The sequence below is a fragment of the Vibrio sp. A1-b2 genome (assembly GCF_021726015.1).
Classification (GTDB): Bacteria; Pseudomonadota; Gammaproteobacteria; order Enterobacterales; family Vibrionaceae; genus Vibrio; species Vibrio diazotrophicus.
The window spans coordinates 284866-342536 of record NZ_JAKKCI010000003.1 but is presented as its reverse complement, the minus strand read 5'-3'; the positions used below and the strand labels follow the sequence as shown (position 1 = coordinate 342536).

Sequence of the window (57671 nt, the reverse complement as noted above, 5' to 3'; positions counted from 1 at the left end):
AAGCTTCAATTTGTTGTATTTCTTTGCTGTTCTCATTCAAACCCGTGTAATGCGCTAGAGTCTTTTTCACGCCCACGTCTTGAAGAGATGCTTGCAGTTCTACTGCTTGCGGGTCACTGTCATTAGTGTATTTCAGTGCAGCCGCTACGCCTTTTAGTAGAGTGCCATTTGCTACGTTGTACTCAATGGTACCGAGCAAAGGTTTAATGAGTCGATCATTTGGCCCCAATTTTCTGATTGGTTGGCGACCAACACGATCCACTTCGTCAACAAGGTAAGGATTCGCAAAACGTCCTAGAATCTTTTCGATATAGGCTGCGTGTTTTTCTCTTTCAAACCCGTAACGATTAATCAGTACTTCACCGCTCTCTTCCATCGCTTGTTTCACTTCGCTACGAATAGCAGGATCTTCGATGGCTTCACGGATGGTTTTGTGGCCGGCAATGTTACCTAAATAAGCCGTCACACAGTGACCTGTATTCAGGGTAAACAGCTTACGCTCTACAAATGCCATTAGGTTGTCTGTGCATTCCATACCAGGAATGTTAGGGATGTCGCCTTTAAACTGAGTCTCGTCGACAATCCACTCGCTGAATGTTTCTACCGTTACTGCCAGAGGATCGGTTTCTCCGTCTTCTGCTGGCGGAACGATACGGTCTACAGCTGAGTCAACAAAACCAACAAACTGTTCTACTTGCGGCTTCACATCATCTGCTAGAAGCTCAAATACGGCTTCTTTTAGCTGAGTGGTGCCACGTACCATGTTTTCACAGGCAATAATATTTAGAGGCGAAGTCTTACCGCTCTTGACTCTTTTTTCAAGCCCCTGAGCTAATGTTTTTGCAATGATTCTTAAAACTGTAGGTCCAACCGCAGTAGTAATAATATCTGCTTCTTCAATACAGTCGACTACCGCTGGGTCATTAGAATTAATAGCAGTGACACCGGTTACAATCTCTGTAACGCAATCAGCGCCTACTACTTTTACAGGATATTCCTTTCGTTCAATCAGTGCATTTACAACCACCTGATTGACGTCTGTGAATGTAACGTGAATGTTTGCGTCTGCGAGTAACTTACCAATAAAACCGCGGCCAATGTTGCCGGCACCAAAATGCAACGCTTTCATAACATACCTTCCAAAAATTCAAATTTAAAAGAAGGCCAGTCGGGGGGAGACCGGCCTTAAGTTCATCGTGTAGGAGCATGGCTCAAAACGCTAATTAGCCATTTAATATACGAAGAACATCACCAGGGTTAGTTGTGGTCTTCAAACACTCGATGGCTTCTTCGTCATCAAGTGAGTTGGTGATAGCAGTGATAACTTGAATATGTTCATCACCTTGCGCAGCAATACCGATAACCAATTTCGCTACATCATCTTCGTCTTCACCCCACTGAATACCTTCAGGGAATTGGCAAAAGACGATGCCGGTTTTCTTAACGTATTGCTTAGCTTCGATAGTTCCGTGAGGAACGGCGATGGACTCACCCAGATATGTAGACACCAGTTGCTCTCGAGCTAGCATGCCTTCGACATACTCAGGTGCTACATTGCCCAGTCTTACAAGTTGTTCACCAGCAAACTTGATCACTTCTTCTTTGCTCTTCGGAGTTAAGCCCAAGAAGATGTTTTCATTGGATAGCTTTAGTGTTTTGTCTTCACTAGAGTTAGTGTTTGCTGGTGTTTCAGGCTTTTTTAGAGCGCCCTCTTTAGCCGTGGTAAGTTCTGCAACTAAGTTGTCGTACAAAGCGTTATCAAGGAAGTTTGATAGCGAAATGTGCTTAGCATTAGCAGCATGTTTACGTGCGCGGTCAGTAAGATCACGGTGAGTGACAACGATATCTACATCGTTTGGAAGGTTGTTAATTGCTAGGTTTGTTACTTCGATATCTAGTTTTGCAGCATCAACTTTCTTGCGTAGCAAGCTCGCACCCATCGCACTTGAACCCATACCGGCGTCACAAGCTACGATGATTTTACGAACTGCACCCATGTCGATGTTTGCAGCAACTGGGTTTTGACCTTTAGAAGACGCTTTCATGCCTTGCATTTGGCTAGTTGCTTGCTCTAGAGAATCGTCATCTTCAGTTGTTTGCTTCTGAGTTTTCATCAGTAGTGATGCAACAAAGAATGAAACAGCTGCTGAACAGATTACTGATAGGATAACGCCAGTGAATGCAGATTTTGGTGTCATCAGTAGAACTGCGAAGATAGAACCAGGAGATGCTGGAGATACAAGACCAGAATCGAACAATACGTTAGTGAATACACCAGTCATACCACCTGCAATTACAGCGATGATTAGACGTGGGTTCATAAGTACGTATGGGAAGTAGATCTCGTGAATACCACCTAGGAAGTGGATGATTGAAGCACCAGCCGCTGATTGTTTAGCACTACCTTTACCAAATACCATGTAAGCGATAAGTAGACCAAGACCTGGGCCTGGGTTAGCTTCGATTAGGAAGAAGATTGACTTACCTAGTTCTTCTGATTGCTGAATACCAAGTGGTGAGAAGATACCGTGGTTAATCGCATTGTTCAGGAATAGGATTTTAGCAGGCTCAACAAAAAGTGAAGTAAGAGGTAGTAAACCTGATTCAACTAGAGTGTTTACGCCAGCAGCAAGGCCAGTAGAAAGTACTTTCACTGCAGGACCGATAACCAAGTACGCAATGATTGCGCAGATCATACCGATGATACCAGCAGAGAAGTTGTTCACTAGCATTTCGAAGCCGCTTTTCACTTTACCGTGAACAGCTTGGTCGAATTTCTTGATAGCAACAGCGCCCAGAGGACCTGCAATCATTGCACCCATGAACATTGGAATGTCAGTACCAACGATGACACCCATAGTGGTTACTGCACCAACAACTGCACCACGATCGCCTGCAACCATTTTACCACCGGTATAACCGATAAGTAGCGGTAGCAAGTAAGTGATCATAGGACCTACCATGCTGGATAGTGTTTCATTTGGAATCCAGCCAGTAGGAATGAATAGTGCTGTAATAAAGCCCCAAGCGATAAATGCGCCGATGTTCGGCATTACCATATTAGAAAGGAATCGGCCAAAATTTTGTACCTTGACCTTTGCTTCTGGTGATAACATAAGTTTACCCCGTTCGATGTTCTGATTAGTTTTGTTGTAGTAACGGTTCGCCAAAACCGCTGATTGAATAACACTCAATAAATTTACCACACAATTTCTAGTTGGCTCTGAGAACGGGTTTTTTGTGATCAACCAATCATAATTGATGCCATTCAAATAATTTCTTTGTGATCTTCTTCATTTTTCTACTATGTAATTTTGTTACAAATTGTTCATTTAAAAAATGTCAATAAATATTAAATGATCAATATCTCGTTGTGGGTAAAAAATCATTTTTAAATAAGTCGACTCGTGTCACATATTTGCCAAATTAAAGACTTTGTAAGATTTTTAGAGTGATCATAATCACGCTTGTGTATTTATTTCACACTTTGAAATAAATTGGAAAAATAATTAATGAGATATTTGTAATTTAGATACAGGGATTATGGTGTACAAAAAGCAGCCAGATTTGGTTTTTGGGTATTCTCAAGTTGGCAATGAAACGGACAAGTTTCATGCGGTATTTATGTGCTTTGTTGTATATTTGTGCCCTCATGTTTTTGTTTAAATAGAAAGCAATCAGTTGTAGGTTTGCAGGGGTAACTTAACGCCATGCTCTGATTCGTTTGTGGGTAGAATCTTAATCTTGGGTTTCTCTTATTAGCATAAATGTGCACTAATATGAGTAAACACTAAAGTAAATCAGTCACTTAGTTTCATATCTATTTGCATTTCATGAATGATTAATAACAAGAAAAAGTCGCTAAGAAGTGTGAATTGGAAGCAACTACGGCAACCAAGTGGTTTAGCCAGTTGCATTTCCTTGCTAGAATTCCGCCACTTTCAATATGGACACTAGAATTTGTGAATGAAAGAGAACGTAATAGTTTCCGTTTCGTCTATTAACGGAACACGGCATTTCCATCTCGGGAAGCTCTATCGGTACTGCTTGAAAGGTGTTGGTTATTTGCTTATTGCCAGTGTGCTTGCCACAGGAGCATTTATTTATAAGCTGGTAAACGATGCATATTTTGCGCGCTTAAAGCAGATTGAGTTGGAAAATAAATCATTAACACTGTCTGAGGAAGTTTCTTCCCTTAAAAGTTTGAAAGCCAGTTTAGAGGGAGACTTGCTGGAGCGCGAAGAAAAAATACAGCTTGTTTCAGATAAGCTAGGTGACCTTGAGAAAGTGCTCGGAATGGGAGAGACATCTTCCGAATTGGAGTCTCGTTTAGATACGGCTGCAATTACATCATCGGTCAGGATGGTGATGTTGACTCAAATTCCAAGCGGTTCTCCTGTACAAAAAGGACGAATTTCGTCTAGTTATGGTAAAAGGGTTCATCCAGTTACGGGTAAAACAGCATTCCACAGAGGCCAAGATTTCGCGGTAAATACTGGGACTCCAATTTATGCACCAGCAGATGGTGTTGTGGAAATCACCCGTAGGAGTAATCAAGGCTCGGGTAATTTTCTGCGCTTATTGCATATGCACGGATTCAGCAGTTCATTCTCACATCTACAAAAGTTCGCAGTTAAAAGTGGCGACTTTGTACAAAAGGGTGACTTGATAGCATATTCGGGCAACAGCGGTCTTTCTTCTGGACCACATTTACATTATGAAATTCGATTCGTCGGCCGTTCATTAGATCCCAAGCCTTTTGTTCATTGGGGGATAAATAACTTTGAGACGATATTTAGTGAGGTTAAAGGTATTCGATGGGAATCTTTGGTAAATCAAGTCGAGCTAAGAGTCAGCACTCAGCTACCACTCTCATTGCAAAGGGCTGTTCAATCAACGGAAAATTCCGGGTAGAAAGCAATATGCAAGTGGATGGCACGGTTGAAGGTGAAATTCACGTAGATAAAACTTTAATCATTAGCGAATCAGGTCGTGCTGTTGGTGAAATTTTCGCTAAACACCTTGTGATTAACGGCGAGTTTGAAGGAACTTGCCACGCAGCTAAAATAGAAATCCTTAGACGCGGTAAGGTCACAGGTACCATCTACAGTGACGATTTAAGTATCGAACAGGGTGGCCGCTTCAATGGTGTTACTCATCCTGCAGAAAACAACACTGATAACAAATCAGTGGTTGAACTTGCAGACAAGGTGAAAGAAGTGAAAGCTCAAGAGACTAAAGTTCAAGAGATGAAAGATCACGAACCTAAAGTCGCTGCGAAGAAGTAATGATTTAAAGTCATAAAAAAATCCGCCCAATGAGGCGGATTTTTTTTACAACGGCGAGTAACTATAGTTACTGCTTATTTTTGAGATTTCTTGTGCTCTGCTTTACATACAGCAGCTGTGAACACAACGTCCGTTGAACTGTTTAGCGCAGTTTCAGCAGAATCTTGAATCACACCGATAATGAAGCCAACAGCAACAACTTGCATCGCAACGTCATTTGAAATGCCGAACAGGCCACATGCTAGAGGGATCAGAAGCAGTGAACCACCAGCAACGCCTGATGCACCACAAGCGGATACCGCAGCAACGACACTTAGCAGTACAGCAGTCAATAGATCAACTTCAATGCCTAGCGTGTTTACAGCAGCAAGTGTAAGAACAGTAATCGTGATCGCTGCTCCCGCCATGTTGATGGTTGCACCTAGAGGAATCGATACTGAGTAAGTATCTTCATCCAGATCTAACTTCTCACAAAGAGCCATGTTAACAGGGATGTTTGCTGCGCTTGAACGAGTGAAGAACGCAGTTACACCACTTTCACGCAAACATTGTAGAACTAGTGGGTATGGGTTTTCGCCTGTCTTAACGTATACGATCAATGGGTTAACGATCAGAGCAATAATTGCCATTGCACCTAGTAGAACCGCAAGAAGCTGAGCATAGCCCGCCAATGCGCCGAAACCTGTTGTCGCAAATGTAGACGCCACAAGGCCGAAGATACCGAATGGTGCTAGGCGAATGATGAAGCGAACGATTTGAGAAACACCGTGGCTCAGATCTTCAAACACTGCTTTTGTTGTTGCTGATGCATGATGCAACGCTAAACCTAAACCAACACCCCAAGCCAAAATACCGATGTAGTTCGCTGTCATCAGCGCATTCACAGGGTTATCAACCAGTTTAAATAGAAGGGTGTTCAGTACTTCTGCAATACCTTGTGGAGGGTTTGCACCTTCAGCGCCCGCAACAAGTGTCAAAGTTGTTGGGAAAAGGAAGCTAAGTACAACGGCTGTTAAAGCAGCGGTAAATGTGCCTAGTAGGTATAAAACTACGATAGGACGCATGTATGTGTGTTGGTTTTTCTTTTGATTTGCAATCGACGCGGCTACCAAGATGAAAACAAGTACTGGCGCTACGGCTTTTAGAGCACCGACAAAAAGGTTACCAAGTAAGCCAACACTTTGCGCAGAATCTGGAGAAACAGTCGCCACGATAGCACCTAAAACGATACCAACGAGGATCTGAAGCACCAGATTGCCACGAGCGAAGCGGGCAAAAATATTGTTGCTTTGCATAATTATCCCTGCAATGAATAAATAGTTTGAATTGTAATGTTTACAGCAGTACTTGCTGTAGGGGGGTAATATTAACGTTGCAGGACAATGTGTCTAGGATTTATTTATAGATAGAATAATATTTAACAGAGATGTTGAATTTCGACACATTTTTGATGAAATGTTGCGTATTTGTAGCGCATATATTTTATAAAAATAAAGGGTGAAATATCACCCTTTGCTAATATTCTGGATTAATATCCTTTTTCCCTAGATTGTTTTTCCTTAATCACGCTTTTGACGTGTTTGTGAAAATCTTTCTCTTTGGAACGCCTTTCCGCAATCGATTCACTATTGCGTGCTTGCTCAGCAAGAAGTTTGCGATAGTTACGCAGTCTTCTTTCATCAAGCTCTTCACTTTCTATCGCTTTTAGAACGGCACAACCCGGCTCGCTAATGTGTTTGCAATCGCTAAAGCGGCACTTGTCCGCCAAATTGGCAACGTCTGCAAATACTTCTTCGATGCCTTGTTCACAATCAGAGATTTGAAGCTCTCTCATTCCTGGCGTATCAAGTAACAATGCACCTGAAGGCATAGAAAGCAGTGAACGTGATGTGGTTGTGTGGCGGCCTTTACTATCGTGTTCACGAATACCACTGGTTTCTTGTATGTCACTACCCATCAGCGTATTGACTAAGGTAGATTTACCCACACCAGAAGAACCCATAACGGCTATCGTTTTTCCAACTTTGCACCATGCTTTCAAACTCTGACAGCTTTCGCTGGACAGCGCGTTGATAGATTCCACGTACAGCATTGGATTCAGTGCCTGAACCTGCTGTTTTTTGTCATCCGCATCGTCACATAGATCGGCTTTAGTCAGCACAATAACAGGCTCTACTTGAGCTTCTTTCGCAAGAGCCAGATAGCGTTCTATTCGACTGAGATTAAAGTCTTGATTGAGCGATGAGACGATAAACACGGTATCAACATTAGAAGCGATAAGTTGTTCGTAAGACTTAATACCTGCGGCTTTTCTACTAAAAAGCGACTGGCGGTCTAGCAACTTAACAAACTGGTTCGTTTCGCGGTCGAGCAGTACCCAGTCTCCAACGGTCATTGGAGGCAGTTTTGCGTGAATATCTAAGTGAATTTCGCCGTTCTCTGTCCAACAAATGTAGCCAGTCCGGTGATGTTCACTAATACGCGCGGGAATTGCCGCTTCTAATTCATCCCAGCTTAATTGTTGCTGGTAAACAGGTCGCCATCCTAATTGTGGCAAAGAAAGTGATAAAGTTTCGTTTAAACTCATTTGGTTACCCCAGACACGCGTAGGTACGCTGTCTTATAACGCAATTAAATATGACTAGGGCCGAATAAAGGTGTGACCCCGGTTTAGTTGAACACCGGGCAATTCGAGGGAAAGAAAGAGTTGAAGATTAAGCTTTCTTCTCTGAAGTTGCGCGGTGGGTTTTAAGTACAATCATCAAAATCTCCTAAATATTTCTGGTTTAAATCTATGCAAATAATAGCAGAAGAGGCGGGAATGCCCACCTCTTTTTTATGGTCTTATCAATACAAAAGTTGGACCGCAGCTGCAGTCGCTTTGGTATTAATTATGTTCCATTTTCATGCCACTCATGACCTTTTTAACGGGTGCTTTAAAAGTGAGTTGCTCACCATTTTTGAAGGTGAGTTGAATATCGATTTCTTCATTTTCAGCCAATGGTTTTGGCAGTTTAAATAACATGATGTGGAAGCTACCCGGCTTCAATTCCAGTTTGCCTTTGGCCGGGACTTTTAACTCTGAAACCTGACGCATTTTCATCACATCACCTTCATTGATGACGTCATGCAATTCTACTTTTCCGGCTGCTTGTGTGGTTGCTGAAACAATGTATCGGTCAGTGTCGCTTCGGTTAACAATGTCACCAAATACTGCGCTGGTTACTGCGGTAGGAGGTGTCGCTCTCGCGTAGGGGTTATGAACCATGATGTCCATTTTAGCGTAGGCTAAAGGGCTTGCTAATAAGCTGATAAGTAACAGGGCTTTACCTTTCATTGTTTCATCCTTTTGTTGGTTGAGTGACTTCTTTTATCGCTTCCACTATTGGCGCAGGGTTCTGCGTATGTGGAACTTTTGTTATTAGAGTGCCATCGGGTTTTAAGAAATAAAAATAGGAGCTGTGATCGAGTGTGTACTTGAGCTCCGAGTTAGGTAATTCGGTTTTACGAAAAATCACGCCGTATCGATTCGCCAACGATGCTGTAATATCCAGAGAGCCAGATAGGCCCTCTATCATTGCATGGAAGTAGTGAGCATAGGTCGCAGAAGACTCTGCATCATCACGCTCTGGATCTAACGAAACAAACATGGGTCTTAGCTGTTTTTTTGTTTCATCATCAATCTGATTTAATGCCCCTGCCAGCATGGCAAGCGAAGTTGGGCAAACGTCCGGACAACGAGTAAAGCCAAAATAGACAATACGGATACGCTTGTCCGACGTATCAAAGATATTCACCGCTTGGTTTTTTTTACCGTACAGTGTTACATCAGACGCGGATTGCATCTCTTCTTGTTCTAGCGTTTTCTGAGAATCAAAATAGCTTTTGGTACCAAAACCAAGTACGAATGCCATGATTAAAACTAAAGACCAATTTTTACTCATCGTTCCATCCTTAATGCTGGTAGAACCGTTGTTTTACCGTCAGTGAGTTGTCCTACCCATGTCATTGAGTCACTGGTACATACGGGCAATATGATGTCAGATTCAAATTTGCCAGACTCTGCTTTTTTAAGCACGTATTTTACGGTTCCCATGTCCATTTCGACACCTTGTAGCCGCAACTCAAGCTGCTCAGAATCGTTGTTAGGCCATGAAACCGAGAGACGATTTGCCACCAGAGGATGTACTTTGTCCTGAGCAAGAGTCATTGAGATACTCTGTTGTGAGCAAGGGGTCGTTGACAATACACAGTACTGAGACAGATCAGCGCTCTTTGTCTCAGATGAGAAGAGCTTAATGATGTCGCTTGCAAAGAAACCAGCAAGAAGTGCGGCAATAATGAAGAGTAGTTTTAACGCTGAACGCATTTTCTTACACATGGTTAGGAAAGGTGTGCGCATCCTAGCATAAACGGAGATTAAGTTTAGGAAAAGTAGGGCAAAATGTGGAAGGGTTCAAGCAAACATTGAGGAGATGAATAGGCGACTGAAGCCGCCTATTAAGGGAATCTGAAACGATTAAACGTCGTGTTTCTCTGCGTATTTTTCTAGTCCCAAAACTAATGCGATTGCACAGCACATAAAGACAACAGCAATCACTAGCTGCGAAGACTGAGAGGTGATCGCTTCAAACTCAAATGGCGACAAGTTGTGCTGAACCAGTGGCACTTGTTCACCATGAGAGTTAGTGCGCCATGAAATCGTCTCTTTCCACGGCCAGATTTTCGGCAAAGTGCCCAGCATTAAACCCGTGAGGAACATTAAGGTGACTTCACGGAATCGTTTAAGCAGCCAAGAAAGCACGTGAGAGAAACTCAGTAAGCCAATCACACAGCCAGATAAAAACAATAGTAAGACGTCGATTTGTGCGTTTTTCACCGCACCCAATACCGTTGCATACATGCCAATTAGCAGCAAAATGAAACTGCCTGAAATACCCGGCAAGATCATCGCGCAAATAGCAATTGCACCTGCAAAGATGATGTTGATGTTGCTAAGTTCGAGGCTCAGTGGTTTCAAAATCGTAATGCTATAAGCAAAGGCGACACCTAGAGCCAAACATACCCAACGCGATGCGGTTTTGTGCTCCACTTGTTTGAGCATGTGGAACACCGAAACAAGGATTAAGCCAAAGAAGAAAGACCAAGTTGGGATAGGGTGGGTGACCAATGCCCAAGAGATAAGTTTTGCAAAAGTAGCAATGCTGGTGAATATTCCCGCAAACAGCGAAATGAGGAAAAAGCCATTAATATACTGGAATGCAGCGGCAAATCCTTCGCGCTTCCAAATGCCGAGCAAGCTTGGGTTTATGCGTCGAATACTTTCCAGCAAAGTGTCGTAAATGCCGGTGATGAATGCGATGGTACCACCTGAAACGCCGGGAACAACATCCGCTGCGCCCATCGCCATTCCTTTAATGAAAGTACTAAAGTAGTTCATTTCAAACCTTTAAATGAGAATAGTGACGAGGAGTATAACGAAAAAGGAACGTCCATACTCCTAGGTTTTGGTGAGATATCGAGATTTTAAGGCTTTATGCAATGCGCTCGATGTTCAACGTTAACTTGGTTCCGTTGAACTTTAACTGACTAAGTAGATTCTTAGCGTTCTTTTGCCCATCTTCGTCAAACTCCATTCCGTAACGTGCATAGTGGGTGGAACGTTGTAGGTTACAAACTTTACCCGTTAATGGCGCAAAAACTTTAGTGCCACGTTGATCTGCAAATATCTCTATCGAGACCATTTCACCGACTTGATACGTTTTACCTACTGGTGGGGCGATAAATCGGCAGCCACATTTGGATAAATCACGAACTTCGCCACTGGCTTTGTGTTCACCGCAGATCACTCTGCCTGGCAGATTGACGTCAAAGCGAGGTTCTTTTCTCAGTTGAGTTACTTGCATTGAGCTTGGTATTGACAGCATGGCCAGCGGGATTGGCTCTTGAACAACATGCAATAACTGACTGCGAAAGTGGATCATTGCGCCTTCGCCACGCGAAGATATTGCACGGATATTGATCCAAAAACCTTCTTGAAAATAAAAGCTCATATCACTGGCTGAGATATTTGGAATTTCAGCGAGAAGATACGTGTCAGAGTGAGTACCGATAAATGGTGTTCTACAGATAAACTTTGTGCCGACGGGAGTGGTAATATTCAGCTTCAATTCGCTACCGTGCTCGACCATTGCAAGAGCGTCGGTACTATTGAGGGTGATAACGGATTTAGTCGCTTTCGCGACATTTGTTTTAGTACTTTTAGTCGCTGTTTGCGGCGAGCTCATCCATAATCTCCAACAAGATAATTTATAATTTTTTTTAAGAGTTGAGATTTTATGGTGATGCATTCAGACTTTCAATTCGTCATGGTTATAAATTAAGACTTAATTATCATTTTGGATATAAAAATGGAACATACCGTTATTTACGACAGAGAGAACGAGTGCTTTCGCGTCCACCTTGAAGGTGACCATTACGCGGTTGTGCGCTATCAGTTCTTCGATAAGGCTATGCATATAACGTCAACCAAAGTCCCGCAAGAATTACAGGGAAAAGGCTACGGAAAAATTATGATGGAAAGCGTTTTACCACTGATTGAAACGCAAGGGTTTAAGATTGTGCCCGTTTGCAGTTACGTAAAACACTATTTAGACCGTCATCCGCAATGGCAACATTTACGAGCGTAATTCTAGCGTGACGCTCACAAATGCATGGTCACTGGCGAATTTATCCTGCTCGAAACTTGGGTTGACCAAATGCTGATCCTCAACATGAAAATCAATGACTTGGGCGATATTGCGGTCTGTCTCTAAGCCGAATTCGCTCGACATCAGTATGTAATCCAAAACTTGCCCTGAAGCTCCGGTGTAATGAGTTGGCTGACGCTGAACCTTTCCCGTATGGCAATACAGCTCCCAGCTATCGATAAGATGGTAGGGAAGGAGCGGCAGGTAAGAATCCGGCTGGCGAAAACGGTGAGTCGAACGTAAACAGGCGAACTCTTGGCTATCAAGCAGTTGGTTAAAATCACCCATTAGTACCACCGGATGCCCAGTGACTCGTTTTCTCTCCATGATCGCTTGATGCAATAGTGTTGCTTCGAATCCACGCTGCACAGTTGAAAGCCAGTTGCCATAGTTTTCTTGTTGCCATGTTTCAAACACGCTCGAACCTTCTTCCTTGTTTTCTAGTGTCGGGCGCTGTGATTTAAAGTGAACGATATAGGCATCCACTTTCCCCATTACAGGGTGATTCAACGTTGCTCGAAGCGGTTTACGATAGAAGGTAAAAGCATCATCAGAATTTGGTTTCTTGGCCTCAACGGCCTCTATTTCTGTCAGTTCATAACGTGAAGCAATACCGACTACTGGGTGAGTGTAAATGTAGTCTTGAGAGACCTTTGGTTGGTCTACAACAGCGAAATATGAATAACCTAGCGGCTTTAACTGCGCCTCCAGTGCTTCTGCGCTGAAGATCTCCTGAAACCCGACCACATCCGCATCTAAGGTTAATAATTTCCGTTCTAACCACTGTTGTTTTTTATGCCATTGGTTGAGCTCGTAAATATTATTGAACTCGTAAAATGCGTTAGGGGGAGAGAGATAGTTGAACAAGTTTGCGGTAGCAAAACGGATTTGCATCGATTGCTCCTATTTTTATTAGGATCTGGAGACCCTAGTATTAATAGTTAGGTTACAGCTAAAGCGGTATTGGTTAGACTGATAATATGATAACAAGGATGATAATACTTTTAATGAACACTAAAACTTGGCGTACCCCACAAAACTTCTTAATGGTTATTTCAGCAATTGTTCCGATTGCGTTTGCTAGCTGGATGGCACTGCTCAATAACTTTGTGATTGAAAAAGCGAACTTTGATGGAGCCGATATCGGTTTGTTGCAAAGTGTTCGTGAAGTACCGGGGTTTCTCGCTTTTACTGCTGTTTTTGTTCTGCTTTTTATCCGAGAGCAACGCTTTTTGTTGATCTCCCTTATGATGCTGACGTTAGGTACAGCAATCACGGGGTTGTTTCCTTCTTTGACCGGCTTGTTGCTAACCACTTTGTTGATGTCTACGGGTTTCCATTATTTCGAAACATTAAAGCAGTCATTATCACTGCAGTGGCTCAGTAAAGATGAAGCACCAGAAATGCTCGGTAAGATGATCTCTATAGGCGCACTGGCGTCGCTGCTGACTTACAGCGCATTGTGGATCATGCTTGAGCAACTGCATTTAAGTTATGAATGGGTGTATGGCATTACTGGCGGACTTGCTTTGGCTCTAGTTATTGTCGCTGCCGTTGCATTTCCAGAGTTCAAATCGGCTACACCGCAAAACAAGAAATTGGTTTTACGTAAGCGTTACTGGCTTTACTACGCTTTGACCTTCATGAGTGGTGCTCGCCGCCAGATCTTCACTGTGTTTGCTGGCTTCTTAATGGTTGAGAAATTCGGTTATACAGCAGCAGACATCACGTTACTTTTCTTAATCAACTACGGTTTTAACTTCTTATTTGCCAAAAAAATTGGTCGTTTTATCGGTGTGGTTGGCGAACGCAAAGCGTTAATTGTTGAGTATGTTGGCTTGATTGGTGTCTTTGTTGGCTATGCTGTGGTGACAGATGCACACTGGGCTGCGGGACTCTATGTTATAGACCATCTTTTCTTCGCCTTGGCTCTGGCTGTGAAAACCTACTTTCAAAAAATCGCCGATCCAGCCGATATGGCGTCGACAGCGGGTGTGGCATTTACCATCAACCATATTGCAGCCGTCATTATTCCAGTCAGTTTCGGTATGCTATGGCTCATATCGCCAGCGGCGGTGTTCTATATCGGTGCAGGAATGGCGTGTGTATCACTGCTGCTATCTCTGAATATTCCTAAACAGCCAGAAGAAGGAAATGAAGTACGTCTATTCCGTTGGGCTTGATGTAGTTAAAAACGGTACGATGCAAAAATGTTCATTTGTCTCAGTTATGATAAGCATCTTATTGATAAGTTTCTGAATTGATTAGGGTCAAAGTCGCGACGGCTATCCCATGTTAAAAAAGCTGCAAAATATATCGTAATTTTTGAAATTACATTTCAACATGAACGTTAGTGAGCGCTATTTGCATGGAAGTTACTGAAAATAAAGATTACCCAGATCACGTCAGTTTTATTTCTACAACTGATCGTTCTAGTCACATCACTTATGCGAACCAAGTGTTTTGTGATATTGCAGAGTACTCGCAGGAAGAGTTGCTGGGTAATCCTCACAACCTAGTTCGTCATGCAGATATGCCTAAAGCGGCGTTCGGACAACTATGGAGCTACATCCAGGAAGGCAAAAGCTGGATGGGCATAGTTAAAAACAAATGCAAAAGCTCTAAGCATTACTGGGTTTCTGCATTCGTCACACCGATAAAAAACGAAAAGGGCGAGATCATTGAGTATCAATCGGTTCGCTCTAAACCCACGGCTGAACAGGTGAAGCGCGCTGATGCGCTTTACAAAGCAATTAACGCGGGTAAAAAAATCTCCCTTACGCGTTCTCCTTTAACCAAACTTCTGATGTTGGTAAGTGTTCTTGGGTTGGCAACCAATCTATATTGGATGTTGCAGCAGCAGACTTGGCTATTGGGTGCGCTTTCCAGTGCATTTCTGTTAGCGCTAATGGTCGGAATCGCCTATGTACAGCGCCGATTAAGTCATTTGCAGGCATTGGCTAAGGAAGCATATTCCAATCCGCTGTTAGAAAAGGTGTATACCGGCCGTCGCGACGAATTTTCCCAAGTAGAACTCGCTCTTATGATGCGCAAGGCCGAGTTAAGAGCTGTTACAGCGCGAAGCGGTGATACTTCTGGTCGTATTTTGAAAGATGCCCAACATGAATTTGAAACGGCCAAATCGATAGAGCAAAGCTTAACCGCGCAACATGCAGAAACGGAACAAGTCGCATCAGCAGTAGAGGAACTTACATACTCTATTCACGATATCGCCAGTGCGGCTTCGCTGACTTCTCAACTCACTCAGGAAGCTCGTTCTGAATCCATTACTGGCTTAAAGAGCATTAAAGCAACCGTGAGCAAAGTTAATGAGTTGGATAAAGAGCTGCTCAACAGCCAGACTATTTTGAAAACATTGTCTGCCCATACCAAGCAGGTTGAATCGATCCTAGATGTGATCAGTGCGATTTCAGAGCAAACCAATTTACTTGCGTTAAACGCGGCGATTGAAGCTGCACGAGCTGGAGAGTCTGGTCGGGGATTTGCTGTGGTGGCAGACGAAGTTCGTCATTTAGCGATTAAAACCAATGACTCGACAACCGAAATTCATAGCATGATTACAGAACTGCAAGATCTTGCGGCTCAAGGTGTAAACGCCATTCAGCGTGGTTCAGATTTGTCTCAGCAGTGTATTGTAAGCGCAGACGAAACTGGCGGGATGATCAACGATATCACGTCAAAACTGGAGCAGGTATCTGACAGAAGTCAGCAGATAGCGGTTGCAGTAGAGCAGCAGGCGATTGCGACCAAAGAGATCACCGCGAATGCGGTCAATATTAAGACGTTAACGGAAAAAACCGCTCAGTCTTCGGCTGACTCGGTGAACCGTACCAGAGTGTTGGTAGCAAATCTTAAAGAGTTGCAGAGACTCATCAGTCAGTTTGAACGTAACTGATAGATCACCTGTTAGTTTGGTAAGCAGCAAATTGATGACACTCCGTTGTCATCAATTTAGCGTGACTAACTTATATAGGGGTAAGAAGTCGAGGCTAGTTGTTATGATCTTTGATGTCGTATTGGTAATCAACATTGACTAAACCGCGATAAGACGTTTTGTCCGGTTCAACCATAATTGATTCAACTTTCAGTTCGCTGTTGTTGATTTTAACGCTGTCTGGAACAACCAGAGGTTCAACAACACCTAGCTTGAAAGTGAGCTCTTCCGAAGATAACTCTCTCAAATCGTGAATAATTTTGAATCCTGCTTGCTGCGCTTTTTGTTCAGAATTGAACACTTCTGTTTGCAGTGTGGTTTCTGATTGTTTGGTTTGGGTAGCAGCCAATACACTACCGCTTACGACCATCATAGTGATTAATGCGAGCGCTTTTTTCATGTGAATACTCCTTTAACTGTCGTTGTTATGCCCTTCCGACAAAAAGCGACACGGTGTTGATGCTATTCATCTGCCCGTGACAACTTGTTGTTTGGGTATCATGTGCATGTTGAGCACGAAATTATCCTAACAACAGACATGTAAGGAGTCCGTCAACCAATGTAAAACGATAGAAATCTTATCTTCAACTTTCTGACAATCCTGATTTAGTTGCGGTTTTTTCTAACACTGTAAAACTATTGACCAAATTTTGTTCGCATTATTACGTACACAGTAAGGTTTAGTGCGTTATATCTGAGTCGAATACCACCAGAGCACAGAACAGCAAACCAGATACATGATGGTGATGTAGCGCCAGTTGGCCTTAAGCAATGCTTTTGCACTGATATCGTAGCGAGACTGAATACTGAGTTGGACACCAGAAAAAGGCGAGGCGGTAATGCCTAATGACCAGCCCATCAGCAGAGTCAGCCCAAGCATATTAGGGTCTGCCATTGAAGGCGCAAGCACACTGCCTGCCAGTACCACACTGGTCACTGGGTGCATTCCTGTCATCGCCAAAGCAATCAGTACGGCGACAGTCACACTAGCTTCAATCGGGCCAAAATGTTGCGGTGCTAATTGAATGTTCATTGCATCTAAAGAGGCAGCAACACCGGAGGCGAGCATTGCAGCGGCAGCAAACAAAACCACTTCGCCGCTGGAATTGGCAATCCCAGACTCAATATGGTTACGTGCCGCGACAATTGCGTGATAGCCCTTATTAATCAGAAGCCACAAAGCGATAAAGCACAAAGACGTTAAAGTCACCAGAGAGAGCACGCTAATGTGCGGATAGAACTTATGAGCGGCGATCACAACGGATGCAAGTAAAGCGGGCATCCACAAAGAGTAGATAGAAATTGGGTAGCCCGAAACAGAGTTTGCATCTGTGCGGCGAACAAGTTGCCAGCCGCTTATGGCTAATGCCACTGCGCATACCGGAATACCGTAGCTTACCAAGGTACCAAGTTCTGAGCCGGGAGCACTGGTCAACGCTAAACCCATAGAAGCAAAAAACGGTGACCAGAACGCACAGGCAGCGAAGCCTCGAAGTAACACTAAACCTTGAGTTGTGCTGAGTTTGCTTTGTGTTGCCAGCTTATCGCCGATAATCATAACGGAAGAGATGTTGAGCACAGTGCCAAATAGATGAGCGCCAAGCAGAGTCCGAATCACAGCGCTTTTGCCTTGAGGAAGCGTTTCTCCTGTTTTGACGCTATTGACTGCGAAAATACGAAGAAACCCAACACCGACGATCATCGCCACCACGTTTTGGTTGGCATCTAAGGCTTTTAACAGATAACGTCCATCAAGCCCTTTGAACACTCCGTAGAGCAAGCCAATTGAGCCTACTGCGATGAGCAGGATAATTTGTTTTCTCTGTGTTGGTTTGACGTAGGGCACGAACAGCATGACGACTAGCCAGATAGGAATTCCCGCCCAGTAGCCGCTGAATAGACCTGTGATCTGAGCGACGAGCGAAAGTAATACGCTAAGCATTAACAACCAGCCGCCAGTAGCAGCAACAGAGGGTTTCATAGTTTTAAGTACGCCAAACAAAAAGTGAATGAAATGTAGGGAAGTGGCGATATTTGTTGGAATTATTTTTGTTTATACACAAAACGCTTGAACAAAAAGCTTCAAGCCGTAACGGTATGATTGTTTACATATTACTCATCAATGTTGCGGGCGCAATAGAGATTGTGAATAAAATTTAGGCGCACTAAAAATGGGCGGTTTAACCACGCAGGCAAGTTTGGAAATAGCTCATTTCGTTGGTCGCTAACTTGTATACATTTGCAGGTTTGCCGCCTTTACCTTTGCTCGACGCTGCAATTTTGTTGGCACTGACAATGATGCCAGTATCGATTAAGCGTCGCTTGATGGTCATACGGTTTACTTCAACGCCAAACTTGCTGTAGGCATCAATAATGTCTGCTACTAGGAATTCTTTTTCCAATAGGAACAGAACCACAGAGGTATATTCCACCGCCGCTCTAAGCTTTTTCCATGCGTGCTGAATTTGTGCGACGTGGTCAAAAGCTAGTTCCATTTTTTCATCAAGCAAAGGTGGCAAGTCAAACCAATCTGCGCGGCTTTTGTCTGTTCCTGCATTTTCGATTTGCTGAACGTTGGATGGATTGAGAAGCGCATAGTGAGAAATGCTGATACTCCAGCCTTCCGGATCTCGTTTAGGGTTACCATCCACCAGAGGATCACTGATGTAATTGGGATAGGTGTGTATCTTTTGGCGACAGATTCTTCGGTGTGCAGAATTGAAATCTTCATCTGCGGGCTCACCACCTTGATTAGTCATATCTTCGTCGTAAACAAACCCGCCCGGCAGCGCCCATTTACCGCAGTCAGGGCGGTTTGGGTTAGAGCGTTTTACGAGTAGGGTCTGAATCCCCGATGGTGCGAGACGAAGGCAAACCATATCAATGGTAACAATCATAATAAGAATCCTGACATTTAGTGGCACCATTCTAGGCAAGTGAATATTGAGGGTCAATGTAAATAACATATCGTGACAAACTAGATTAGAAAATTGAGAAAAGACAGGGGCAGTTGCAATAAGTCTCTGTAATTAAAATGAATCAATGCAGGCGAGTTCCAGAGCTATAAAACGCTACTTTTTGTGTGGTTTGTAACAAAGTTTGACAAACTAAAAGGGTTGAATTATTGTTCATGGCAAAGTTAGGAACAAAATGTTACTAACGCGAACCACTCCTTGCAGTAAACAGAAGGAAGGCATCATGAGCAATCGCCTATTCTCTCCTCAAATCATCCGCAGCCTATTGGATTTAGATGCCTATAAAATCAATATGATGCAGGCGATTCATTCCAACTATCCTGATGCACAAGTGCGTTATGAACTGATTGTTCGTAGCGATGAAGATGTCAGTGACTTACTGGAAGAAGTTGGTGAAGAAATTGCTCATCTGTCCTCGTTAAGATTCTCGGATGCCGATATCGCGTATTTAGGCGCTCATTTCCCGCATTTGAAACCCTCGTTCATTCAGTCTTTGCGCTATTTCCACTTCCAGCCTGAACGTCAGGTTGAGTTAAATGTGGTTAAACAGGACGGTAAACATCAGCTGCGAATCAGTATTCAAGGTTCTTGGCGTGACACCATCTTGTACGAAACCATAGTGATGGCGATTGTGTCTGAAGTTCGCAATCGTCGCCGTTGGGCGGATGTGCCTGCTGAACTGCCAATGCAAGTGTTTGCCGAGAAAATAGCGTTGCTGAAATCAGAAATCGCTAAACGCGGCATTACCAATTTCTCACTAACCGAAATGGGGACGCGCCGCCGCTTCTCCGGTCAGGTGCAAAGAGATGTGATGGCGCATCTGAAAAAAGAAATACCGGAATTGTTGTTGGGTACCAGCAACTGCCACTTTGCCCGTGAGTTTCATTTAAAACCTATTGGCACTATCGCCCACGAGTGGTTCATGGGGCATCAAGCGTTAGTGAATGTACGTGATTCTCAGCGTGTGGCACTTGAGCAATGGCTAAATGCATTTGAAGGCCAGATCGCTATTGCACCAACAGATACACTCACGATTGATGCTTTCATCAGTGACTTCAATATGCACCTAGCTAAAGCCTACAGTGGCGTTAGGCACGATTCCGGTTGCCCGTTTAAGTGGGGTGACCGAATGATTGCTCACTATGAAAGCCTTGGTATTGACCCGAAAACGAAAATCTTCATTTTCTCTAATGGATTGAACTTCAATGAAGCGTTGGATCTGTGCGAATACTTTGCAGGTCGAGTTCAGATTTCCTTCGGTATCGGTACGTTTTTGACTAACGATCTTGCAGGTTGGCAAAATGAGCAGGGCAAGAGCTACAAGCCGCTTTCTATCGTGATTAAGTTGACAGAGTGCAATGGCAGACCTGTAGCGAAGATCAGTGATGAGCCGGAAAAAGCCATGTGTGAAGACCCACTGTTTCTCGCCAACCTTAAACGCAGATTCGATATTGAAGTCGATATCGATGCCTTGATTAAATCGCTCAAGAAACAAAAGCAGACTAAGCACAAGTACATCGTCGCTGCTTAATCCGTCAGTCATACTATTAAATGAGCCTTCTCTGGTTTTTTCACTAGAGAGGGCTTTATTTTTATGTCACGATACCGGTTTCATTCCGCCTCTAAAAAGGATTGCTTTGATATGAGTTTCACTCCAGTAAAAACAGCCGTTATTGGTTACGGCTTTTCCGCAAAAACCTTCCATCTTCCATTTATCAAAGCGTTACCAGAATTAGAGTTATCCGCTATCAGCTCCAGTCAACAAGCGAGTGTTGAAGCTGACTGGCCGCAAGCGCAGTGGTTTGCTGATGCTAATGAGTTACTAGATAACAGTGATGCAGAACTGGTGATCATCACCGCGCCAAACGATGTGCATTACTCACTGACAAAACGCGCTCTGGAAAATGGCAAACACGTTATCGTTGAAAAGCCGTTTGTTACTCGAGTGGAAGAGGGTGAAGAGCTGATTGCTCTGGCTGAAGAGAAAGGACTCGTGCTGAGCGTGTTCCACAACCGCCGCTGGGATGGTGATCTTCTTACAGTGAAAAAACTCATTGATGAGGGCCGCCTTGGCGAAGTGAAACTGTTTGAATCTCACTTCGATCGCTACCGTCCGGAAGTTCGTCAACGCTGGAGAGAAATGTCCGCTGACGGCGGCGGTATTCTGTTTGATTTAGCGCCTCATTTGCTGGATCAGGCGCTTATGTTGTTCGGGATGCCACAAGCTATCAATGCACAATGCAGAAATATGCGCCCGGGTTCGACCACCAACGACTACTTTAATCTTATTCTGCATTATCCAGAACATCTGGTTCACCTGCACGGTAACATGTATAGCCCAGAGCCGAACTTACGATACAAGGTATTAGGCACCTTGGGTAAATATGAAAAATACGGATTAGACCCGCAAGAACAGTGCCTAAAAGATGGCGTGGAACCCAACGCATCAGGCTGGGCGAAAGAAGAGGAATCTTCGTACGGCAAACTGTATCTGGAAAATGAATCTCACACGATTACTACCGAACACGGCTGCTACGAAATGTACTTTAAGGCTGTTGCATCGGCTATTCGTCTTGGAACAGAAAACCCTGTACCAGCGACGGAAGCACTGAAAAATATCACCCTGATTCAGATGGCGATGGAAAGCAGCGAAACGGGTCAAACGATAACGGTGAACCTATGAGTTACACCCTAGAAAGCTTGATTGAACAAGAACAGCAGCTTGAGTTGGAATATTTCAACCAAGATGTTGCTTGGCAGTTGGGCTCCTGCATTAAAACGCTTGCTGAGAAAAAGGGCGCGTCGATATCGATAGAAGTGTTTGGTTTCGGCCAAACCTTATTTCAATATTGCATGATGGGTTCGAGTGCGGATCAGCTGGATTGGATTCGTCGCAAGCGTAATTCAGTGCTGTGTTATGGCAAAAGTACTTACTACTTATCACTCTACAATGAGGGTAAGAAGCGAGTATTTGAAACTCAGCCACATATTGACCCGAATGAATACTGTGCTCACGGCGGCTCATTCCCAATCCGAATCAAAGGTTCTGGTTTAGTGGGAGCGGTAACGGCATCTGGGTTGGCTTCGTTGGAAGATCACGAGCTGGTAACCGAGGCAATGAAGCAAGCGCTGGAATCTCAAAAAGCACAATAAATACTGAGAACGACAAGGAGGTCGTGAATTATGTCTCAAACAACGTGGAGTGATTTTAGACGCACGCTGCACCAGTATCCTGAACTCTCAAACAATGAGCATCAAACCGCTCATCGTGTACAAGATGTGTTTAAGCGTTTCCAGCCGGATGAAACGGTGTCTTCTGTTGGCGGTCATGGCGTTGCTTTCGTCTTTAACGGTTTCAAAAAAGGGCCCACAACCTTATTTCGTTGTGAGTTGGATGCATTACCCATCGAAGAGTGTAATGACTTCGCTCATCGCTCGGTTCATCAGGGCGTGTCGCACAAGTGTGGTCATGATGGTCACATGGCAATTGTGACTGCATTAGGTGAAATGCTCTCGGAAAACAAACCAAAATCTGGTCGCGTTATTCTCGCTTTTCAACCAGCAGAAGAGACGGGAGAAGGGGCCATCAATATGGTGAATGACCCTTCGTTTTCCAGTTATCTGCCGGACTTCGCTTTTGCTCTGCATAATTATCCGGGTCTGGAGTTAGGGCATGTCGCGGTAAAATCCGGTTCATTTAACTGCGCATCTCGCGGCATGATCATTCGCCTCAAAGGGAAAACCTCTCACGCAGCTCATCCTGAGAATGGAGTCAGCCCTGCTTTGGCGATGTGCAGCATTATTGAATCCTTGGCTGCCTTACCTGAAACCCTTACGCAAAGAAGTTGGGTGACCGTTATTCATGCATCTCTTGGCGAAATTGCTTTTGGTACTTCACCGGGCGATGCAGTGGTTATGGCGACGCTACGCAGCGAAACGAACGAAGCTATGGAGAGTTTGGTTCATGCAGCAACAGAAATTGCGCAGGAACTGGCACAGCAACATGGCCTGACGTGGTCGCTGGAATGGCAGGATGTTTTTCAGGCCAGTGTGAACTCGCAACTTGGTGCTGAGCTGGTGGTGAAAGCGTGTCAAAGCACTCAGACTCCTTGCCATATTCTTAAGGAACCAATGCGCTGGTCGGAAGATTTCGGACAGTTTACAGCGGTTGCAAAAGAGGGCGCGATGTTTGTGCTCGGCTCCGGCAGCAAAAGCCCACAACTTCATAACCCCGATTACGATTTCCCAGATGAGTTAATACCAGTTGGTAAAGCGGTATTCGCAGATCTTATCGAACAGATTAATGGTTTAAACAGAGCTTAAACCCAAACAATAGCGGCATCTTAAGATGCCGCTATTGAATTAAACTTATGTAAATTAAGGTGTTTGTTATTTGATGCCCACTTAATGATCTCAACGACAGACCAACCACATCCCCAAATGAATCTTTCGTTTCCACTTAACCAACAGGTTTAAGTTCTGGGGCTTTGGCATCTTTCGCCTCTGGCATTCACGAACATGGCTTTATTTCCCCTGAATGGGAGCAGACCTAAGTCGCACTCACCCTTTCCTCAGTGCCAAAATTCCAAATGTTAAAAACGAAATCTAAAGCGATCCTTTAGAAGCTTTGTAGATGAGGCTTTGGAGACATTTTTAAAAAGTGGTTAAATCGCGATTGTTCGTTTTATTGCACTTTTAAGCATAAATTAAATTCTAAGTTTTTTTAGGAGTATGGTTCTTTATATCAATGGGTAAATCTTTAACAATTCCAGACTTGTCATTACCAACTTTATAATGAATATCAAAGAGGTGTCATATTAATATTATTGGCTAAATGGTTAAATCTAATGGTTTACCATTACAGGAGATAAATTGTGAATAATGTCAGAAAGGGAATTATAGAGTGGTTAAACACGCAACCCTATTGGACTCAATTAGCTGCTCAAATTATTTTGAAAAAAGAGCCAATAACCGACCTTAACATTTCAGAAATTAAAGAATTATTAAAAAAAGAAGAAGGTCAGGACTCACGTCAAGACCTGACCTTTGGCGAATTTGAAGAACGTCCAGACGATAACAATCAGATTTGGATAAAGTCGATTGGCAATATTGTTGGTATAGATAATTTAAGTCCTCGTAATCCAATTACCTTTGCTCAAAAGCTTACAGTTGTTTATGGAAATAATGGTTCAGGAAAGTCAGGCTATACCCGAATTTTAAAAAAGGCCTGTGGAAAAAGTAACGCAATAAACCTAAAGCCGAATATTTTTAAAGCACCTCCAGTTGAGAATAAATGTACTATTACGATTGACGGAGCAGTGCAAAAGCAATTTGATTGGGTAGCAAACACTTCAGCAATTCCAGAAATCAGCTCAACAGAAATATTCGACTCTTTTACTGGAGGTTTATACCTTGATGCAGAAAGTGAAGTCGCATATGTGCCAATTGAAGTACTACTGTTTGAGAAACTTGTTTCAATAACTACATCAGTAAAGTCACTACTCGAAACAGAACAAGCTCAACTAGTAAAAACATTACCGAATGCACCTTTAGAACTCGCCCAATCAAAATATATAAGAGCGATTAATGATAGGCTTAAAGCAGATGTCCCAGAAGAAACACTAAGACAATTTTTTTATTTTACTCCTGAAGATGCAAATAAACTCACAGAGCTAAATGAACGTTTAGAAGGTGATCCATCCAAATTAAAAGAGAAGAAATCGCGAGAACTAAATCAGTTAAAAGAGCTAAAAAACTCGATTTTGAATGCTAGTTCGCAAGTTAGTCTCCAAACTTGTAAAAAGATAGCTCAAGCTAAAAATAATCTGGATACCGCTACTAAGATTGCGGAACAAGGTGCTAAAGCACTTTCGGACGAAAACTTATTGGATGGAATTGGAAGTTACACTTGGAAAGTTCTTTGGAATGCAGCTAAAGAATACTCTACCAAAGAGGCTTATCCTGAACTATCCGCACCAAATATAGAAACAAATTCTCAATGTGTATTGTGTCATCAACCTCTTTCAGAAAAGGCGAAACAACGATTTAAGACTTTTGAAGAACACGTTCAAGGAAGCCTTGAAAAAAATGTAAAACTAGCGCAGCAAAATTTTGATAGCTTGATGGGAAACCAGCCTCAGCTCCCTTCTTCTGAAACTTTAAAAACTCAAATTGCAGCAGCCAACCTACCTGAGGATGAGTGGTTGCCTGTTCTACAAAAAGTTTGGAGAGAAATTCAAACTGTTACTGAGTCTATTTCTAAGCACCCTAATATCCCACTTCCGGGATACACACTTGAATCTCCATTATTAATCCAACTAGATGAAAGAATAGTTCTATTAGGTAAAGAAATTGAAAATCATCAAAAAGACATTATTGCTTTCAATAAAGAAAAATTGACCAATGAACTCAATGACTACCGAGCGAAACAATGGGCATCAGGTTATATTGATGCAATTGTTCAAGAAGTTAAGAGGCTAGAGAACTATCGACAATATACAGATTGGCTAAAACGGTTAAACACAACAAAGTTTACACGTAAAGCAGGCGAAGTATCTCAGCAATTAATTACAGATGCTTACGTTAAACGTTTCAATGATGAACTTGATAATCTCGGAGCTAAAAATATAAGTGTGCAATTATCAAAAACTCGAGTATCAAAAGGTAAAGTAATGCATAAGCTGCATTTATCGGGGGTTGATAAAAGCTTCGCAAATAGTAAGTCCAATGACATATTAAGTGAAGGCGAACAACGAATTGTTAGCCTTGCTGCCTTTTTGGCTGATACACATAGCAAACCTCAAAACAGTCCATTTATTTTTGATGACCCTATATCGTCTTTAGATCAATCATATGAACAGTGTGTTGCCAAAAGGTTAGTTGAACTATCGGAACACAGACAAGTCATTGTCTTTACTCACAGGATTAGTTTGCTAGGAGCTTTGAATGATCTTGGTAGCCCAACTTGTATACATGTAAGACGCGAGCAATGGGGCTGTGGAGAGCATGGTGCAGTGCCTTTATTTGCGAAAAAGCCAATTAGTGCTTTAACTGATCTTAAAAATCAGAGGCTTGCTCAAGCCAAGAAGCTCTTAAATAGCCACGGTTCAGATATCTATACCCCGTTGGCAAAATCAATATGTAGCGACTTCAGAATCTTAATTGAAAGAGTTGTTGAAGTTGAGTTTTTAGCGGACATAGTTCAACGCTATCGAAGAGACGTCCAAACAAAGAATAAAATTGGGAAATTGGCAAAAATAACGGTCGATGATTGTAATCTTATTGAGCGCCTGATGGGGGAATACTCAGCTCATGAGCATAGCCAACCTACAGACTCACCAGTTGAACTTCCAACACCCGAGCAACTTGAGGCAGATATTACCTCTCTCATTAATTGGCATACTGATTTTAAAGCGCGAGTTCATTAGTTGGTGCAGGTAAGCGAACAAATTTGCTTACCTGCTTGTTCCTCGGCCGTACGAACCATCGAAGGGTTACCAAACACCACACAAATTACCAATGTTCCAATAGCTATTAATGGTCTTCTTTGACGGTGCAGTGATTCAGTTTGCTAGAGGGATAATCAGTTCAATGGTGCTTGGTTCAGTTGTGCTTCCTGCATTTCTGATAAGCCGCCACCGTTGTGAACATTGATGAAGCCCTGTTTCACTAGAGATTCCATCGCCATACCCGAGCGGTTTCCACTGCGGCAGTAAACGACAATAGAACGATCTTTGGCGATATCTGCAAAACCAGTTTCAACCGTGTTGAGTGGAATATTAATCGCGTTATCGAGGTGACCTTGAGCGAACTCTTCAGGGGTTCTCACATCAACCACCAGTGCGCCACTTTCAATCAGTTCCCATGCGGTATCAGCTCGCTGTGATGCCAAAGCTGAACCTGCTGGTAACGCCATTGCGCCACCTAAAAGTACACTTAATAGCTTTTTCCACATAACCTTACATCTCCTTGGTGGATATCCTACTGAACTCATTATGAACGCAATTTTCCGAGTTCGACAATAAAAACCTCAAGCGCTTTTGGGTGTTCATTCCAACATTCGAATAGAGGCTGGGTTCACATCTTCTAAGACGAGTTTAGGCCAAAGAGTAAGCCAGTTTTTCTTGTGTACTCTTTGAGTAAAAGCATCGGGTTGAGGGAAGTGTGGATTGAGAGCAACGTTTAGCGACCAGTTCTCTTCTAGGCCAAAAGGGGCACAAAAAGTGAGTTGGTCATCTACGCCCAAATGAACACCAACACAGGTTGGCACTTCTACCCAATGGGCAATGGCATGTTCGGTACTTTGATATGGGGAATGACCATGATTTAAGTGCATCCGAGCTTGATTTCGGACTTCCCAATTGATGTGCGGAAGCGCACTGTTCAAATGATTCTGGTAGCGAAGCTCAGTATCGTGACTTAGATCTTCAGTATCGAAATAGACCAAATCAATGTCGTTTAATGGTGTGATTTCTGGTTTGGAATGCAGATGATCCCAAATAGCATTTCTTAAAAAGCCCGCAGCGAGATACCAGTTAGGTAAAGCAAGCGTTCGTGCCACTGTGAGACATTCCATTCTGAACTCATCACCTTTTATCAGTAGGTTCGTTTGCTCGATAACGCTCATCTTTGGGCTTCCTAAATGTCTAATGCTCAGCTTGCCGCTTTCAATTCGCTTAATACATCGTGCATTGAGTTGCGAATATATGGGCCGAGTGCCAGTACATCGTCACAAGGTTTGACTAAGTCAGGGATTTGATAAGTGATCATGTTTGCAGCCATCGCAGATTTCACACCGTTGTTCGAATCTTCAAAGGCAAGGCAATGCTCTGGGGCGATATTTAAACGCTCAGCAGCGAGAAGATAGATCTCTGGATCTGGTTTACCATTCTTCACTTCACAGCCTGTCGCGTAGGTATCGAAGTACTGGTCAAGCTCAGCCAAACGCAGTTTAACGGTGGCAACGTCGCGTTGAGTGGAGGTAGCGACAGCGGTAGGAATATTGTTTTCTTTCAGCCATTGCAGAATTTCAACAACCCCTTCTTTGACAGGAATAGCTTGGTGCTTGACAACCGCATCGTAGCGCTTACGCCATTCTTGATGCAGTACTGGGTAATCTAAATCAGGCCCGTAACCTTCACGTAAGGTTTGTTCTATTCCCGCCGCGTTTTTGCCAATGACAGACAGGTAAATCTCTCGGTGGAAAGGTACGCCTACTGCGTAGCAGGCTTGTTCGAAGATTTCTAAACAGACTTGCTCGGTATTCAGCAATAGTCCGTCCATATCAAAAATAGCAGCTTTGAATTTCATTATTACAACTTTGAGCTGGTGTGCGAAAGCTCGTTATTCTCCCATATTCTGACTTTGAAGTGAGAATTTTTTTATCGCCTTGAAAGTGTCTGCTTATCTTTTCTTACGTAACGCATTAGGCCGAGAGAGATTTTTTGCGTTGGGTTATCCTTACGCCCCCGTTTTTGGGATCAGCTTCAAACAACATACCGGCTTAAGCCGTCTTGGAAGGTAAAATCGTTGAAATCTGCATCAATTCAGCAATGGGTGCCAGGGTTGCACCAGCTCAAAAATTATGACCGCTCGTGGCTAAAGGATGATGTTCGCGCGGCTGTCTCTGTTGTTGCTGTTGCGTTACCTGTGGCGATTGCCTATGCCCAGTTAACGGGTGTATCAGCTATTGTGGGCTTGTATTCCTGCATCCTGCCAATGATCGTTTACGCTCTGTTCGGTACGTCTCGCCAATTGATCGTTGGTCCTGATGCTGCAACTTGTGCGGTAGTTGCTGCGGTCGTTACGCCATTAGCTGGTGGTGATCCTATTCGTCATATGGAACTGGTCACGGTGATGACGTTAATGACAGGGGGATGGTGTATTTTAGCCAGCCGCTTCAAGTTAGGTATTTTGGCGGATTTCTTATCTCGCCCAATATTGATTGGTCTATTAAATGGTGTGGCGTTGACCATTATCTTTGGTCAGTTGGTGAAGTTTATCGGGATTAAAAATTCTGAGGAATTCTTACTACAGAATGTGATTGATACGCCTTGGATTATCTTCGATGTGCATTGGCAGACCGTTGCAATAAGTGTTGTAACGGCGGTGATTTATTTTGGCTTTAAGAAGTTTCAGCCTAGCTCTCCTGCTGCAATGATCTCAATTTGTGTTGCGAGTTTATTGGTGTGGTTTTTCCAACTTGATGAACAGGGTGTTAAGGTTATTGGTTCTATCCAAGGCGGGTTGCCAACGCTCCACGTTCCAAATATCGAAGTGACAACGTTACGTGAGCTGGTGATGCCTGCGCTGAACTTAGCTATGGTGAGCTTTGTGAGTATGATGCTCACCGCCCGTAGCTTTGCGGCCAAGAATGGTTACGAAATCGATGCGGATAAAGAGTTTCAGGCATTGGGTTTGGCGAACTTGGCTTCTGCGTTCTCGCAAGGCTTTGCGATCAGTGGTGCTGATTCTCGTACCGCAGTGAATGATGCCAACGGCGGTAAAAGCCAGATGGTTTCCATTATTGCAGCGCTATTAGTGGCAGTTATCGCTATCTTCGTTTACGAGCCTTTACGTTATATTCCAATTGCGGCTCTGGGTGTGGTGTTGATCATTGCTGCCACATCATTGGTCGATTTATCGGGGATATGGCAAATGAGGGTTCGCAATAAAGACGCCTTTTACTTAGCAACGATTACTTTTGTAGGCGTATTGGTGATTGGTGTGATACCGGGAATTACCATGGCGGTGTTGCTAGGTTTAGTTCAGTTCCTGCGAGTGATCATGCGTCCAACCGATGAACTGCTGGGTTTGGATAAAGAAGGAACCGTGCGTGCTTTAGATAGCTCAGACAAAGCTTCGCCAATTCCGGGTTTAACGATCTATCGTTTTAACTCTCCACTCACTTACTTCAACTCGCCTTACTTTAAGCGCCGAGTGCTCGACCATTCAGAAGCGGCTGCCCCTGAAGAGAAGTGTTTTATTATCGACGCGGTGTCTTGTTTTACCCACTTCGATTTAAGCGTTATGGCGACACTGGCAGATGTACATAAAATTCTAAAAGGCCGCGGTATCCGATTGGTTGTCGCTGGGCGCAAACCAAGTATGCGTAAGTGGTGTGAGTTAAGTGGTATTCCCGTCGGTGACGGTGGCCTAGTATTACGCGCAGATATGTTCGTGGCGATCAAACTCAGTGGCTGTTATTTCAATGCTGTTGGGGAAGGGCACATCCCTGAAATTCAGAAAGAACCCGATAGCTCAGTCGAAGATATTCGTGTTGCTCCGAGTGTTGCTTAAAGAAGTTCCAAGTAAAGCTAACCTACCATTTTAGTTTCTCAGTTTTAATGGTCTTCATTCGAGTAAGTTTTTGCCTGAACAGGTTAAAAGTTACTCGAATGAAGACCGTTTTTTTTGGCGATAATTTTAATGTATTGAAAGTATTAAACAAAATTCTTGGTACGGACTTTGGTTGTCGTATAGCAAAGCCAATAATAAACAACGTAGTCAATGAGTGATTATTGGTTAGTTTCGCTACTCAATTAAGGTAATCATTGGATGATCAATCGAATTAAATTCGCAGTGTTTTTTTGTTCATTAGTCTTTTTATCGGGATGTGTGAAAGATGATTTCGTCACATATAAACCGAAACTGGGCGATGAAAAAACGTATCAAATAGAGTTAACAAAGCGCCTTGTCTATGAAGGCCGCGATCTAGAGGAAAATCCTGTTTTATTTGAACAACTTAACCAAACTCGGTTTAAGGTTGACGGGATTCGTCCTGAAGCTATAAGTCTTGAGCAGCGTTACGATTATTTTTCTCTCGAAGGGATAGATGGTTCTTTTAATAGTGTGATTGATGACACTTCGAATCGATATAAAGATATTCGCCAGCTGCTGTTAGAAGGCTTTAATTTGTCATTGGATAGGTCATCTACGGAACGCCCTATTTATTCAGCAAACAATCAAGATCTATGGAATAAGCTGAAAGATGCTGATAAGGAAGATCGAGTACAAGAGTTAGATGTGATGAAGTTTGTACCCATGATAGCGAAAAGCATCCCTGCGAAAGTAGGGGCTCAGGTACCGCTAAACGATTTTTGGGGACAGCCCGCGACATTAAAAGTAGAACTGATTGATGAACACGTGATAACGGCAACCATTGACGCTTTTTCTGACGACAAACAAACGGGTGTGGTGGCTAAGGTCACCATTGATCGCCAAAATGGTTGGGTTCGGAGCTTATCAATGACATCAAAGCAACCTGCATATCTGCCTGACTTGTACAATCCAACTTATGTTTTAACACATGCGCAAATAGCGGTTTCAGAATTATCTCTACAGGACATTCCTTATGCAGATGATGTTTTTCAGGACTCATCTCAGAATGTGGTGTCGGAACCTAAATTTTACGACTATGAAATTTTTGATATAGAGCCAACGGGCAAGTTGGTGGGAAATACCAAAGGTGCCTTTTATTTTGATAAAGATAGGTTGAGGTTGGTTTACCCATCAGTCGTTGAAGGTGGTGAGAATTATTACAGTTATAGTCTGGATAAACTTTATGCGCTGGATAAAAACGGCCAGCGAGACAAGCAAAAATTTTGGTTAGAGGGCTATTACAGAGAGTGGAAGTCTTGGGAATCTGATGGAATTGTTTCTCTGGATTTTCCCGCCTTGCCTTTAGGTTGGGATGCAGAGAAAAAATTAGATGATTTTCATGCGTTTGAAGGGGAAGTATCTATTCAACACCACCAAAGAGTTAAAGAGGAGGTGGAGTGGGTTTCTGGTCAGAACCGAGTATTGAATGTACAGGGGATTGATGTTCGGATTCTTCCTGTGTCAGATACCTCTGAACACTACTTGATAGTCGCCAAACACAGCGGAGACAGCTGGCTTGCTCCATATGTTGTTGAAACTGGAGGGACGACGAAAAATGCTTATGTGACTTCATTAGATCGAGTACGTTCATTAATCTCAAATGAACAGTTTGACTCTTTAGATTTCAGTGAAGATTGGAATCATGATTATTCTATCTTCGAAGTGATATTTTCTCAGAAACCCAACAACGTACAGTTTTATATTGACTATACCGACCCAGCCAAGAGCATCACGCAGCTAGTCCAATTCGTGGATTATTTTTCTTATCTTGAAGATACAAACAATCCATCATTTGTGGAAACCATCAACGATGCCAATGAACTACCTAAGAGCGAAGAGCCATTCTCTATTGAATCTGCCTTCCCAGTCGTGTCGGATATATATGGGTTAAAGTTTACCCTTCCTCAAGACTGGCAACAAAGCTGTGAGTTAAGGGTCGCAAAAGGGTTTTCAGTTAATAATCATTCAGTCTTGTGGCTTCGCAACGGCAGTCAAAGATCCGAATTTTTCTTGTCAACAGAAGATGGTATACGCCGAAATTTCTATAACAAAGAAGTAACTACAGAACTGATTTGCAACTCTCGACCAGAAGAAACGTATTTTACTCCTCAAACCGTATCTAACAAACCTTGGTTGATTAACGTTGATTCTTTAAATGAGTTGGACCCCAACGTCGATGTTCTCTCTATGACGATTGAAACGTTTGTACAACGTTTCAAGTTCTACAATCGTGACCAAAATTCTTTAGTTGTGTTAAATGCTCAGAAGGAGCTTACAGGTTTTGAAAGCTTCAGTAACAGTGGTGCGCCAGATAGATATAGGGTAAATCCATTTCGTCAGGAGTTACTGAGCAGTATTTTAAGCGATGAGGGATACCTTGTGGTATCAGGTGTTGTTACTTCAGGAAAATTGACTTCTCTGCAACCATTTCAGTACCAGCGGCAGTGGCAGCACTCTTTCCCTGCTTTCCCTTCGGAGCAATAAGCTATGCGTTTAATAACTCTAATTATTATTGTTCTTAGTTTTAGTCCTTTTGCCTACAGCAAGGTTGTCTGGCTTGATGAACAATGGAAGGAAACAAGTAAAGAAACGGCTTCATTTTATATTGAAGTTCCCTTAGAGAGAGATGGTAAGGCTTGGATCGCGGAGATTTACTACAAGGAAAATGATCAACTGCGTTTTAAAACGAAGATTACACAAGATTCCATTTTTCATCCGGAGGCAAATCTAATAGGTGACCACTATTACTATTTTAAAAATGGGGATATTCAGTCGAAAGGTTCTCTTGATGAGAATGGACAGGGGAATGGCAAGGTCGTTGGTTATTTTGAGAATACTCCTGAGAAAATATGCTCTATCGCATATTTTATAAATGGTGTGAAACATGGCCCAGAACTAAGTTTTTATAGTAAAGGCGGGCTTTCCACAGAAAGCGAATATCGAAACGGAAAGCTTCATGGTTTACAAAAGTTTTATTCCCAACAAGGTGTGCTATCTGAGCAAAGAAGCTATGAAGATGGTCAATTACATGGGTCACAAAAAATCTGGGGTGAAGAAAGTGCCATTCTGGTTTTAGTGGAGCATTACCAATCTGGTAAAAAGCATGGTCAACAAACACGCTATTTCGCCGACGGGACGCTTGCAGAGAGCAAGTTCTATTCACAGGATACCCTTATAGGAAATCGAGAATTATTCTATTCAGACGGCAGACTGAAAGAGCGTGAACGCTATGATGAAAACGGTCGCCGAATGGAAAGAAATTATTTTTATGATCACAATGCTCAAAGAGTCGAACAGATATGGAGTTATACGGATAGAGGGGTTACTGAAGATAAGAGGCGCTACCAAGATGAGCAACTTATACAGCACGAACGCATATTTACGGGAGAAAACACTCTTGCAGGGCAAGTAATCGAAGAAGAGTTTGATCCCCAAGGTACGCTAATTGCTCGCAAAGAAACTCGTAATGGGAAGTTATATGGGGAGCATATCTGGTATGAGAAGATCGACCGCTCTGAGTACCGAATTTCGAATACTGGCTACTATGTCGATGGTTTACAGCATGGAAGGTATCTAAGTAAGGCTCAAGATGGAAGTACCTTGGAACAGGGACAATATTTTATGGGCGAAAAGATTGGACCTTGGCTTTATAGAGCTCCCAATAGTGAACGCACAGTTATCTATGATGCGTATGGTAAGAAGCACGGAGAAGAACGAGAGCTGGCTTCGAATGGTACAGTCATCAGTCATGCAACTTATCATCATGGACAGTTAGATGGGTTATATGAGCGGTATGATGATGATCGAACACTGCTTGAATCGGGTATATATAAACTGGGTGTCAAAGATGGAGCATGGTTAGAGCTAGAGACCACGGGGTACAGTAATAATTACGTATCTAAAGGGGAATATCGGCAAGGTAATCGAGTAGGTTTGTGGGTTTCAACAACTAAGAGTGGATATGAAATTGGCCGTAGTAACTATAATGATGAAGGTCAATTACATGGAATTCGTTACCACATGGATCCCAATGGTAGTGGTGCATTAACGAAAGTAGAGCACTATGTGAGTGGCCTAATCGTGGGGAAGCAGTTCCAATATCGTGATGGTAAACTCGCAAAAGTGACGCTCTATGATGAAAATGGACAGAAGCAGAAAGTAATATTTCAGGATCCTGAAGTGAAGGAAGTTTTTGATCTCGAATCGCTACTATTTAATTAATACAAGGTTTGCCTATAGAGGTCGCTGACTTACTTCTGTGCTGTCTCTGATTACCAGTTTGCAGCGATCGTTATAAGAGAGTTCAAGTTTCGATACAAAAGTAATATTACTTTTTAAGCCTGTCTCAATGACAGGCTTTTTTATTGCATTTTTATTTCAATGTTTATGTGAAGGGTTTGAACAACTTAGGTTATGCTTAATGGAGAAATTAAGTATGTGATGTAAGGAACACAGCAATTGAAACACGTTTCGATCGAACAATGGATGCCCGGTTTTAATCAACTGAAACACTATGACCGTTCATGGTTTAAAGATGACCTCCGAGCCGCATTATCTGTGGTAGCTGTCGCCTTGCCAGTTGCTATTGCTTATGCGCAGTTAACCGGAGTGTCTGCGATTGTTGGTCTGTATTCGTGTGTGCTTCCTATGCTGGTTTATGCCTTGTTCGGAACCTCTCGGCAGTTAATCATTGGTCCTGATGCCGCAACTTGTGCGGTTATTGCTGCGGTGGTTACGCCTTTAGCCGCAGGCGACCCGACTAAACATTGGCAGCTTGTTATGACCATGACGGCGATGACCGGTATCTGGTGTATTTTAGCCAGCCGTTTCAAGTTGGGTGTTCTGGCAGATTTCCTATCAAGACCTATTTTGCTTGGCCTGCTTAACGGTGTGGCGTTGACCATTATTGTCGGTCAGTTTGCGAAGATATTCGGTTTGAAGTTCGAGCAGCGTTATCTGTTGGAACGATTGTATGAAACTCCTTCACTGTTGATGAGTCCTCATTGGCAAACCTTGATGATCAGTACCACGACTGTGGTTGTGTACTTGGCTTCAAAACGCTTTCGACCTCAATGGCCAGCGGCAATGTTTGCCATTTTCATTACTGGTGTGATGGTTTGGCTGATGAAGTTAGACACCGTTGGTGTACAAGTAGTGGGCGTTATTCAAGGTGGGTTGCCCGCGTTTCAGGCTCCGACATTTGATATTGGTGTTTCCCGTGAACTTGTGGTTCCAGCGCTTAACTTAGCGGTAGTAAGCTTCGTGAGTATGATGCTGACCGCACGTAGTTTTGCAGCAAAAAACGGCTATGACATTGATGCAGACAAAGAATTTCAGGCATTGGGACTTGCAAATCTCGCGTCTGCATTTTCGCAAGGTTTTGCTATTAGTGGAGCAGATTCTCGCACCGCAGTGAATGATGCGAACGGCGGCAAATCACAACTGGTTTCAGTGATTGCAGCGTCGGTGATTGGCGCAATAGCGATATTCGCTTATCAACCATTACAATACATTCCGATTGCGGCACTAGGTGTTGTGCTGATTATTGCGTCAATGTCTTTGTTGGATTTAAAAGGGGTTTGGCAACTTCGCAAACGCAATAAAGATGCGTTTTATCTTGCTTCTATTACGCTGGTGTCAGTGTTGGTTATTGGTGTTATTCCCGGTATCACTTTGGCGGTATTGTTGGGGTTGTTTCAGTTCCTTCGTGTGGTTATGCGTCCGGGAGACCAAGTATTAGGTTTGGATAAAAAGGGTACGGTACGTTCGATTGATCCGTCAGGCAAAGCGACAGCGATTCCGGGTTTGATCATTTATCGTTTTAACTCTCCGCTTACCTACTTTAACGCGCCGTACTTTAAGCGCCGATTATTGGAACTTTCAGAAGCTGGTGGCAGTGACGTTGTGTGTGTGGTGGTCGATGCGGTCTCCAGCTTTACCCACTTAGATCTCAGTGTAATGGCGATGTTGGGCGATGTTCAGACGATTCTGAAAAAACGAGGCATTCGCTTAGTGATCGCAGGGCGAAAACGTAGCCTACGTAAATGGTGTGAGTTAACGGGCGTGCCTGTTGGTGACGGTGGGGTAGTGCTTCGTGCCGATCTCTATTTAGCGATTAAGCTCAGCGGTTGTTATCAAGAAGCGGTTCAGGAAGGTCAGGTACCACCGGTGCAGAAAGAAGACGATCCAAACGAGAATACAACCAATGCAACTCCCGAAGTTGCTTAAAGTACAAACCAAAAAAGAGCCTGTATCTACAGACTCTTTTTGTATTCGGATGTTGAGATTAAAGCGGTTTAGCGACTTCAATCACTAGCTTGCCGAAGTTCTTACCTTCTAGCAGGCCAATTAGCTGCTCTGGAGCATTTTCCAAACCAACTTCAACTTGTTCACGGTATTTGATCTTACCTTCTGCTACCCATTTGTTCATGTCTGCAGCAAACTCGCCGTAACGGTGACCGTAATCATCAAAGATAATAAAGCCTTGAACTTTTAGACGCTTAGTCAGGATCAGACCTGTTAGTTGAGACAAACGGTCTGGACCTTCAGGTAGTGACGTTGCGTTGTATTGAGCAATCAAACCACATACTGGCATACGAGCTTTGGTGTTCAACAGAGGCATAACTGCGTCGAATACTTTACCGCCCACGTTTTCGAAGTACACATCGATACCTTGTGGACAAGCTGCCTTAAGCTGCTCTGCAAAATCATCCGCTTTATGGTCGATACAAGCGTCCATACCCAGTACTTCTACTGCATAGCGACATTTCTCTTCACCACCTGCGATACCAACAACGCGGCAGCCTTTGATTTTACCAATCTGACCAACGGTTGAGCCTACTGGACCTGTTGCTGAAGCAACAACAATGGTTTCACCCGCTTGTGGTGCACCGATATCTAAAAGACCCATGTAGGCGGTAAAGCCTGGCATACCAAGAATACCTAACGCCCATGAAGGGTTTGTTGGGTTCGCACCTAGTTTCAATAGGCCTGCACCATTGGATAGTGAGTATTTCTGCCAACCGGTCGTGTATGAAAGAACCCATTCACCAACCTGGAAATCAGGGTTGTTTGATGCTTCAACCTGACACACAGTGCCACCAATCATGACGTCATTGATTGCTAGAGGTTCAGCATAAGATTCAGCATCACTCATGCGGCCGCGCATGTATGGATCGAGTGATAAGTAGATAGTACGCAGTAGAACTTCGCCTTCTTTTGGTTCTGGTTTAGCAACGGTTTCTAAGCGAAAGTTTTCTGGTGTTGGTGCACCTACAGGGCGTGATGCCAACACGATACGTTGGTTTGTTGAGTCAGTCATTGAACTTTCCTTTTATATTTCTAGAATAATTAGACCAGTCGTCTAGTGTTCGTTTCAAAAAAACCGCTAAGAAATAGCGGATGAATCTGTTAAATCGGCACAGGTTAGCCGTTGTCGATATCGCTTAGTTGAGCTGTTCACCTTTTAAAACTTGTTCGGTTACTTTTAGCGCCTGAACTAAGCTCGCGTCATCGAGACGAATTTTGTTTATTAAGCTTGCACCAATCCAAAGGTTGTACAGCAGCTCTGAAGTTTGGCGGCTATCTTTTACGTTTATTTCGCCGGACTGAATACCTTTTTCAATGTGTTCTGCCACGGTAATAATCACGCGGTCTGTGCCTTTATGCAGCGCCAAGCGCATCGGCTCAGATAAATCAGAGACTTCACCTGCGAGTTTCACCACTAAGCATTTACCAGTTTGGCACGCACTGCTGTTTTGTTCCATCCAGTAACGCCAATATTGCATGAGCTTTTCATATTCACTCATATCAATCTTAGCGAACAGGTTTTCGAGTTTCTGCTGGTAGTGATTGAAGTAGTCTTGCAGCAGCGCTTCTCCAAATTGTTCTTTGGATTTGAAGTAGTGATAGAAAGAACCTTTCGGTACTTCAGCATTTTTCAATAGCTCAGAAAGGCCAACACCGGTAAACCCTTTGCTGGAAACCAGTTCATAGCCAATGTCTAAAATATGCTGTTTGGTGTCGTGTGATTTTTCGTTCATGGGCGGCAATATAATTTAAATTAGACCAGTCGTCTAGTAATTTTTAAAATGAACCTTAAAGTACAAATTCGGCTTATTTGCTCAATGAATTTGAACTTAAAAATCAGGATCGACTTGGAAGTGCATACGCTCTTTTGTGTAGGGATGATCAAAGCTCAGACTTTCTGCGTGCAGATGAAGGCGCTTATCTTTTCGTCCGTATAGGTCATCGCCGACAATCGCCATATTCAGGCCGTCGGCGTGAGCACAGTGCACGCGAAGTTGGTGCGTTCGCCCTGTTTTTGGGTACAAGTAAACCCTGCTTTTGCCTTCATTGCTGCTGATTTTTTGCCAAAAGGTTTCGGCTGGTTTGCCGTGTTCGTAGCAAACCATTTGGCGAGGTCGGTCATCTAAATCACCACGCAGAGGAAGCGTGATTTCTCCTGAATCCGCTGTCAGTTCGCCACTTAATAGTGCTACGTAGCGCTTCTCAACGCCGCGAGTAATGAACTGCTTTTGCAAACTCTTGTTCGCGCGGCGAGTGAGTGCAAACACTAATATTCCTGAGGTCGACATATCTAACCGATGCAGTACAAAAGGACCTTCTACGTCGGTAAACATTGCCTCTAAGCGGGTTAGAACCGAGTCTTTGATATTCACTCCGGGTACAGACAAAAACTCAGCGGGTTTGTTGACGACGACAATCGCTTCATCTTGATAGAGGATCTCGATCTCTTTACCGTCAGCGGGGTTTTCAAGCAAAGGATTGTCATCCAGTTCAATCCCCTCAAGCATGTGGCCTAATATCGGATGGCACTTGTTGTTACATGCCGGATAATATTTCTTATGCTGGCGAATTTCGGATTTTGGTGAACGACCCCACCAGAATTCCGCTAATGCAATCGGCTTTAGTTGGTGTGCAAAAGCATATTGCAACAGTTTAGGGGCAGCACATTCGCCAGAACCGGCTGGTGGAATAGGATTCGACGTGCCTTCAAAGATGTCGACCAGCGATTTTTCATCACCCTGCTGATTTAAAAACTGATATTGCGAGAACAGTTTTTTCTGCAAAGCAGCAGAAAGCTGCTTACGCTTTTCTTTGAGTTCTTCGAGCTGATTCTGATGTTGTTCAAGTTCCGCTTGAAGCAGCGATAACTCGTTATCCCACTTTTGCTTGAGATGCTTGAGCTGATTCTTTTCAGTGACGCTCTGTTGTGCAAGTTGTTCAAAAAGCTCAGTTATCTCATCGTTAGACATGTTTTCAGGCGGTGTTTGACGCAATAATTTGCGCTGCTTGCGTCCTTCAATCATCACTTGACGATGGGTTTCAATTTCTTGCTCTGCTTGCTTTTGACAAGCTTGAATCGCCTCAGTTAACTGCGCAGAAATTGGCGACTCATTCAGCTCTCGAACTTGGCGGTTAATCTCTGCAATTTGATTGGCTTCCAAGCGGAAGAAGGTCTCGTCTTCAAAACGATCAAATACTGGCGGCACGAAGTGAGGCTGTTGCAGCTTTTCCGCCAGCAGACCAGAAAAGGCGGAGAGGTAACCTAGTTCGCCTTTTTGATTTTGTACCACTAACACGCCAAACATTTTGCCGTGAGAATCGGGTTCATTTTCAGTGAGCCCGAAAGGGTGTGTCCAATCGGTCTGAGTTTCAATATGTTGCTGTAGCTCTTTGGCGGCGACTTCACTTAGCGGATGAGGTTCATAGCAAAACGGAAAAGTAAAACGCTCCGGTAATGTGTATTCAGAAATGTCAGTCTGAAATGGGGTAAAACAATGATCGGAGTGCTTCATAACGTTGGAACCTCTTTTAGGTCAACAAAACCTAGATAGATATAAGCGCGGAATTTTACTGGGCACAGAGGGAAAATCCATCATTTTGTTTGTTTTCCCATAATCACCAGAACGATGCCGCCGAGAATCAGTGCGCTGACAAGGGTCAGGTGCAGGGTAAATACTTCTCCCACCAGTAGGGTTCCGCCTGCTATGGCAATCACAGGTACAGACAATTGAGCGACAGAAGCCTGCAACATAGTCAGATGACTGATCACTCGATACCACAAAATGTAGCCAGCAGCAGAAGCAATACTGCCGGAAAGCAAAGCGAGGACGATACCTTTGGAGGAGCTTGAATCTAGGTTCACCATCCACGGTGTCAGTAATACGCAAAGTAGCCCGGCAACCCAAAATCCTTGAGAAATGGCTGAAATAGGGTTGCCGCTGTTGCGGCCGACCAGAGTAAAGACAGCCCATGCTAACCCCGAAAGAATCATCAACAGAGCGGAGAGAATATCGGGTCTGGTGACACTGGGCGCCATGAGATAAACAAATCCGGATATAGAAACAACTAACCCTACAAGTTCTAATGCGTTGATTCTGTTCCCTTGGAAAAAGTGCGCCGCAAGTAAGCTAAGTTGCACCGTACCAAACAGAAGCAGAGCGCCTGTTCCGGTTGAAAGCTCCAAGTAGGCAATAGAAAAACACAATGCATAAGTAAACAGAGCCAATCCTGCTTTGATGGCGAACATCGGCTGGTAGCGCCTCTCTGTCTTTTTCACCATCACACTGTGTAAAACAATCAAAGTAATGGCCCCTGAAACCAGACGAAGGTAAGTAAAGGTGGTGGCATCAATTGTTTGGTCTTGCAACGCTAGGCGACACAAAATGGAGTTTGCTGCGAAAGCAAACATGGTAACGACAGTTAAGAAAACAGGTGACACTATGATTAACCTTCTTGTTATGTTCTGGATAATTTAAGGTTAAACACATGTATACAACAAACTTTAATTTACTTTGATAATCAAACTAACTACACTTTAGAAAATTTGATTATCAAAGTATTTATTATGCAAACTCCAAGTTGTCCTCAAACGCAGACGTTTTCATACACCAATGAGAAAGGTGAAAAACGTACCCTTTATGTTTTATTGCTTACGGTTGTCACCATGGCAGTCGAGATTGTTGCGGGTAGTTTTTATGGTTCTATGGCCTTGCTTGCTGATGGCTGGCATATGGGTACACACGCCGCTGCGTTTTGTATCACGTTGTTCACTTATCGCTATGCCCGTAAACATGAGAAAACCCGAGCGTACACCTTTGGTACTGGTAAAGTCGGCGTTTTGGGTGGATACACAAGTGCAATCGGCTTAGGTTTGGTGGCGTTAGTAATGGCTGGCGAATCCATTCATCGCTTGTTTAATCCGCTAAGTATTCAGTTTAATGAAGCGATTATTGTTGCTGTCGTAGGTCTTGTAGTAAACGTCGCCAGTATGTTTTTATTGCACGACCATCACGACCATCACGACCATCACGACCATCACGACCATCACGACCATCACGACCATCACGACCATCACGACCATCACGACCATCACGACCATCACGACCATGCTCATGAGCATCATCATGATCACAACCTTACGGCGGCTTACATGCATGTGCTGGCTGATGCGTTAACTTCGTTATTGGCTATCGCGGCTTTGATCGTCGGTAAATATTTAGGTTGGGTGTGGTTAGACCCAATCATGGGTATTGTTGGTGCTCTTGTGATCACTAAGTGGGCAGTAGGTTTAATGAAGCAAACAGCGCCTATTTTGCTTGATGCTCACATCAGCCATGACTATGAAACGAAAGTGCTCGCCAAACTTACTCAAGCAGGCGCAAAAGTCATTGATATTCACGTTTGGAAAGTGAGTGCGAATCATTATTCTGCGGCGATACGAATGTCTGCTGAGTCGAATAAAGATGCACTGTACTTTAGACAGGTGTTGAAAGAGTTTGATAGACTCCACCACCTTACGCTAGAAGTAAACCCGCTTTAAAGGCTATGACATATGCACCAGTTGACCGAGCTTAACAACCTGATTACTGAGTTCTACGACAAGATGTCCTCTTGGGAGATGTCCGTTGTTAAAGAAACAGGGTACTCATTGGCTCAAATTCACACTCTTGAGGTGTTAGGCTCTCACGGTGCAATGCGAATGAAAGAGTTAGCGAATCGACTGAGCATTACAACGGGAACACTAACCGTTCAAGTGGAAAAATTGGTTCAGGCGGGGCTAATAGAACGTCAATCCATCGAAGGGGATCGACGTTCTATTCAGGTTACTTTGACTGAAGAAGGGAAAGAGGTGTTTCAACAACACAACGCTTTGCACATGTCGCTCACTGAAGAGCTCACTCGTCGTTTTAGTACCGAGCAGCAAAAGAATCTGGCTCAAATGCTGACGCTAATCAATCAAGAGTTCTAACTCTCTCTAACTTCTCGCTCTAGATCATTGGGACTACGGAAAGCAACATTAGTCCTCCCATCGCTCCGTTAAACCAGCGCACATATTTCGGATGATGCATCCATTGACTAAGCTGTTTACCTGCCGCCGTCCAGACACTGACTGAAGGTACATTCACCATCGCAAATACAATTGCAATAATGGCTAAACCAACCCAGCTGGTGGTGTAGTTGTAAACACTCACTGCGGTCAAAGCCATTGACCAGCCTTTCGGATTCACCCACTGAAACATGGCTGCTGAAAGAAAAGTCATTGGTTTATAGGTCGTACTGCTTTGACTTGGCTTACTAAGCACAATTTTGACAGCCAGATAAACTAAATAGCCTAAACACAGCCAGTGCAGTACCTGTTGAATGATAGGGTATTGTTGGAATACGCCTATCAAACCTATGCCCACCAAAATGATCATGATGCTAAAACCGAAAGTGACACCAGCCATATGAGGAATGGTTTTCTTGAAGCCGACATTCGCTCCAGACGTCATCAACATAATGTTGTTTGGACCAGGGGAAAATGTGGATACAAACGCAAACATCACTAAAGGCCACCATTGATATAAATCCATTTTCTCTCCTGCTATTGTTATCAAATGATGGAAAAATTGTAATTGGATGCCAACGCAATTTTGTGCTTATATTTGTGTCTACTGCAATTTATAAGCAATAAAATTTAGCTATGGATAGATTTGACGAAAGAATATTGTTTGAGCTTCAGGCCGACGGAAGAATCTCAAATGTCGAGCTGGCGGAAAGGGTGGGATTATCGCCTTCGGCTACGTTAAGGCGAGTGCAGGAACTGGAGAGAACCAAAGTGATCAAAGGTTATCGCGCTGTATTGGACAAAAATCAGTTAGAAGTCGGTTTTATTGCCTATGTCTCTATAGGTTTGAATAGCCATACCAAGCAGTCGCAACTCGCATTTGAAGATCATGTTCGTTATGCCAAGGAAGTGGTGGAATGCCATAACATTACAGGCATGAATGAGTATCTGCTGCGCGTGGAAACTAAGGATCTAAATTCGTATAAGCGCTTTCACTCAAATGTCTTGGGTGAAAGTCCACAAGTGAAATCCATCTCGACCATGGTGGTGATGGATTCGCCGAAAGATGAACGGCAATAGAGATTCGAAAACGTACAATACAAAAAAGGCGATGGATTTTAACCATCGCCTTTGTGTTTATGTTAGGGCTACAAACGGTTTAAACGCGGAAGTGGCTAAGTTGTTCTTTCTGCTGCTCTGCAAGTGCAGACAGTTCTTGGCTTGCTGCCGCTGACTGGGTAATACCAGCAACGTTCTGGCTTACCAATTCATAGATAGTTGCCAAGTTGCGGTTAATATCCGAAGTCACATGGTTTTGTTCTTCAGAAGCTGAGGCAACTTGCGTGTTGATGCCATTCAGTTCCGAAATCGCCAGACTAATATTGTTGAGATATTCACTTACCTGATCGCCCAATGCTTGATTGGTTTCAATCATCTTCAAGCTCATATTCATACTGTCATTCGCAATGCCAGATTTGCTTTGCAGCTCTTCAATGATGAGCTGAATTTCCTGAGTAGATTGCTGAGTACGTGCCGCGAGCATACGGACTTCGTCGGCAACGACAGCAAAGCCACGACCGCTTTCTCCGGCACGCGCCGCTTCAATTGCCGCGTTCAAAGCCAGCAAGTTGGTTTGTTCAGAAATGCCTTCAATCACTTCGATGACCTGACCAATTTGCTCAGACTGTTCTTTCAAACCATTCACAACCAATGCTGCTTCATTAAGCTGGCGAGCCATATCGATACTTGCTTTGTGGCTTTGTTCGAATATCGCCAAGCTCTCTTTTGCTTGCTGATTTGCTTGTTGCGCAGCTTGTTCTGCTTGAGAAGCATTGTCGGTCACACTCTGAGCGGCACTTTCAAGCTGGTTTACCGCTGAAGCCACTTGTTCCACTTCTTGCTTTTCTTGGTCAGAGTTAACACTTGATTGTGTCATCACTGCCGCAAGTTCTGTTGAAGCTGAAGCGACTTCGACACTAATACGGATTAATGTTTCAACTGTTTGGCGCAGCTGTTTGGTTGTGGCGTTGATGTCTCGAGTTAGCGCACTCACTTCGTTGTTGCCTTCAACTTCAGCTTCAACTAGCAAGTTACCTTTCGCAACTTCACGCATAATCGTTTGTAGACTCTGAATCGGCTTAACGATGATACCCGCTAAAAGCCAACTGCAAAGTGCTGCAAGAATCAACACGGTGACAAATCCAATCATGGAGTTTTGCATTACTGTACCGTGATGATTTTCGGAAGCTCTGACACTTTCCAGCGCAAGCACGTTGAGCCTGCTTGAAAGTGCTTCAATCGCTTTGACCATTTGCGCGCCAGCATCTCTGTACGCGGCAGAGGCTTGCTGATATTTACTGTCAAAGCTTGAATCAAGATTGGTTTGGTTATGCTTAGTTTTAAGCAAGGGGATCATAGTGTTAAGAGAGTAATCTACATAGTACTTCATCGCTTTTTGTAACGAGGTAACTTCTGGCTGTAGACCTTGAACTGTGTTTAGAGATTGAAGAAGCTGAAGGTTCTTTGCTTCGTTCTCTTTTAGTACGGATTGAAGACGTGCGACTTCGTCAGGAGTGAACAAACTATAGATAGCACTGATGCGCATACTATAGGTGTTGTTAACAATATTAGTAACATCATCTTTGTGCTCAACAAGCTGCTCGGTGGATTGAGTAACATTTTTGAACGCAGTTTTAAGACTTGATGAGCTATATGTAATACCAACAGTCAGAAGAAGCATAGTAACAAGCACAGGCACGACAACCTGTAACTTGATAGACAACCCGGAGATCAGCTTTCGCATGATTTATCCTTATGTAAATAGTAGTAATTATTATTTGATATTTTTGTAACTTAGGGAGTTTATCGATTTAGAGTAATAATTCAATTATCTCTAACTTCAAAATAGTCAAGTTTTGCCTAGTATTTGAGCATTTGTGCTGCCTTTTTGAAGATTGTCTGATTTTTACTCAGATGATAACGTTCCCAATTGAAATTTTATTTGAAATGAGAAACTGGGTACATATGTTTTGAGGGCTTTATTTCAATTTGTCATGCAGTTTTCAACGAACTGAAACACAACTGTCACATTTGGATTCTAAAGTGAATCCCGTTCCAGTAAATCAACGGCAAATAAATTAGCCACTTAAGGAAAGAATGTGATGAAAAAGACAGTAATCGGTGCAATCGCTCTTCTAGGCGCCCTAGCAATTAGCCCTGTTTCCGCAAAAGAAACTATCTCAGCAGTGGGTTCTAGCAGCGTAACACCACTGATGGAAGTTTTCTCAGAAACATACATGAAAACAAACTCGGACGTTTTTATTGAAGTACAAGGCCCAGGCTCTTCTGCTGGTATCAAAGCAGCGAAGAATGGCAGTGCAGATATTGGTATGTCTTCTCGTGGTCTGAAAGACTCTGAAAAAGAATCAAACCTAGTAGAAGAAGTGATTGCTCGCGATGGTATCGCGGTAGTTGTTCACCCAAGTAACAAAGTGAAAGGCCTAACAGCAGAGCAAGTTTCTGAAATCTACAAAGGCGAAATCACTAACTGGAAACAAGTTGGTGGTGAAGACAAACCAATCGTAGCAATCACTCGTGATACAGCTTCTGGTACTCGTGGCGCGTTCGAAGAAATCATGGAACTTAAGAAAAAAGTTTCTGGTAAAGAAGTTTCAGCTATCTCTCAGCGTGCACAAGTTGCGAACGGTAACGGTGGTCTAAAAACTATGGTTGCTTCTAACCCATATGCGATTGGCTACATCTCTCTAGGTACTGTAGACGGTTCTGTTCATGCTCTTGCAATCGACGGTAGCCCTGCAACTGTAGAGAACGTTAAATCAGGCAGCTACAAAGTTGCTCGTCCTTTCCTAGTGCTTTACAAGAAAGGTGCTCCATCTGCATCAACGCAAAAGTTCCTAGATTGGATGCTATCGGATGAAGCTCAAAAAATCGTTGCTTCACACCACTACATCTCAGTGAACTAAGATTTAAATATTTAAGCTTTGCTCAGCCCGCCTTGGGCTGGGCTTTTGTATTACATACCGGCGAACTAATGAATGTTAGCTAGCTCGGTAGGTGAGATTGAGAACATCTATGACCATCGCAAATAGTGACAAGCTTATGGATATCGAAAAGACGCAAGCAAAGCGTAAACTGCGTGCACAAAAGCGCGTAGATTGGAAGGAGCGTTTCTTCCACGGTTTGTTTTTGACGAGTGCCGTTATCGGTATCGTTTCTCTAGCTGTTATTGCCTACTTCATCGTTAGAGAGAGTATTCCTGCATTCCAAGAAGTTGGCGTTTCTGGAATCGTTCTTGGCCAAGACTGGTTACCTCCGGCGTTATACGGTGTGGCTACCATGATTGTGGCATCGGTTGTTTCTACTTTCGGAGCGGTAATTGTTGGTGTTCCTATCGGTGTGCTGACGGCAATTTTTATCGCAGAGATTGCTCCTAAAAGTGTTGCGGACATCATTCGCCCAGCGGTTGAATTATTGGCGGGTATCCCTTCGGTTGTTTATGGCTTCTTCGGCCTAGTCATTATCGTTCCACTAATCCAGAACATTTTCCAAGTACCGGCGGGTAACACAATCCTAGCTGGGATTATTGTTCTTGGTGTGATGATTCTGCCAACTGTAATCACTGTATCTGAAACGTCGATTCGAGCTGTACCTCACGCTTATAAAGAAGGTTCTCTGGCTCTTGGCGCTTCAAATATCTACACCATTTTCAAACTTCTCGTTCCGGCGGCACGTTCAGGCATTATGACTGGCGTGATTCTGGGCATTGGCCGTGCACTTGGTGAAACCATGGCGATCATCATGGTGATGGGTAACGCGCCAGCAATGCCTGAAGGTATTCTTGACTCTGCGCGTACTTTAACGGCGAACATTGCGATTGAAATGTCTTATGCCAGTGGCGTTCACGCCAACGCGCTGTATGCAACAGGTGTTGTGTTGCTTGTGTTTATCATGATGCTTAACGCGGCTCTTCTGTACCTAAACCGTGAGAAAGCGAGGTAACGATTATGAGTTTCGCAAATCAAAAAAGAGCGGATCGCGCAAAACTAAAACAAGCACGTGAATTTAAAGACAACGTTTTAAGAGCGTTTATCTGGCTTGCGGCGGCTTTAACGGTTGGTTTTCTGTTCTGGATTATCTGGTACATCCTATCTAACGGTTTAAAACACGTGGATTGGGCCTTCGTCACGGACGACTACACTCGTACTGGTGATGAACACGGTATTTTCCCGATGATCATCTCAACCATTTATATGGTGGTAGCTTCAATCGCGGTTGCGGCACCGATGGGTATCATGACGGCGATCTATCTTACCGAATATGCCAAAGTCGGCAGTAAGCTGGTGAAGATAATCCGTTTCTGTACCGAATCATTAGCGGGTATTCCATCGATCATCTTTGGTCTGTTTGGTATGACGTTCTTTGTTGTGATTCTTGGTTTAGGATTCTCGATTCTTTCGGGTGCATTAACCCTAAGTATCCTGATTCTGCCAGTGATCATTCGTACCACAGAAGAAGCATTAATGGCGGTACCACAAACGTATCGCGAAGGCTCTTATGGTCTTGGCGCTTCAAAAATTTACACCATCTGGCGTCTCATTTTGCCAAGTGCGATCCCAGGTATTCTAACTTCTGTCATTTTGAGTATTGGCCGCGTTATCGGTGAATCAGCACCGGTGTTCTTAACCGCAGGTATGGTAGCTCGTGTTCCTGATTCTCTTTTGGATTCAGGTCGAACATTGACGGTTCACCTTTACAAACTGACAACTGAACTATTCACGATTGAAGAGTGGAATCAAGCGTACGGAACAGCCACTGTGCTGATTGTTGTTGTGTTGCTCATCAACATGGTTACCAAGTTAATCGCTAAGCGATTCAACACGGCAACTTACTAATCCGATACGACTGACAGAATTTAAGAGACACGACAATGAACAAATTTAATATTGAAAATCTGGATTTATTCTACGGCGAAAACCAAGCGCTGAAATCTATCAACCTGCCAATTCCTACTCGTCAAGTGACGGCGCTGATTGGTCCATCTGGTTGTGGTAAATCAACGCTATTACGCTGCTTGAACCGCATGAACGATCTTATCGAAGGCGTCACCATCAAAGGCAAGCTTGAGATGGATGGTCAGGATATTTATGGTAACGTTGATGTTGCAGATATCCGTATTCGTGTAGGTATGGTTTTCCAAAAGCCGAACCCATTCCCTATGAGCATCTACGAAAACGTGGCGTACGGTCTGCGTGCTCAAGGTGTGAAAGATAAGAAACATATTGATGAAGTGGTAGAACGTTCACTGCGTGGTGCAGCGCTTTGGGATGAAGTGAAAGATCGTTTGAAGTCACACGCGTTTGGTTTATCGGGTGGTCAGCAGCAACGTCTATGTATTGCTCGTACTATCGCAATGGAACCGGATGTGATCCTGATGGACGAACCGACGTCAGCTCTTGACCCAATTGCAACACACAAAATTGAAGAGTTGATGGAAGAGTTGAAGAAAAACTACACCATCGTTATCGTTACTCACTCAATGCAGCAAGCGCGTCGTATTTCTGACCGCACCGCATTCTTCCTGATGGGGGAGTTAGTTGAGCATGACGATACTCAGGTGATTTTCAGTCAACCAAAAGATGACAGAACAAAAGGCTACGTGAACGGTGATTTCGGTTAATCGCAACGCATTCACCAAAGAGATGTCATCACTGACAATGCTTACTGGCTAACACTATATAACTATAAAGCGATGGTAACCTTGCCCCTCATAATGAGGGGCCTTTTTTTTGATGCTTCATTACATACATTTTTTGGTCGGCAATGTGAATTAATTGGTTAATGTCGTTAGCATCATTTGGATAGGAGCTGATGCCAATACTGGTATTTAAAGCGCGATATTGATTGTCGCCGACAACAAATTCGTGTTCAAAACACTGCTCAATAAGACTTTTCATCCCTTCTAGCTCCAGCGGCTCTACACTGTTAATAATGAGTGCAAACTCATCACCACCCATACGGAAAAGTTCATAATCGAAGGTCGGAATATGAGACAAACGTTTGGTTACCTGTTGTAAAACAGAATCACCAGCCAAATGCCCAAAGTCATCATTGATGGCTTTAAAACCGTTGAGATCCAACAGGAACAGCGAGTAATGACTACTATTAGGTCGATGTGAAATGGAGCGAAACATCGACAATCGGTTGCCGATATCGGTCAGCGGGTCCGTTAACGCTAACAAACGATGGTATTGAGCTTCTTTGTACCAAATGAAACTCACCAATCCGATAGAGAAAAACAATAGCAGAATGAGTGCATATTGAATATTAGTCACATACTCAGCTTGCGCCTTCTGCTCTAAATACATAGGGCTTTGAATTTTGAAGTTATCGTTAATGTATTGAATCACGTCCTGATAAAGAGCTTCGGTTCTCGTTGTGAAATTAGCGAGTGACTGCTCGTCGTTAATGCTCACCAATAAGGATTCTAGTAGCTTGAAATGGTCAAATGTATTTTTGAAGTAGTGCAGCGTGCCGTCTATTTCTAAGAATTCATCCGCTTCGCTGTTATGTAAAATCAGATCAAAACGGCTCCAAGTAAGCTCATATTTTAGCTTCACATTTTCGAGATCTTCTGGGGTATCGAGAGCATGAGGCATGATAGATACCAGCTCTGTAAACTCTTTGGTTAGGTAGAACAAAAACCAAGTGGCTTTATGTTGCTTATAGGTGTAGGAACGAGCTAACTCCTTGGTTGAAGTTAGCGTATAGAGATTAGCGATCATTAAAACAACAGAGACGATCAGTAATAACGTCTTTGTTCGTTGAATTAAAGGATGTAACTGCTTACTTTGAGAGGCTGCAATCATTTGTATTTAATCGATATCTCTTTGATTTGCCATACCATTTGAGTGTGGTATTCCGGCGTATCTGTTTGCGGAAACGTTGACATATCGTAAATAAACCAGAATGGGCCTTTGTCGCGTACTCGCATGGGTTCGCCATTAATGGCGTAAGCCACAATTGGAGTGTAGCGCTTCAAATCATCAATAGAAGTTGTGGATGAGTAGTCGTTCAAAGCGATAAAGGAAACACTGGCTACATCTTTGGTTTTTAAATAACTCAACAAATCGATCATGGTGAAACCAGTAAAGACTGCGGCGTCAGGGTTGCTTCCCCAAGGAGTGCTAGTGGTAAAACTCACAACAGGTAACTCGCTTTTGAGCTGATGCATCGACAATACAACTGGTGCTTGATCTGGCAGTCTTACAGTTAAGTCATACGCTGACGCGAAAGTACTAATAAAGAGTAGAGAAGCAGCTAAAATCCGTTTCATTCCATTCATTCACTTTTATATGTTGAGCGCTATTTGTACATAAATCGTCTGCAAAACGATCTATTAAGAGTTTTCCTACGAAATTATACGGTGCATATCTAGCCAGTTCTATTTTTTATTAAGACTTATAGTGCTTAAGCTAGGTTGTTTAGGACTAATAACTGGAGTTTTATGCAATGAGGTGAATGAAATTCTGAGGATAGATATGGAGGGAGTTTTATATCATTTCAGCACAAGGGAATAAAAAAGGCTTCAACGAGTGAAGCCTTTTGTTTGCGAGTCTGAAATTAGAAAATCAAATGTGCAACACCAGCGATAACCGGTAGTGTGATTAATGTACGTAGAATGAAGATAACAAACAGTTCTACGAAGTTAACCGGAATACGGCTGCCTAGCATTAGCGCACCGACTTCAGACATGTAAATAAGCTGAGTAACAGACATTGCTGCGATAACAAAGCGAGTCATCTCATTATCAATTGAAGCTGCAAGGATTGCAGGAATGAACATGTCTGCAAAGCCAACCACAATTGTTTGAGATGCTTGAACCGCTTCTGGTACGCCTAATAGCTCTAGGTAAGGAATAAATGGTTGACCTAGAATCGAGAACACAGAGGTGTATTCAGCAATAACAAGAGCAACAGTACCTAGACCCATAACAACTGGAAGTACACCGAATACCATGTCGATAGCGTTACGAATACCTTCGCCAAACACTGACTTGAATGATTTCACTTGGCCAGCTTTCGTTAGTGCAAGCTCCATACCCCAAGAAAAAGACGAGTGACCTGCTGGAATCGTATCTGCATCCGCATCAGGTTTTGAACCATCAATGAAAGTGTTCTTCTTCAAGCTTAATGGTGGCAGGCGAGGAATAATGATCGCCGCAACAAAACCAGCTAAACAGATAGCGCCGTAAAATGGCAGGAATAAATGTTCCAATTCTACCTGAGCAATAACCACTAGACTGAACGTGATAGATACTGCTGAGAAGGTTGTACCGACAACAGCTGCTTCACGTTGAGTGTAGAATTTGTCTTCATATTGCTTACTTGTCAGTAGGATACCTACGCTGCCGTCACCTAACCAAGAAGCCACACAGTCAATTGCACTGCGGCCCGGTAGGTTAAACAGAGGACGCATGATTTTGCTTAGTAGCGCGCCCATTAGTTCTAACAAACCAAAGTTAAGCAGTAGTGGCAGTAGCAGACCTGCAAAAATGAACACCGAGAATAGCGTTGGTAATAAGCTTTCCAGAACTAAACCACCCGTGTCTCCTTCCCAGATAGCTTCAGGACCAACTTTGAAGAAAGTCATGATTACCGCTGCACCGCCAATGACACGTACAGCTAACCATAACCAAGAAGGGTTAAATAGGTTGTTTAAGAATGGCTTCTCAACAATGAATGCCGGTTTGAAAAGTTTCGTCGCAAAAGAAGCAACCGACATAAATGCAATAATAGTGGTAATAATTGCAACTAAAGAGTCACCAAACAAAGCTTGTACTGATTTTGCTAATACAGCGACAGGAATGGTGAATGAACCGTCATAACTGATCGGTGCCATAAATAGGAACACCCCGATCAGAGAAGGGATCAGGAACATCCATAAACTTCCAGAAGATTTCTGTTCTACTGGAGTATCTAGTGTTTGAGCGTTATCTTGCATTATTTTTCTCGTGTTACTACTAGTCAATTAACACCATGTCCTTGGTATATTAATTCACTAAACATCCGTATTTACTCATTGGCGCGAGAATATCTATTTTTTGAAGCCTAAGCAATACTATTCATCAAAAAAGAGTAAATATTCATTCCTTTGCACTCTGAGAATGGCAAATCATGGTGATTTGTTTCGTTATTGTTACACTGGTGAAGGATTTGTATAAAATCATTTGTGTGCTTAATGTGAAGTTGGGCACAGACTTGTAGATCGAAATGCGGGTCGAAAGAGGTTTGCTTTCTATAAGTTACAGAATTATAAAGAAAAGCTCTTGGTTATTCGACCAAGAGCTAGAATCTAAGGATTGACAAGGGGAGATGTTTGCTTTTTCGCGTTAGGTTGGGTCTGAATTTGTTAATGAATTTTTATCGATGGTATTTAAGCTGATACGTAACGCGTCATCGAATTCTTTATACACATTCTCTTCACCCACAAGTTGAATAATTCCCGCCCTGTCGAGCTTTTGGGTGACACGCGGATTTGCACCTGATATGAGTACCGTGACATTTTTATGATGGAAGTTTTCGATGATTTCTTCGAGAGCTTGCAGTCCGGTAATGTCCATAAACGGTACCCATCTTAAACGGATGATAAGAATCTTCGGAGTTTCCTGAATGCTGGTCATCACACGTTCAAACGTTTCCGCTGCGGCAAAAAAGAACGGTCCATCGAGTGCATAAATAGCCAATTCTCGTGGTAATGCGCTCTTTCCATGACGCTGTAAATCAGGGGTTAATTCTTCAGGTGTTGATGCTTTCACTTCAACGCTTGAAGCCATGCGTTTAACAAAGTGAAGAATAGCAATAATCACACCTATGTTTACCGCCACTACAAGGTCTGCAAAAACAGTCAAGCTAAAGGTAATAAGCAGAATAACCACATCCGCCTTGGGAGCGCGTTTAACCAGTTTAACGAAGTGTGGAATTTCACTCATATTCCAAGCAACGACGAATAGAATCGCGCTAAGCGTTGCCAATGGAATGTTGACTGCCAGTGGCGCTAAAACGAGTAAGATGACGACAAGTGTTAAGGCGTGAATAATGCCGGCTAGTGGGCTATTACCCCCATTGCGAATATTGGTTGCGGTACGGGCAATAGCGCCTGTAGCTGCAATACCACCAAAAATAGGTGCGATGATATTGGCAATGCCCTGGCCCACTAACTCTTGGTTTGAATTGTGTTTGGTGCCCGCCATACCATCAGCAACAACCGCAGAAAGTAGAGATTCAATTGCACCGAGCATAGCGATAGCAAAGGCAGGACCGATCAACTGAATAATCTGAGAAAAAGAGATATCAGGGACGGAAAGCTCTGGTAAACCTTGAGGAATACCTCCAAAAGCTGAACCTATGGTACGCACGCCATCAAAGCCGATGACATACTGCAATGTGGTCACCACTACCAGTGCCAGTAAAGGTCCCGGAATGCGTGACAACTTTGGAATTTTAGGCGCTGCAATGACCAATACCAAAGATAATAAGGCTAATAAGGTGGTTGTTAAGTGAAATTGTGGGAACGCGTGGAAAATAGAAATCAGTTTTTGATGAAAATGCGCACCGCTGATCTGAGGCAGACCAAAGAAATCTTGCCATTGACCGACCCAAATGATGACGCCAATACCACTGGTAAAGCCGACGATAACAGGATCTGGGATATAGCGAATGATACTGCCGAGTTTGGTTACACCAAGAACAAGCAGAATGACACCCGCCATCATGGTCGCGATTTGTAATCCACCAACGCCATGCTGAGCAACAATCCCCGCCAAAATAACGATAAATGCGCCAGTAGGACCTGCGATTTGAACTCGCGAGCCGCCAAATATAGAAACAATTAAGCCAGCAATAATTGCAGTATAAATACCTTGTTCAGGTTTCACCCCTGATGCAATCGCGAATGCCATTGCTAAAGGAAGAGCAACCACCCCGACAATCAATCCCGCACTTAAATTGTTTAACCAATGCTTACTTTTGAACAGACCTGCTTTATGGGATTCATAGATGGCAAACATATCAATAGCCTTAAATATGGTGTGGTAATCGAACGGCGTCTGATTCTACGCTCATTTCCTATCCTGTAAAGGTAGGATTCAGATAGATTTTTAGCTGCAAAGTTTCCCTAGATTACAGTGCCTCGCGGGTAAAAATGACACTATAGCAAAGCGATCGTAATGAATTTTTACTAATAGTCTGTTGGCTTAGTACTCTCAAAGTCGGAAGGCTTGAGTTATAGTGTCCGCGCCTTATAAAACATCAAACTATAAACATTATGAAAAAACGTCTTTTACCTATTCCTCTGATTTTGCTCACTCCTATTGTTTTACTCGTTATCGTTGTGGTGGCGGGGGTCTATCGCTTCTCACTTTCTGATCAAGAGATCATGGCGAAATTTCCTACCACAACAATAAAGCAAGACCCGATCGCTCAAGCTGTTTTTGGATTGGACGTACCCAACCCAATCACCGTTCCGGTTCCTGAAACCCCAAGCTTTGCATTTATGGAGTCTTGGGATGAGCAGCAGCGCTGGGTGGGCGGCACTTATGATTCGGGAAGCGAGCGTGGCTCTGTCGCATTGGATACTCAACTAATGCTTAAACTGGAAGGCTTTGAAGAGCAACATGGTTACCTTTCGGTGATTCGTGTTTCGAATCAGGGCTCAGGCGTGTTCAACTATTTAGCCTTATTTAAATATGACTCACTCAGATCTCGAATGGTGATGGTCAGCAGCCAGCTTTTAGGGGATCGTGTTGATGTACAATCGTTGGTACAAAATGGTGGCAACGTAACCGTGACACTTTTAAGCCATGAAAATAATGTGGCTTTTTCTGAGGCAGCAACGGAATCTGTGTCTATACTGTTTTCGATATCGGAGAAATATCAGCTATCTCTATCCAATTAGGAACGCAGTTTCAGCAGGGTAGGTGCATAGTAGGATAATGGCTTAGTGATACTCAGTTGTTTGAGGAAACTTCTTGGCTGAAGTTGAAAGTTTATTTTTGAGTTTCTATCATTTGCCTAGCAGAACACTTTTTGAGCAAAAAATGGAGTTTGACATGATTAATAAGCGTTTCTTTAAGACAAAAGATGAAGTAGAAGTGACATTTGAGCTGGATGCACCTGATGTCGCATCGAATGTCGCTATTGTTGCTGATTTTCTTGATTGGCAGCCTCAGCCGATGAAGAAAGTTGCAAAATCCAGTGTGTTTAAGTTTAAAACCCGCCTACCAAAAGATTCTAATTACCAGTTCCGTTATCTTTTAGACGAAGAACTTTGGGTGAATGATCCACAGGCTGATCAATATATTCCCAATGGCTATGGCGAAGATAACTGCATGGTATCCACACACCAATAAATTAGTTTAGATACCATATAGTTAAAAGTAATGTTGATTGGCTACTGAAGGCTAAACTTGCACTATAAACAGTACTTCTAAAAAGGCACTTTTGTGCCTTTTTACTATTCTTTACTCGCTCAATAATGACTTTTTGTTAAGAAAGCCGTAATCTGTGCCTCTTTTTAAATGATTTACACAGGTAAGGTTGTGCTTTCAAAATCTGTTATTTTGCGATTTTCAGAGCTTTCAAAAAGAAAGAAAGCCTTTGCATTAGGGTTACCTATTGTAGCTGCTGCAGCCATCTTGTTATCGTCAAATCCTGAGTCAAATCAGCGACGTATTGCTTTATCTATCCAAGAATCAGACGTAGTAGAATCGATTTTTGGCGAGTCAAAGCAAGAGAGTTTGCCACTTCCTGATTACGAATATGTAATCAAATCCGGTGATAATTTAAGTAGCATCTTTAATCAGCTTGGTTTTTCCTACCAAGAGCTGATGAAGATAATGGAAACCGACTTAAACTATCTGGCACTGGATACATTGAAGCCTGGCAACATACTGCGTTTCTGGTCAGGCGATAACAAACGAACTCTGGCGAAGATGGAGTTAGAGTTTAGTTTGGTTGAGCGAGCGGTTTATTCGCGTGTTGAAGATGGAAGTTTTGAATATAAGGACGTAACTTTACCTAGCCGATGGAAAGAGTTTGCTCTTGTCGGTGAAATTCGGGGTAGTTTTTCACAGTCTGCGAATAAGGTTGGTTTGGGCAGTGCTGAGATCGATCAAATTGTCGCGTTGTTGAAGGACAAAGTGAATTTTGGCCGAGATTTACGTGCTGGTGACCAGTTTGAAGTGGTGCAATCTCGCCAGTATGTCGGTGAAAAACTGACAGGCAACCGAGAAATTCAAGCGATTAAAATTTATAGCCGTAATAGCGAAGTTTCTGCGTATTTATACAAAGATGGCCAGTATTACGACAAAGATGGCAACAGTCTTCAACGTGCTTTTCAACGTTATCCAACAAAAACACATTGGAGAATGTCATCAGGCTTCGATCCTAATCGTCATCACCCTGTAACTGGACAGTATGCACCGCACAATGGTACGGATTTCGCGACTCCGATAGGTACGCCAATCCTGTCAACCGGTGATGGTGAAGTGATCATGACTCGTAACCATCCGTATGCGGGTAACTATGTTGTGATTAAACATGACAACACCTATAGCACTCGTTATTTGCATTTGAGCAAGATACTGGTGCGTAAAGGGCAAAAAGTTACTCGCGGTCAACGCATTGGTTTGTCGGGTAAATCAGGGCGTGTAACTGGTCCGCATTTGCACTATGAATTGATCGTTCGTGGTCGTCCGGTTGATGCAATGAAAGCGAATATCCCAATGGCAACTTCGGTGCCGAAAAAGGAGATGTCCGTGTTCCTTGCTCGACGTGATCAGCTCGATAAAATTCTCGACTCGAAAGAGAGCATGCTTGCTTCAAATACCAAAGACGTTCCTCAAGAAGGTTAGTCGTTGGTTCATTAATGTTTTAAGAGCCCTATCGTTTGATG

50 protein-coding genes (1 of these 50 running past the window's edge) are annotated in these 57671 nt (G+C 43.2%); 24 read left to right on the top strand and 26 right to left on the bottom strand.

Going from position 1 to position 57671, the window contains the following annotated elements; translation table 11 throughout:
• Positions 1 to 1129 carry the 5' portion of a mannitol-1-phosphate 5-dehydrogenase gene (locus tag L3V23_RS09090; protein WP_042479285.1) on the bottom strand. It extends 17 nt beyond the left edge of the window, so 1129 of the gene's 1146 nt are visible here — the first part of the coding sequence; the start codon lies at positions 1127 to 1129; its stop codon lies beyond the left edge, outside the window.
• A 94-nt stretch (positions 1130 to 1223) separates the two neighbouring features.
• Entirely contained in the window at positions 1224 to 3116 is a 1893-nt protein-coding gene (locus L3V23_RS09085) for a PTS mannitol transporter subunit IICBA (protein WP_102967630.1), read from the bottom strand.
• 850 nt (positions 3117 to 3966) lie between these two features.
• On the opposite strand from L3V23_RS09085, the gene L3V23_RS09080 reads away from it, so the two are divergent.
• Together L3V23_RS09080 and L3V23_RS09075 are read left to right on the top strand one after the other, a co-directional pair.
• Entirely contained in the window at positions 3967 to 4914 is a 948-nt protein-coding gene (locus L3V23_RS09080) for a M23 family metallopeptidase (protein WP_042479282.1), read from the top strand.
• An 8-nt stretch (positions 4915 to 4922) separates the two neighbouring features.
• On the top strand, positions 4923 to 5288 hold the full coding sequence (locus L3V23_RS09075) for a polymer-forming cytoskeletal protein (RefSeq protein ID WP_042479278.1): 366 nt from the start codon (positions 4923 to 4925) through the stop codon (positions 5286 to 5288).
• Positions 5289 to 5362: 74 nt separating this feature from the next.
• Here the strand turns inward: L3V23_RS09075 and sstT are convergent, their stop codons facing one another.
• The 7 genes from sstT to L3V23_RS09040 all read right to left on the bottom strand — a co-directional run bounded on the left by sstT (position 5363) and on the right by L3V23_RS09040 (position 11575).
• A complete protein-coding gene (gene sstT / locus L3V23_RS09070; RefSeq protein WP_042479275.1) occupies positions 5363 to 6583 on the bottom strand; it encodes a serine/threonine transporter SstT in 1221 nt (406 codons plus the stop codon).
• Between the two features lie 233 nt (positions 6584 to 6816).
• Positions 6817 to 7875: a ribosome small subunit-dependent GTPase A gene (rsgA, locus tag L3V23_RS09065; protein WP_237292230.1), complete on the bottom strand. Its 1059-nt coding sequence runs from the start codon at positions 7873 to 7875 to the stop codon at positions 6817 to 6819.
• A gap of 300 nt (positions 7876 to 8175) precedes the next feature.
• Positions 8176 to 8625 (bottom strand): copper chaperone PCu(A)C, encoded by a 450-nt coding sequence (locus tag L3V23_RS09060; RefSeq protein ID WP_042479261.1) that lies wholly within the window; start codon positions 8623 to 8625, stop codon positions 8176 to 8178.
• Between the two features lie 4 nt (positions 8626 to 8629).
• On the bottom strand, positions 8630 to 9232 hold the full coding sequence (locus tag L3V23_RS09055; protein WP_237292229.1) for an SCO family protein: 603 nt from the start codon (positions 9230 to 9232) through the stop codon (positions 8630 to 8632).
• On the bottom strand, positions 9229 to 9657 hold the full coding sequence (locus tag L3V23_RS09050) for a hypothetical protein (RefSeq protein WP_237292228.1): 429 nt from the start codon (positions 9655 to 9657) through the stop codon (positions 9229 to 9231). Before L3V23_RS09050 ends, L3V23_RS09055 begins: the two co-directional genes overlap by 4 nt.
• 150 nt (positions 9658 to 9807) lie before the next feature.
• On the bottom strand, positions 9808 to 10728 hold the full coding sequence (locus tag L3V23_RS09045) for a DUF368 domain-containing protein (RefSeq protein ID WP_237292227.1): 921 nt from the start codon (positions 10726 to 10728) through the stop codon (positions 9808 to 9810).
• Positions 10729 to 10822: 94 nt separating this feature from the next.
• The gene (locus tag L3V23_RS09040) at positions 10823 to 11575 is read right to left on the bottom strand and encodes a flagellar brake protein (protein WP_237292226.1); all 753 of its coding nucleotides are present in this window, start codon (positions 11573 to 11575) and stop codon (positions 10823 to 10825) included.
• Positions 11576 to 11698: 123 nt separating this feature from the next.
• On the opposite strand from L3V23_RS09040, the gene L3V23_RS09035 reads away from it, so the two are divergent.
• Positions 11699 to 11977 (top strand): GNAT family N-acetyltransferase, encoded by a 279-nt coding sequence (locus tag L3V23_RS09035; RefSeq protein WP_042479243.1) that lies wholly within the window; start codon positions 11699 to 11701, stop codon positions 11975 to 11977.
• Here the strand turns inward: L3V23_RS09035 and L3V23_RS09030 are convergent.
• Positions 11966 to 12931, bottom strand: a complete 966-nt coding sequence (locus L3V23_RS09030; RefSeq protein WP_102965166.1) for an endonuclease/exonuclease/phosphatase family protein — start codon at positions 12929 to 12931, stop codon at positions 11966 to 11968. The two genes, L3V23_RS09035 and L3V23_RS09030, sit on opposite strands and share 12 nt — an antisense overlap.
• A gap of 113 nt (positions 12932 to 13044) precedes the next feature.
• Between L3V23_RS09030 and L3V23_RS09025 the strand changes: the two genes are divergently transcribed.
• Entirely contained in the window at positions 13045 to 14220 is a 1176-nt protein-coding gene (locus L3V23_RS09025) for an MFS transporter (protein WP_042479239.1), read from the top strand.
• Positions 14221 to 14405: 185 nt separating this feature from the next.
• Positions 14406 to 15953, top strand: a complete 1548-nt coding sequence (locus tag L3V23_RS09020) for a PAS domain-containing methyl-accepting chemotaxis protein (protein ID WP_237292225.1) — start codon at positions 14406 to 14408, stop codon at positions 15951 to 15953.
• Between the two features lie 94 nt (positions 15954 to 16047).
• On the opposite strand, the gene L3V23_RS09015 is transcribed toward L3V23_RS09020, so the two are convergent.
• From L3V23_RS09015 to L3V23_RS09005, 3 genes are all read right to left on the bottom strand, one after another.
• Positions 16048 to 16392 carry a DUF3316 domain-containing protein gene (locus L3V23_RS09015; RefSeq protein WP_042479229.1) on the bottom strand — a complete coding sequence of 115 codons (345 nt, stop codon included), beginning with the start codon at positions 16390 to 16392 and terminating at the stop codon, positions 16048 to 16050.
• Positions 16393 to 16680: 288 nt separating this feature from the next.
• Positions 16681 to 17973: a hypothetical protein gene (locus tag L3V23_RS09010; protein ID WP_237292224.1), complete on the bottom strand. Its 1293-nt coding sequence runs from the start codon at positions 17971 to 17973 to the stop codon at positions 16681 to 16683.
• 199 nt (positions 17974 to 18172) lie between these two features.
• Positions 18173 to 18889 carry an NUDIX hydrolase gene (locus tag L3V23_RS09005; protein WP_237292223.1) on the bottom strand — a complete coding sequence of 239 codons (717 nt, stop codon included), beginning with the start codon at positions 18887 to 18889 and terminating at the stop codon, positions 18173 to 18175.
• Between the two features lie 301 nt (positions 18890 to 19190).
• On the opposite strand from L3V23_RS09005, the gene pncB reads away from it, so the two are divergent.
• The 5 genes from pncB (at position 19191) to L3V23_RS21415 (ending at position 26394) form a co-directional block, all read left to right on the top strand.
• A complete protein-coding gene (pncB, locus tag L3V23_RS09000) occupies positions 19191 to 20498 on the top strand; it encodes a nicotinate phosphoribosyltransferase (RefSeq protein ID WP_237292222.1) in 1308 nt (435 codons plus the stop codon).
• A gap of 111 nt (positions 20499 to 20609) precedes the next feature.
• Positions 20610 to 21650, top strand: a complete 1041-nt coding sequence (locus L3V23_RS08995; protein ID WP_237292221.1) for an oxidoreductase — start codon at positions 20610 to 20612, stop codon at positions 21648 to 21650.
• A complete protein-coding gene (locus L3V23_RS08990) occupies positions 21647 to 22120 on the top strand; it encodes a heme-degrading domain-containing protein (RefSeq protein WP_102987364.1) in 474 nt (157 codons plus the stop codon). Before L3V23_RS08995 ends, L3V23_RS08990 begins: the two co-directional genes overlap by 4 nt.
• 30 nt (positions 22121 to 22150) lie before the next feature.
• Complete coding sequence (locus tag L3V23_RS08985) at positions 22151 to 23290, top strand: amidohydrolase (protein ID WP_237292220.1); 1140 nt, start codon at positions 22151 to 22153, stop codon at positions 23288 to 23290.
• A 551-nt stretch (positions 23291 to 23841) separates the two neighbouring features.
• Positions 23842 to 26394: an AAA family ATPase gene (locus tag L3V23_RS21415; RefSeq protein WP_237292219.1), complete on the top strand. Its 2553-nt coding sequence runs from the start codon at positions 23842 to 23844 to the stop codon at positions 26392 to 26394.
• 155 nt (positions 26395 to 26549) lie between these two features.
• Here L3V23_RS21415 and L3V23_RS08975 read toward each other — a convergent pair whose 3' ends face one another.
• The 3 genes from L3V23_RS08975 to L3V23_RS08965 all read right to left on the bottom strand — a co-directional run bounded on the left by L3V23_RS08975 (position 26550) and on the right by L3V23_RS08965 (position 28276).
• Positions 26550 to 26882, bottom strand: a complete 333-nt coding sequence (locus L3V23_RS08975) for a rhodanese-like domain-containing protein (RefSeq protein ID WP_237292289.1) — start codon at positions 26880 to 26882, stop codon at positions 26550 to 26552.
• 132 nt (positions 26883 to 27014) lie between these two features.
• Complete coding sequence (locus tag L3V23_RS08970) at positions 27015 to 27593, bottom strand: nucleotidyltransferase family protein (RefSeq protein WP_237292218.1); 579 nt, start codon at positions 27591 to 27593, stop codon at positions 27015 to 27017.
• A 26-nt stretch (positions 27594 to 27619) separates the two neighbouring features.
• On the bottom strand, positions 27620 to 28276 hold the full coding sequence (locus L3V23_RS08965; RefSeq protein WP_237292217.1) for an HAD family phosphatase: 657 nt from the start codon (positions 28274 to 28276) through the stop codon (positions 27620 to 27622).
• 219 nt (positions 28277 to 28495) lie between these two features.
• On the opposite strand from L3V23_RS08965, the gene L3V23_RS08960 reads away from it, so the two are divergent.
• The 4 genes from L3V23_RS08960 (at position 28496) to L3V23_RS08945 (ending at position 36574) form a co-directional block, all read left to right on the top strand.
• On the top strand, positions 28496 to 30265 hold the full coding sequence (locus tag L3V23_RS08960; protein ID WP_237292216.1) for a SulP family inorganic anion transporter: 1770 nt from the start codon (positions 28496 to 28498) through the stop codon (positions 30263 to 30265).
• 258 nt (positions 30266 to 30523) lie between these two features.
• Positions 30524 to 32830, top strand: coding sequence for a hypothetical protein (locus L3V23_RS08955; RefSeq protein WP_237292215.1), 2307 nt, complete (start codon positions 30524 to 30526; stop codon positions 32828 to 32830).
• A 3-nt stretch (positions 32831 to 32833) separates the two neighbouring features.
• A complete protein-coding gene (locus tag L3V23_RS08950; RefSeq protein WP_237292214.1) occupies positions 32834 to 34567 on the top strand; it encodes a hypothetical protein in 1734 nt (577 codons plus the stop codon).
• A gap of 264 nt (positions 34568 to 34831) precedes the next feature.
• The gene (locus L3V23_RS08945) at positions 34832 to 36574 is read left to right on the top strand and encodes a SulP family inorganic anion transporter (protein ID WP_237292288.1); all 1743 of its coding nucleotides are present in this window, start codon (positions 34832 to 34834) and stop codon (positions 36572 to 36574) included.
• A gap of 58 nt (positions 36575 to 36632) precedes the next feature.
• On the opposite strand, the gene L3V23_RS08940 is transcribed toward L3V23_RS08945, so the two are convergent.
• From L3V23_RS08940 to L3V23_RS08925, 4 genes are all read right to left on the bottom strand, one after another.
• Complete coding sequence (locus L3V23_RS08940; protein WP_237292213.1) at positions 36633 to 37667, bottom strand: NADP-dependent oxidoreductase; 1035 nt, start codon at positions 37665 to 37667, stop codon at positions 36633 to 36635.
• Between the two features lie 124 nt (positions 37668 to 37791).
• Positions 37792 to 38388, bottom strand: coding sequence for a TetR/AcrR family transcriptional regulator (locus L3V23_RS08935; protein ID WP_102953696.1), 597 nt, complete (start codon positions 38386 to 38388; stop codon positions 37792 to 37794).
• 96 nt (positions 38389 to 38484) lie between these two features.
• The gene (locus L3V23_RS08930) at positions 38485 to 40167 is read right to left on the bottom strand and encodes an RluA family pseudouridine synthase (protein WP_237292212.1); all 1683 of its coding nucleotides are present in this window, start codon (positions 40165 to 40167) and stop codon (positions 38485 to 38487) included.
• An 80-nt stretch (positions 40168 to 40247) separates the two neighbouring features.
• Positions 40248 to 41093 carry a DMT family transporter gene (locus L3V23_RS08925; protein ID WP_237292211.1) on the bottom strand — a complete coding sequence of 282 codons (846 nt, stop codon included), beginning with the start codon at positions 41091 to 41093 and terminating at the stop codon, positions 40248 to 40250.
• A 126-nt stretch (positions 41094 to 41219) separates the two neighbouring features.
• Here L3V23_RS08925 and dmeF point away from each other — a divergent pair, with 126 nt between their 5' ends.
• Positions 41220 to 42194, top strand: coding sequence for a CDF family Co(II)/Ni(II) efflux transporter DmeF (dmeF, locus tag L3V23_RS08920; RefSeq protein ID WP_237292210.1), 975 nt, complete (start codon positions 41220 to 41222; stop codon positions 42192 to 42194).
• Between the two features lie 12 nt (positions 42195 to 42206).
• Complete coding sequence (locus L3V23_RS08915) at positions 42207 to 42623, top strand: MarR family transcriptional regulator (protein ID WP_102987158.1); 417 nt, start codon at positions 42207 to 42209, stop codon at positions 42621 to 42623.
• Positions 42624 to 42642: 19 nt separating this feature from the next.
• On the opposite strand, the gene L3V23_RS08910 is transcribed toward L3V23_RS08915, so the two are convergent.
• Positions 42643 to 43227 (bottom strand): LysE family translocator, encoded by a 585-nt coding sequence (locus L3V23_RS08910; protein ID WP_237292209.1) that lies wholly within the window; start codon positions 43225 to 43227, stop codon positions 42643 to 42645.
• Between the two features lie 110 nt (positions 43228 to 43337).
• On the opposite strand from L3V23_RS08910, the gene L3V23_RS08905 reads away from it, so the two are divergent.
• On the top strand, positions 43338 to 43781 hold the full coding sequence (locus tag L3V23_RS08905) for an Lrp/AsnC family transcriptional regulator (RefSeq protein WP_102962412.1): 444 nt from the start codon (positions 43338 to 43340) through the stop codon (positions 43779 to 43781).
• Positions 43782 to 43860: 79 nt separating this feature from the next.
• Here the strand turns inward: L3V23_RS08905 and L3V23_RS08900 are convergent, their stop codons facing one another.
• The gene (locus L3V23_RS08900) at positions 43861 to 45504 is read right to left on the bottom strand and encodes a methyl-accepting chemotaxis protein (RefSeq protein WP_042485479.1); all 1644 of its coding nucleotides are present in this window, start codon (positions 45502 to 45504) and stop codon (positions 43861 to 43863) included.
• Between the two features lie 358 nt (positions 45505 to 45862).
• On the opposite strand from L3V23_RS08900, the gene L3V23_RS08895 reads away from it, so the two are divergent.
• The 4 genes from L3V23_RS08895 (at position 45863) to pstB (ending at position 49398) form a co-directional block, all read left to right on the top strand.
• Positions 45863 to 46684: a phosphate ABC transporter substrate-binding protein gene (locus L3V23_RS08895; protein WP_102953691.1), complete on the top strand. Its 822-nt coding sequence runs from the start codon at positions 45863 to 45865 to the stop codon at positions 46682 to 46684.
• Positions 46685 to 46793: 109 nt separating this feature from the next.
• Positions 46794 to 47720, top strand: coding sequence for a phosphate ABC transporter permease subunit PstC (gene pstC, locus L3V23_RS08890; protein ID WP_102967605.1), 927 nt, complete (start codon positions 46794 to 46796; stop codon positions 47718 to 47720).
• A gap of 5 nt (positions 47721 to 47725) precedes the next feature.
• The gene (pstA, locus tag L3V23_RS08885; RefSeq protein ID WP_102953690.1) at positions 47726 to 48613 is read left to right on the top strand and encodes a phosphate ABC transporter permease PstA; all 888 of its coding nucleotides are present in this window, start codon (positions 47726 to 47728) and stop codon (positions 48611 to 48613) included.
• A 35-nt stretch (positions 48614 to 48648) separates the two neighbouring features.
• The gene (gene pstB / locus L3V23_RS08880; RefSeq protein ID WP_042485491.1) at positions 48649 to 49398 is read left to right on the top strand and encodes a phosphate ABC transporter ATP-binding protein PstB; all 750 of its coding nucleotides are present in this window, start codon (positions 48649 to 48651) and stop codon (positions 49396 to 49398) included.
• Positions 49399 to 49486: 88 nt separating this feature from the next.
• Here the strand turns inward: pstB and L3V23_RS08875 are convergent, their stop codons facing one another.
• The 4 genes from L3V23_RS08875 to L3V23_RS08860 form a co-directional block, all read right to left on the bottom strand.
• Positions 49487 to 50587 (bottom strand): GGDEF domain-containing protein, encoded by a 1101-nt coding sequence (locus tag L3V23_RS08875; protein ID WP_237292208.1) that lies wholly within the window; start codon positions 50585 to 50587, stop codon positions 49487 to 49489.
• On the bottom strand, positions 50584 to 51054 hold the full coding sequence (locus L3V23_RS08870; RefSeq protein ID WP_237292207.1) for a molybdopterin-dependent oxidoreductase: 471 nt from the start codon (positions 51052 to 51054) through the stop codon (positions 50584 to 50586). The genes L3V23_RS08875 and L3V23_RS08870 overlap by 4 nt, the downstream gene beginning before the upstream one ends.
• 287 nt (positions 51055 to 51341) lie before the next feature.
• Entirely contained in the window at positions 51342 to 52721 is a 1380-nt protein-coding gene (locus tag L3V23_RS08865; RefSeq protein WP_237292206.1) for a YjiH family protein, read from the bottom strand.
• Between the two features lie 388 nt (positions 52722 to 53109).
• Entirely contained in the window at positions 53110 to 54786 is a 1677-nt protein-coding gene (locus L3V23_RS08860; RefSeq protein WP_042485505.1) for a SulP family inorganic anion transporter, read from the bottom strand.
• A 257-nt stretch (positions 54787 to 55043) separates the two neighbouring features.
• Here L3V23_RS08860 and L3V23_RS08855 point away from each other — a divergent pair, with 257 nt between their 5' ends.
• The 3 genes from L3V23_RS08855 to L3V23_RS08845 all read left to right on the top strand — a co-directional run bounded on the left by L3V23_RS08855 (position 55044) and on the right by L3V23_RS08845 (position 57630).
• A complete protein-coding gene (locus L3V23_RS08855) occupies positions 55044 to 55673 on the top strand; it encodes a hypothetical protein (RefSeq protein ID WP_102953687.1) in 630 nt (209 codons plus the stop codon).
• A 154-nt stretch (positions 55674 to 55827) separates the two neighbouring features.
• On the top strand, positions 55828 to 56127 hold the full coding sequence (locus tag L3V23_RS08850) for an isoamylase early set domain-containing protein (RefSeq protein WP_042485941.1): 300 nt from the start codon (positions 55828 to 55830) through the stop codon (positions 56125 to 56127).
• A 189-nt stretch (positions 56128 to 56316) separates the two neighbouring features.
• Positions 56317 to 57630, top strand: coding sequence for a peptidoglycan DD-metalloendopeptidase family protein (locus L3V23_RS08845; RefSeq protein ID WP_237292205.1), 1314 nt, complete (start codon positions 56317 to 56319; stop codon positions 57628 to 57630).
• Positions 57631 to 57671: the final 41 nt, after the last annotated feature.

What these genes read in the sequence shown, in the direction of transcription:
- L3V23_RS09085 (WP_102967630.1), bottom strand. Translation starts at nt 3,116, where the DNA reads ATGTTATCACCAGAAGCAAAGGTCAAGGTACAAAATTTTGGCCGATTC.
- L3V23_RS09080 (WP_042479282.1), top strand. Translation starts at nt 3,967, where the DNA reads ATGAAAGAGAACGTAATAGTTTCCGTTTCGTCTATTAACGGAACACGG.
- L3V23_RS09075 (WP_042479278.1), top strand. Translation starts at nt 4,923, where the DNA reads ATGCAAGTGGATGGCACGGTTGAAGGTGAAATTCACGTAGATAAAACT.
- sstT (WP_042479275.1), bottom strand. Translation starts at nt 6,583, where the DNA reads ATGCAAAGCAACAATATTTTTGCCCGCTTCGCTCGTGGCAATCTGGTG.
- rsgA (WP_237292230.1), bottom strand. Translation starts at nt 7,875, where the DNA reads ATGAGTTTAAACGAAACTTTATCACTTTCTTTGCCACAATTAGGATGG.
- L3V23_RS09060 (WP_042479261.1), bottom strand. Translation starts at nt 8,625, where the DNA reads ATGAAAGGTAAAGCCCTGTTACTTATCAGCTTATTAGCAAGCCCTTTA.
- L3V23_RS09055 (WP_237292229.1), bottom strand. Translation starts at nt 9,232, where the DNA reads ATGAGTAAAAATTGGTCTTTAGTTTTAATCATGGCATTCGTACTTGGT.
- L3V23_RS09050 (WP_237292228.1), bottom strand. Translation starts at nt 9,657, where the DNA reads ATGCGTTCAGCGTTAAAACTACTCTTCATTATTGCCGCACTTCTTGCT.
- L3V23_RS09045 (WP_237292227.1), bottom strand. Translation starts at nt 10,728, where the DNA reads ATGAACTACTTTAGTACTTTCATTAAAGGAATGGCGATGGGCGCAGCG.
- L3V23_RS09040 (WP_237292226.1), bottom strand. Translation starts at nt 11,575, where the DNA reads ATGAGCTCGCCGCAAACAGCGACTAAAAGTACTAAAACAAATGTCGCG.
- L3V23_RS09035 (WP_042479243.1), top strand. Translation starts at nt 11,699, where the DNA reads ATGGAACATACCGTTATTTACGACAGAGAGAACGAGTGCTTTCGCGTC.
- L3V23_RS09030 (WP_102965166.1), bottom strand. Translation starts at nt 12,931, where the DNA reads ATGCAAATCCGTTTTGCTACCGCAAACTTGTTCAACTATCTCTCTCCC.
- L3V23_RS09025 (WP_042479239.1), top strand. Translation starts at nt 13,045, where the DNA reads ATGAACACTAAAACTTGGCGTACCCCACAAAACTTCTTAATGGTTATT.
- L3V23_RS09020 (WP_237292225.1), top strand. Translation starts at nt 14,406, where the DNA reads ATGGAAGTTACTGAAAATAAAGATTACCCAGATCACGTCAGTTTTATT.
- L3V23_RS09015 (WP_042479229.1), bottom strand. Translation starts at nt 16,392, where the DNA reads ATGAAAAAAGCGCTCGCATTAATCACTATGATGGTCGTAAGCGGTAGT.
- L3V23_RS09010 (WP_237292224.1), bottom strand. Translation starts at nt 17,973, where the DNA reads ATGAAACCCTCTGTTGCTGCTACTGGCGGCTGGTTGTTAATGCTTAGC.
- L3V23_RS09005 (WP_237292223.1), bottom strand. Translation starts at nt 18,889, where the DNA reads ATGATTGTTACCATTGATATGGTTTGCCTTCGTCTCGCACCATCGGGG.
- pncB (WP_237292222.1), top strand. Translation starts at nt 19,191, where the DNA reads ATGAGCAATCGCCTATTCTCTCCTCAAATCATCCGCAGCCTATTGGAT.
- L3V23_RS08995 (WP_237292221.1), top strand. Translation starts at nt 20,610, where the DNA reads ATGAGTTTCACTCCAGTAAAAACAGCCGTTATTGGTTACGGCTTTTCC.
- L3V23_RS08990 (WP_102987364.1), top strand. Translation starts at nt 21,647, where the DNA reads ATGAGTTACACCCTAGAAAGCTTGATTGAACAAGAACAGCAGCTTGAG.
- L3V23_RS08985 (WP_237292220.1), top strand. Translation starts at nt 22,151, where the DNA reads ATGTCTCAAACAACGTGGAGTGATTTTAGACGCACGCTGCACCAGTAT.
- L3V23_RS08975 (WP_237292289.1), bottom strand. Translation starts at nt 26,882, where the DNA reads ATGGCGTTACCAGCAGGTTCAGCTTTGGCATCACAGCGAGCTGATACC.
- L3V23_RS08970 (WP_237292218.1), bottom strand. Translation starts at nt 27,593, where the DNA reads ATGAGCGTTATCGAGCAAACGAACCTACTGATAAAAGGTGATGAGTTC.
- L3V23_RS08965 (WP_237292217.1), bottom strand. Translation starts at nt 28,276, where the DNA reads ATGAAATTCAAAGCTGCTATTTTTGATATGGACGGACTATTGCTGAAT.
- L3V23_RS08955 (WP_237292215.1), top strand. Translation starts at nt 30,524, where the DNA reads ATGATCAATCGAATTAAATTCGCAGTGTTTTTTTGTTCATTAGTCTTT.
- L3V23_RS08950 (WP_237292214.1), top strand. Translation starts at nt 32,834, where the DNA reads ATGCGTTTAATAACTCTAATTATTATTGTTCTTAGTTTTAGTCCTTTT.
- L3V23_RS08945 (WP_237292288.1), top strand. Translation starts at nt 34,832, where the DNA reads ATGCCCGGTTTTAATCAACTGAAACACTATGACCGTTCATGGTTTAAA.
- L3V23_RS08940 (WP_237292213.1), bottom strand. Translation starts at nt 37,667, where the DNA reads ATGACTGACTCAACAAACCAACGTATCGTGTTGGCATCACGCCCTGTA.
- L3V23_RS08935 (WP_102953696.1), bottom strand. Translation starts at nt 38,388, where the DNA reads ATGAACGAAAAATCACACGACACCAAACAGCATATTTTAGACATTGGC.
- L3V23_RS08930 (WP_237292212.1), bottom strand. Translation starts at nt 40,167, where the DNA reads ATGAAGCACTCCGATCATTGTTTTACCCCATTTCAGACTGACATTTCT.
- dmeF (WP_237292210.1), top strand. Translation starts at nt 41,220, where the DNA reads ATGCAAACTCCAAGTTGTCCTCAAACGCAGACGTTTTCATACACCAAT.
- L3V23_RS08915 (WP_102987158.1), top strand. Translation starts at nt 42,207, where the DNA reads ATGCACCAGTTGACCGAGCTTAACAACCTGATTACTGAGTTCTACGAC.
- L3V23_RS08910 (WP_237292209.1), bottom strand. Translation starts at nt 43,227, where the DNA reads ATGGATTTATATCAATGGTGGCCTTTAGTGATGTTTGCGTTTGTATCC.
- L3V23_RS08905 (WP_102962412.1), top strand. Translation starts at nt 43,338, where the DNA reads ATGGATAGATTTGACGAAAGAATATTGTTTGAGCTTCAGGCCGACGGA.
- L3V23_RS08900 (WP_042485479.1), bottom strand. Translation starts at nt 45,504, where the DNA reads ATGCGAAAGCTGATCTCCGGGTTGTCTATCAAGTTACAGGTTGTCGTG.
- L3V23_RS08895 (WP_102953691.1), top strand. Translation starts at nt 45,863, where the DNA reads ATGAAAAAGACAGTAATCGGTGCAATCGCTCTTCTAGGCGCCCTAGCA.
- pstC (WP_102967605.1), top strand. Translation starts at nt 46,794, where the DNA reads ATGACCATCGCAAATAGTGACAAGCTTATGGATATCGAAAAGACGCAA.
- pstA (WP_102953690.1), top strand. Translation starts at nt 47,726, where the DNA reads ATGAGTTTCGCAAATCAAAAAAGAGCGGATCGCGCAAAACTAAAACAA.
- pstB (WP_042485491.1), top strand. Translation starts at nt 48,649, where the DNA reads ATGAACAAATTTAATATTGAAAATCTGGATTTATTCTACGGCGAAAAC.
- L3V23_RS08875 (WP_237292208.1), bottom strand. Translation starts at nt 50,587, where the DNA reads ATGATTGCAGCCTCTCAAAGTAAGCAGTTACATCCTTTAATTCAACGA.
- L3V23_RS08870 (WP_237292207.1), bottom strand. Translation starts at nt 51,054, where the DNA reads ATGAAACGGATTTTAGCTGCTTCTCTACTCTTTATTAGTACTTTCGCG.
- L3V23_RS08865 (WP_237292206.1), bottom strand. Translation starts at nt 52,721, where the DNA reads ATGCAAGATAACGCTCAAACACTAGATACTCCAGTAGAACAGAAATCT.
- L3V23_RS08860 (WP_042485505.1), bottom strand. Translation starts at nt 54,786, where the DNA reads ATGTTTGCCATCTATGAATCCCATAAAGCAGGTCTGTTCAAAAGTAAG.
- L3V23_RS08855 (WP_102953687.1), top strand. Translation starts at nt 55,044, where the DNA reads ATGAAAAAACGTCTTTTACCTATTCCTCTGATTTTGCTCACTCCTATT.
- L3V23_RS08850 (WP_042485941.1), top strand. Translation starts at nt 55,828, where the DNA reads ATGATTAATAAGCGTTTCTTTAAGACAAAAGATGAAGTAGAAGTGACA.